Here is a 56,445-nt window from a genome sequence, read left to right as displayed (position 1 = left end):
TACGTAGCGGGCACGATCACGCCCGCCGTGGTCGATCAGTACCAGATGCTCAATCAGGTCGACACCGCCTATTCGGCCTGGAAGGCGCGCTATCTGCGCCAGGACCCGCAGGACGGCGGCCGGCTCTATGTCTGGTTCGGCGCCGACACCGGCAAGCAGGTGGTGTCGGAAGGACAGGGGTTCGGCATGCTGGCGGTGACGCACATGGCGGCGCGGGACCCGCAGGCCAGGGCCACGTTCGACGCGCTGTTCCGCTATTACCGTGCCCACCCGACGCTCAACAGCCCGTGGCTGATGGCTTGGGCGCAGTCGCTGTCGGGCAACCGGCTGGTCGATACCGACGGCCAGAGTTCGGCGACCGACGGCGATCTCGACGCGGCCTATGCCTTGCTGCTGGCCGACCGGATCTGGGGCTCGGGCGGGGCAATCAACTATCGCGACGAAGCCCTCAAGACCATCAACGCGCTGATGGACAAGGTGGTCAACCAGTCCGAATGGACGCTCAAGCTCGGTGACTGGGTCAGCGACGCCGATGCGACCTATGGCAAGGGCCTGCGTGGTTCGGACCTGATGTTCAACCACCTGCGCGCGTTTCACGAGGCAACCGGCGATGCCCGGTGGCGCTCGGTGCTCGACAAGAGCTACGCCATTGCCGATTCGGTGTTCCGCGCTCACGGGCCGAACACCGGCTTGCTGCCCGATTTCATCGTCAAGCAGGGGGGGGATTACAGGCCGGCGCCCGCCGGCTTCCTGGAAGGGGCCAACGACGGCAATTACAGCTGGAACAACTGCCGCGTGCCCTGGCGCCTGAGTCTGGATTACCTGATCAATGGCGACACGCGCGCGCTGCCCTTGCTGCAGGCGCTGAACCGCTGGGTCAGTACCACGGCAACCGGCGGCGATCCGGGCCGGATTTACGGCGGCTACACGCTGGACGGCACCGCGCTGAACCCGTACTTCCAGATGGCGTTTGCGGCGCCGTTTGCGGTGAGCGCCACCATCGAGAGTGGCAACCAGGCCTGGCTCAACGCCTTGTGGACGCGCATCGCGGCGGCGCCGGTCAACGAATACTATTCGGACTCGATCCGCCTGCTGTCGATGATTGCCGTGGCAGGACTGTGGCAGCAGCCAAAATACACTGCTACGCCTACGCCTACGCCTACGCCTACGCCTACGCCTACGCCTACGCCTACGCCTACGCCTACGCCTACGCCTACGCCTACGCCTACGCCTACGCCTACGCCATCGGCTTGCACCGCACCGGCCTGGGTGGCCGGCACCGCGTACAACGGCGGGGCCACGGTGAGTTACAACGGGCGCAGCTATTCGGCCAAGTGGTGGACGCAGAACGAAAATCCGGCGGGCAATGCCGGCGAAGGCAAACCGTGGAAGGATCTGGGGACTTGCAGCACGGTGCCCACGCCAGCACCATCGCCGACTCCGACTCCGACTCCGACTCCGACTCCGACTCCGACTCCGACTCCGACTCCGACTCCGACTCCGACTCCGACTCCGACTCCGACTCCGACTCCGACGCCGACGCCGACGCCGACGCCGACGCCGACTCCGACTCCGACTCCGACGCCGACGCCGACGCCGTCCGGCGGAAGTTGTCCGGCACCGTGGCAGGAAGGCAGCGCGTATCAGGTCGGTACGCTGGTCGAATACGGCGGCGTCCGCTACCAGGCCACGGTATCGCACGTGGCCCATGTCGGGGCAGGCTGGGCGCCGGCGACGACGCCATCGCTCTGGAGCAACAAGGGGGCGTGCAGGTAGCACGGGCAGGGCGCCATCAACCCAGGCATATCCTGCCGGATGAGCCGTCAGCGGGTGGTGCAGGCCATCACCCGGTCGAGCCGATTGCCTGCGTCAACAGCCCCGCGCCCCTCAAGGCGCGGGGCTTTTGCCTGCCATCCGCTGAAGGTCGCCATCCGATCGCCGGAGTGGGAGTCGTAGCTTTTCTTCCCGAAAACCCGCCGGCGGGAAGGCCGTACCAAGCCGCTGTTTTATTGTCTGACTGAACCGGGCTTGAACAGTTGCTAGGCCGAAGGGGCGCGCCAGCCCAGCTTGCCGTGCAGGCTCACGACCGAGCCGACGATGATCAGCGCCGGTGGCTTGATGCCGTGCCGGGTTATCAGTGCCGGCAGGCTCGCCAGCGTGCCGGTGAGCACGCGCTGCTCGGCCGTCGTCGCCTTCTCGACGATGGCGGCCGGGGTGCCGGCATCGCGGCCGTGGGCGATCAGCTGCTCGCAGATGTGCGGTGCCTGCTTCACGCCCATGTAGATCACCACGGTTTCCGAAGGGCTGACCAGCCTCGGCCAGTCGAGCTCGATCGCGTCGCCGCGACGGTGGCCGGTGACGAAGGTCACCGACTGGGCGTGATCGCGGTGGGTCAGCGGGATGCCGGCGTAGCACGACGCGCCGGACGCCGAGGTGATGCCGGGAACGACCTCGAAGTCGACGCCGGCGGCCGCCAGTTCCTCGATTTCCTCGCCGCCGCGGCCGAAGATGAACGGGTCGCCGCCCTTGAGCCGCAGCACCGTCTTGCCGTCGAGTGCCAGTTTGACCAGCAGCCGGTTGATGTCTTCCTGCGGCAGCGCGTGGTTGTTCGATTTCTTGCCGACGTAGATCCGCTCGGCATCGCGGCGGACGAGTTCGATGATCGCGGGGGCGACGAGGTTGTCGTAGAGCACGACGTCGGCCTGCTGCATCAGCCGCAGCGCGCGGAAGGTCAGCAGGTCCGGATTGCCGGGGCCGGCACCTACGAGGTAGACCGCACCGCGCTGCAGCGCGGCGGCGTCGCTATGCGCGAGGCGCTGTTCGAGCTCGGCCATTGCGCCGGCCTCGTTGCCGGCCAGCGCCTTTTCGGCCGCAGGCCCTTCGAGGGCGGTTTCCCAGAAGCGCCGGCGGGCGCGTTCGTCGCCGAAACGGGTCTTGACCCGTTCGCGCAGCGCGCCGGCCAGCCTTGCAAGTACGCCATAGCCGTGCGGCAGCGTCGCTTCGATGCGTGCGCGCAGCTGGCGGGCGAGCACCGGTGCGGCGCCGCCGGTCGAGATCGCGACCATCAGCGGCGCGCGGTCGATGATCGACGGGACGATGAAGCGGCACTTCTCCGGGGTGTCGACGACGTTGACGAGGACGTTGCGGGCCTCGCACTCGGCGTGCACCTGCGCGTTGACGGCTTCGTCGTCGGTCGCCGCGATCACCAGCCGCATCCCGTCGATGTCGGCCTGGTCGAATTCGCGTTGCGCATGGGTGATCTCGCCACGGTCGCGCAGCGCGGCCAGTTCGTCGGCGAGGTCGGGTGAGACGACGATCAGTTCGGCGCCGGCGGCGAGCAGCAGACGCGCCTTTCGCAGCGCGACGTCGCCGCCGCCGACGATCAGGCAGCGCTGGCGCCGGAGATTGAGGAAAAGCGGAAAGTAATCCATGGCCTGGCCGGAGTAGTGGTTCAGCTGCGATTGTAAGGCCTTGCGCCAGCCGGTGTGACGATCGCGCGACGCTTCCGCATCAGCGTTCGAAGCGCACGCTGCGGATCCGGTCGTAATAGGTGCTGAATCGCCCGACCTCGTTGTAGCCGAACAGGTCGCAGTTCGCATCGGCCGTTCCCGACAGCACGGTGCCGTCGACGAGTTCGATCTTGAGTCTGGCCTTGGCATTCGGCGACGCGTGGTCGTCGGCGTGAAGCACGTCGAAACCGGCCATCCGCTCGAACGGGACGGATTGCCCCGAGTCGAGCGGAATGTCGTGAGCGACCGATATGCAATTGCTGAACGAGCCGGCGCGAAAGCGGGTCAGGGTGCCGTCGCGGTGAAGCACGACGGCCGTCGCATCGGACCAGGCGCGGGCCGTTGCCGGCGCCGGGAGCGCTGCGCTGGCCGTGGCACCTTGATTCGGCGACGGCGTTGCTGCTACCCCGCTCGGCGGCGCGCCGGGCGGGGCTTTGCCGCCGAGCACGCCGTACTGGAACAGCAGCGCGACCAGGCCGGTGATTGCGGTGACGGCGGCGGCGAGTGCCGTCAGTACGCCCGGCAGCGTCTGCCACCAGCTCGAGGGCTTCTTCGGTTCGGCCATGTCGGGTGCTCCGCTGGCGGCGAGTCCGGCGCGCGGGGCGGGTCAGCCGTGCCGCAGCAGCTGCACCGACATCAGCCCCTGCGGATCGGTCCAGCTCGCTTCGACCTGCCAGCCCGCGCCGGCGGCAAGCGCGGCAAAGCGCGCCGTGGTGTACTTGTAACTGTTCTCGGTGTGGATCGTCTCGCCGTGTTCGAATTCGAACACGCAGCCGTCCACGCGCACCGTCTGCGCCCGGGTCGCGACGAGATGCATCTCGATCCGGCACTCGCTTGCGTTGTAGAACGCGTGGTGGCGGAAGGCGGCCGGGTCGAGCGTGGCGCCGAGTTCGCGCTGCAGCCGCGTCAGCATGTTCAGGTTGAAGCGGGCGGTGACGCCCGCAGCGTCGTTGTAGGCGGCGTGCAGCGTCTCCGGCGATTTTTCCAGATCGACGCCGACGATGAAGACCGCGCCGCGGCCGAGGATGTGCGCGGCCGTACGCAGAAAGTTTGCCGCTTCGTGCGGCTCGAAGTTGCCGATCGTCGAACCGGGGAAGAAGCCGGCCTTCGGGTGGCCGGCCAGCTCGGCGGGCAGGGCGAAATCGGCGGTGAAGTCGGCCGCGATCGGGTAGACCGGCAGCGTCGGGTGGTCCTGGGCGAGCTCGACGGCCTCCTGATGCAGCAGCTCGGTCGAGATGTCGACCGGTACGTAGGCGGCAAGCCGCGGCAGCGCGTCGAGCAGGGTGCGGATCTTGGTGCTGGCGCCGCTGCCGAACTCGACCAGCACGCTGCCCTCGGCGATATGGCCGGCGATCCCGGTCGCGTTCTGCCGCAGGATGTCGAGTTCGGTCCGGGTCACGTAGTACTCGTCGAGTTCGGTGATCGCGAGGAACAGCTCGGCGCCGGCCGCGTCGTAAAAGTACTTGGGCGGCAGGCGCTTCGGTCTGGTGCCGAGTCCGGCGATCACATCGGCCATGAATGCGTCCATGCGCGTCTCCTTGTCCGTTCGGCAGTCTGTTCAGCGGGCGAGCCGCAGCCCGCTGAACTGCCAGCGCTGGTGCGGGTAGAAGAAGTTGCGGTAGCTCGGCCGTGCGTGGCCGCGCGGCGTCACGCACGAGCTGCCGCGCAGCACCAGCTGGTTGATCATGAACTTGCCGTTGTACTCGCCGAGCGCGCCGGTCGTCGGCCGGTAGCCGGGGTAGGGTGAATACGCGCTGCTCGTCCACTGCCAGACGTGGCCGAAGGCATTGCCGAGCGCGCCGCCGGCCTCGGCGGCCTCCCATTCGGCCTCGGTCGGCAGGCGCTGGCCGGCCCAGCGGGCAAAGGCGTCGGCCTCGTAGTAACTGATGTGGCAGACCGGCAAGCACGGGTCGATCTCGCGCAGGCCGCCGAGCGTGTGGCTGTGCCAGACGTCGTCGATCCGGCACCAGTACAGCGGCGCCTGCCATTGCTGCGCGAGTGGCCAGCCGTCGGAGAGCCACAGCGCCGGCGTGGTGTAGCCGCCGTCGGCGATGAAGGCCAGCCAGTCGGCGTTGCTGACGAGTTGTGCGGCGACGGCCGCATCCTGCAGCCAGGCCGTGTGCTGCGGCGTTTCGTTGTCGAAGGCAAAGCCACCGCCGCGATGACCGACCGGATGGGCGCCGGCGCGCAGCGCGATGGCTTCCGTACTGGCCGTTGCCGGCACCGGCCAGCGCCAACCCTCGCGGGCAGCCGGGTACAGCGGATTGTGCGACAGCGCATGGAGGATGTCGGTACAGATCAGTTCCTGGTGTTGCTGCTCGTGCTGCAATCCCAGCTCGAGCACCGGCGCGATCCGGTGCAGCAAGGCATCGGATGCGCCACCGAGCAGCGCGGTCATGGCCCGGTCGACATGGGTGCGGTAGTCGCCGACCTCGCCGGCCGACGGCCGGGTGATCAGCCCGCGCTGCGGACGCTCGAAGCGCGGGCCGACCGAGACATAGTAGGAATTGAACAGGAAGGCGTAACGCGGATCGAAGCAGCGGTAGCCGGGGAGATGCGGCTGGAGCAGGAATTGTTCGAAGAACCAGCTGACGTGGGCGCGGTGCCATTTGGTCGGGCTGGCGTCGGGCATCGACTGGACGGTCTGGTCTTCGGGTGACAGCGGTGCCGCCAGTGCTTCGGTTTCGGCGCGAATCCGGTGGTAGCGATCCAGCCAGTCCGCCGCCGTGACTGGCCGACAAGGCATGCTCGGAGCGTTCATCCCGTCGTCTCCAGCTGGGCGAATGCCCCAACATAGGCAAGCCGGCCGGCCGTCGCCAGCCGCGTCCGCGGGACGGTCGCTGGCGGGCGCGACAAAACCTTGATCTGGCGCGACCGGCTACCCGGGCGGCCGTGTTAACGTCATCGCTTCTCATTCTCCCCGGAAGCCCGCCATGCCGATCCGTCTCCTTGCCTGTCTCGCCCTTTTGGCGGCTGCGCCGGTCTGGTCGCAGACGCCGCAGCAACTGGCCAACAGCAAGAGCTGCATGGCGTGCCACAGCGTGACGCAGAAGATCGTCGGCCCCGGTTTCAAGCAGGTTGCCGACCGCTATCGCGGCGACAAGGCGGCGCCGGCGAAACTGGCGGCGAAGATCCGCAAGGGCGGCTCGGGCAGCTGGGGCAGCATGGTCATGCCGCCGGCCGCAGTGACCGACGCCGAGGCGCAACAGCTGGCCAACTGGATCCTGTCGCAAAAGTAGCGGCCAAGAAAAAGCCGCCCCGTAGGGCGGCTTTCTGGTCGCGGGCGGAGATTACTCGACCACGCAATCGACGTAGTAGCGCTTGTCGCCACCGACATCCTCGATCACTAGGCCGTGGATGTAGGTCTCGAAGCCGGGGAAGCGGGCGTTGAATTCGCGCACGAAGCGCACGTAGTCGACGATGGTGGTGTTGAACACCTCGCCCGGTACCAGCAGCGGAATGCCCGGCGGGTAGGGCGTGAACATCACCGCGGTGATCCGGCCTTCGAGTTCGTCGATCGGCACGCGCTGGATCTCGCGGTGCGCCATCTTGCTGAACGCCTTGGCCGGCTTCATCGCAGGGGTCAGGTCCGACAGGTACATCTCGGTCGTCAGCCGCGCGACGTTGCGCGCCTTGTAGATGCCATGGATCTGCTGGCACAGATCCTTCAGGCCGACGCGCTCGTACTGCGGATACTGCTGGACGAATTCCGACAGGCAGCGCCACAGCGGCGTGTTCTTGTCGTAATCGTCCTTGAACTGCTGCAGCGCGGTCAGCATCGTGTTCCAGCGGCCCTTGGTGATGCCGATGGTGAACAGGATGAAGAACGAGTACAGGCCGGTCTTCTCGATCACCACGCCGTGTTCGGCCAGGTACTTGCTGACGATGGCGGCCGGGATGCCGCTCTCGTCGAACTCGCCGTGCACGTTCAGCCCCGGCGTCAGGATCGTCGCCTTGATCGGGTCGAGCATGTTGAAGCCTTCGGCAATGTCGCCGAAGCCGTGCCACGCTTCGCCGGCCTTGAGCATCCACGCGTCGCGGTGGTCCAGGCCTTCGTCGGTCAGGTCGTCCGGGCCCCAGACCTTGAACCACCAGTCTGCGCCGTATTCTTCGTCGACCTTGCGCATCGCGCGGCGGAACTCCAGCGACTCGGCCAGCGATTCCTCGACCAGCGCGGTACCGCCCGGTGCTTCCATCATCGCCGCGGCGACGTCGCACGAGGCGATGATCGCGTACTGCGGCGACGTCGACGTATGCATCAGGTACGCCTCGTTGAAGATGTCGCGGTCGAGCTTGTTGTCCTCGGCGTCCTGCACCAGGATCTGCGACGCCTGCGAGAGGCCGGCGAGCAGCTTGTGCGTCGACTGGGTCGAGAACACCATCGAATCCTTGCAGCGCGGCCGGCCCTCGCCGATCGCGTGGTAGTCGCCGTAGAAGTCATGGAACGCCGCGTGTGGCAGCCAGGCCTCGTCGAAATGCAGCGTCTCGATCTCGCCGTCGAGCAGACCCTTGATTTCCTCGACGTTGTACATCACGCCGTCGTAGGTCGACTGGGTGATCGTCAGCACGCGCGGCTTCACATCCGGATTGGCTTCGAGCTTCTCGCGGCAGAACGGGTTGGCGAGCATCTTCTTGCGGATGCTTTCCGGCTCGAATTCGCTGCGCGGAATCGGCCCGATGATGCCGTAGTGGTTGCGCGTCGGCGTCAGGAAGATCGGCACCGCACCGGTCATCATGATCGCGTGCAGGATCGACTTGTGGCAGTTGCGGTCGACCACGACGATGTCGCCCGGTGCAACGGTGCTGTGCCAGACGATCTTGTTCGACGTGCTGGTACCGTTGGTGACGAAGAACAGGTGGTCGCAGTTGAAGATGCGCGCGGCGTTGCGCTCGCTCGCCGCCACCGGGCCGGTGTGGTCGAGCAACTGGCCGAGTTCGTCGACGGCATTGCAGACGTCGGCGCGCAGCATGTTCTCGCCAAAGAACTGGTGGAACATCTGGCCGACCGGCGACTTCAGGAACGCCACGCCGCCCGAGTGGCCCGGGCAGTGCCACGAGTACGAGCCGTCCTGCGCGTAGTGCGTCAGCGCGCGGAAGAACGGCGGCGCCAGCGTGTCGAGGTAGCTTTTCGCTTCGCGGATGATGTGGCGCGCGACGAACTCCGGCGTGTCCTCGTGCATGTGGATGAAGCCGTGCAGCTCGCGCAGCACGTCGTTCGGAATGTGGCGCGCGGTGCGCGTCTCGCCGTACAGATAGATCGGAATGTCCGGGTTGCGGCGGCGGATCTCGGCGACGAAGGTGCGCAGGCTGTTCAGCGCGTCCTGGGTTTCCTGCGGCGTGCCGCCGCCGAACTCCTCGTCGTCGATCGACAGGATGAAACCGGCCGCGCGGCTCTGCTGCTGCGCGAAACTGGTCAGATCGCCGTAGCTCGTGTAGCCGATGACATCCATGCCCTCGGCCTCGATCGCCGCGGCAAGCTCGCGGATGCCGGAGCCACTGGTGTTTTCGGAGCGGAAGTCTTCGTCGATGATGACGACGGGGAAGTAGAAACGCATGCGAGTGTCCTTGTAAGCACTGGCTGCGCTGGCGGCACGGGACGGCGAGGAGGCGCTTTACCCGGCCTGAGGCGCTGAGGTAAATGGGGCGCGGCGCCTCTGGCGAAGGAGGAGCTTCCCCCCACGTTGCCGGCCTTGGACGTCCCGGAAAGGGCGGTATCTTAAACGAGAAATGTGTCGGTAGATACCTTTTCTTCCCAGCGCCCTGGCGTGCCGTCAGCGCGCTTCGGCGCAGTAAAAAAAACAGCTGGCGCCCATGGGAAGGAAGCCAAGCCATTCCAGTGGTGACCGAGGCGAGCGCTTCAAGTTTCACAAGATCGCGCACCGCCGTCGGATTGGTCAGGATGGCGGTGCGGCCACTGCGCCCGCGTTATGCGGCACGTTGCTCATGACGACGACGCGTTGGCCTGCATTCTGCGCATCGGTCCAAGCAACCGTGACCTGGACACGATTGCTCGCTGCACCAGCTCCTACGGCGGTGGTCACCGTAAATGACGTCGTGCGCCCGGTGACCGTTGTCGCGCCGGCCGCGACCGCGCCAGCCGTTTGCAGCATCGCCTGCCGTGCCTCTTCCAGCTTCGTTTGCGCGAGGAAAACGGCTTCATTGCGTTCGCCGGCCAGCATCGTGCCACGCATCATTTCGCCTTGAAAGCGAGCGAGGACAATTGCCGCAACGCCGATGATGACGGCGGAAATCAGTACCTCGATCAGGCTGAAACCGTTTTGCTTTGACATCGCAGTGCCCATCAGAAATCGACCCAACTACCGGCCACACCGCTGCCTTGGGTCAGGGGGGCGACCTTGAATTTGTCCGGGTTATAGTAGATGGCCGTACTGCCATAGGCGGCATGCGTCGCGTTGCCGTCGGCGGGGCCGTTGGGGATGAGGCCATCCATGTTGCCATCGAAGGCCGCAGCTCCGTTGACCGTAATCTGGGTGTTCCGGTTTACGTTCTGGGCATACAGGAATCCGGTGACCTGCAATTCGCCGCCATTCTGGGTCAGATTGCCATTGACGATGACGACCAGCGGATTTCCAGTGGAAAGGGTACATCCCGATGTGAGTGTCCAGTTTCCTTCTATCCAGAGCACTGACGTACCAGCGGCAATGGCGGGGCAGCCAGTGGTGGGGGTGACGACCGAAGCATTGGCCTTGACCGCGGCTTTATCGGCGCCAAATATCATCTTGAAGAAGTTGTCGCTGCTGAGGCCGGCAATTTCCGGAACGCTGGTCTGCTGATACCCTGCGGAACCGGTATGAGTCAGTGTTCCGCCGGTGACGACATCACAGTTGGGCGTCGGGGCGCCAGCGTCGGGGGCCACATGGACTGCACCGAATATGTCCATATAGCCCTTGTTGATCAGGGCATTGTTGCCGGTATTGATCATGGCAGGCAGCTTGATTTGCGTCCTGACCTGCGCTTTGGGGCCGTCATTGGCACAGGCCGGCGCGGTGATCGACGGCGTGGCCGTGGCATCGTCGGCGCAGCCTTCGCTGACGATGGAAACCGTTCCGCCATCCAGAAAAGCCTGGGCGCGATAGGCCAGACCCGGATTGACGCCCGCAGACGCGGTCAGCAGCGGAAGTGCGTTGGAAAAATACCTGCCTGCAGCGAATCTGTACCGGTCGCTTGCCGGGGATACGCCGGCAACGTAGTTGGAATAACTGCTTTTGAATATGTATGCCGAGTCAATCGCACCGTTGGCGCATCTCGCTCCGCCGCTGCTGGCGGCCTTCTGCAGTAGCACTGTGTTCCCGTCATTGCCCGGAACGTTGTCCGTGAGCAATGCAACATCAGCCTGGAGCCGTGCTGCCAGTTCGTTTGCACCGGCCTCTGCCGCCTCAAATGCCTTGAGGTGCTGATAGTGATTGGCCGAGCTTTTCTGAAAGACGAAGGCATTCTTGTTGGCATACAGCGCCGCAGTGGTGGCAATGAATACCAGAATCAGCGTTACGGCTAAGGTCGCCAGTCCAGCCTGCCTGTGCATGCGGTAATCGGCCATTATTGCGGCACCGGAAGGTTTCGGAGTTGCACGGTTTCGGTCAGCGTTCGCGACTCAGGGCCGTTTCCCGCCTGGCCGGTCAGCGTCACCGTTACGCTTTGCACCAGATTCACAGCGCTTGCGCTGGGGGTGATCGTACTGGGCACGATGGTAAATCTGGTGATCTTGAGCCGTTCCGGATCATTGAGTGCTTCCCATCCATTTCCGTCGCAGTCGCTGACACCGATATCGGGGGCGGCAGTCAGCAGAAAAAGCCGGTTGCTCCGTGACGGTGTGCCGGTGTCGGTCTGAACGAAGTGGAACCCTGTGACTTCGCCAGCCACCACTACGCCGGCACCGGTCGGCGCGGCGCCACCAAGCGGGATGACGGCGCGGTCATAACGGAAGACTGCGCACGTATAGTCATTGCTACCGCCCGTGGCTGGCGCATCGAACCAGATCTTGCGGAACTGTCTGCTTGTATCACTCGGATCGTCGGTGCTCAGCGCGTTGTAGCCGGCGCGACGCAATTCTCGGGTGACGATGGTCATCACCGACTGCAGCTCCTGCTGCAGCACAATGCTGCGAAGCCCATCCCTGCTGCCGGACAGGCTGTTCAGGCCGATGGCGGCCGCAGCACCGAGCAGTAGCAGCCCGATTGCCATCGCAATCATAAGCTCGATTAATGACAAGCCCGACTGTCGGCGCATTCGGATCAGCATGCCGGATACCCGCCAAAGCCGGGTTTGCCCTCAGGTATGCAAAGGCGGGTCAAGCCGGTGATGGTCATTTCGGCACGGAGCTGATAACGGCCGATCTCATAGGTCAATCCCCGTGCTGTGCTCGTACCGTCCGGAAATGCAGGCAGTAAGCGAATCGGGTCGAGAACGGTGTTGTTGAACTGTGTGCTCAACTCTGCGAGCTGCACACTCGGCACCTCTGCCGCGGCCATGGTGCGCAAGTCGCAAGGCGTATCGGCATCGCAAATCCCGTCGGCATCGGCCGCGGGAGCGGGAAGGGCGGCACGGATGCGCCAGTCGCTGGCGCTGGTTCGCGTCATCAGCAGGGTGACATCGACGTTGCGCTTCAGCGCTTCCGATTTGGCGTAGGCAATCAGTGATAGCGTGTTGTTGCCGACGGATTCAAGTCGCTTTCTGTTCAACAAATCGGTAAAGGAAGGTATGCCGATTGCCAGCAGAATACCTAATACGGCCACGGTCGCCATCAATTCGATCAGCGTAAATCCGCGTTGTATGTGCAAGGTGACCATCACCTGCTCCAGCAGGCTGCCGGCGTAGTGCTGGTATTGCCGTTCTGAATCTTGTAGTACATCGTCGCACAGGTGGTATCGGCCGACTGCCGTCCCTGTGCGACGGCTTTGATGCAGTAGGCGGTGCTTCTGTTGCCATCGGTGGCAAGGTCGCCGCTGCAACTCGCGTCATTATTAGCGTGAACCGACATCGTGTAATGGCCGTTCTCGCTGGCCAGCGTCAGCGTGCCGGCCGTCGCACTCAAGTTCAGTGTGGAGAAATCCTTGCTGTAGGCCGGATTATTGGCGCGCCACTTCTCTTCCTGCTGGCCGATCTTGAGTGCCATTGCATGCCCGTCGCTACGCCGGCTCTTGCGCACGTAATCCTGATAACTGGGCAGGGCGATGGCCGCGAGGATGCCGATGATCGCGATCGTGATCATCAGTTCGATCAGGGTGAACCCCTGGATTCTTTTCATGTCTTCCTCCCGTCCCTTCTTGGGGGGACGAAGACATGATAAAGATCCCTGTCAATACAGGGCAATGATTACTTGTAAGCTGCCGGCCGGCGTCGGCGAATCACCGACAGTCGGCGTCAATCCAGCCGCGTGGTTGCTGCGCGCTTGAGCCGGTCGTTGACCGCCAGCCACTCGGGCGACTGCGGTGGCGCTTCCATCAGCAGTACGTCGTGCTGGCGGTCATGGCGGCGCAGCAGCGCGTAGAGTTCGCGGGCGAAGTGCGCGGCATCCGGGGCGAGTTGCTGGTGCGCGATACCTGAGGTAGGTGTGCCGATGGCGCTCCGGTGCAGCAGCAGTACGCGTTCGCCGGCGGCGAGGCGCCGGGCGGCTTCGTCGAGCAGGCTGGGCAGTGGGCCGAGGATCAGCGGGGTCCGCGGGGCGTAATGCGAGTCGAGCAGGCCGGAGGCACGGATTTTCGCCGTCTTGTTGCTCTGGTGGTGCTCGAGCTTGCGGCCAAGCACCGCTTCGATCGCCTCGCGGGGGACGCCACCGGGGCGCAGCAGCTTGGGGGTGTCGTCGACGAGGCTGACGATGGTCGACTCGACGCCGACCGGGCTGGCGCCGCCGTCGAGCACCAGCGGGCAGGCATCGCCGAATTCGTCGCGCACGTGCTGCGCGGTGGTCGGGCTGACGTGGCCGAAGCGGTTGGCCGACGGCGCGGCGAGGCCGCCGCCGAACTGTTCGAGCAGCGCGTGCGCCAGCGGGTGCGCCGGTGCGCGCAGGCCGACGGTATCCTGGCCGCCGGTGACGGCGTCGGGCACGTGGGGCTGGCGTTTGAGGATCAGCGTCAGCGGTCCCGGCCAGAACGCGTCGGCGAGGCGGCGTGCGTCGGCGGGGATGTTGGTCGCCCAGTCGTCGAGCTGCGCCGTACCTGCAATATGAACGATCAGCGGGTGGTCGCTCGGCCGGCCCTTGAGGGCAAAAATCTTCGCGACGGCCGCCGGATTGGCTGCGTCGGCGGCAAGGCCGTAGACCGTTTCGGTCGGGATGGCGACAAGCTCGCCCTCGCGCAGCAGCGCAACGGCGTGGTCCAGTTCGGTCATGGCGACGACGGGTAGCAAAAGGCCGATTATACCCGGCGGGCGTTTGCCGGCGATCGGCATGAAAAAAGCCGGCGCGCGGCCGGCTTCCTGCTTGCCCGCTCGGGGGGGGTCAGAAGCGCTCTGGCAGCTTCTGCAGGATGATGATGCGCTTGTTCTCGAGCCGCACGTAGCCGCCGAACACCAGCTCCTTGAGGATGCGCGCGATCATTTCCCGCGACGAGCCGACGCGGTCGGCGATCGCCTGCTGGGTCAGCGGTTCGGAGATCATCGTGACGTCGTCGATTTCGACGATCATGGTCTCGAACAGCGCGCGCACGCGGCCGTAGACGTCGAGCAGCGCGAGGTTCTTCATCGTCGTCGACAGCTGGCGGATCATCCGCGCGAGGTTGAGGATCAGCTTGTCCTTCAGCTGCGGGTAGGTGTCGATCGCGGTGCGGAAGTCCTGCTTGGTGAACATCAGGAAGGTCGAGTCTTCCTCGGTCTGGGTCGACCACGAGCGCGGCTCTTCGTCGAGCATCGAGATCTCGCCGAACACGTCGCCGGGTTCGCCGATGGTGAAGACGAACTCCTTGCCCTGGTTGTCGCTGGTGAACGAACGGGTCCGCCCTTCGACCAGCACGTACATCGCTTCGCCCGGATCACCTTCGCGGAACAGGAAGGTGCCCTTGGGGAGCTGGCGTTTGACCGCGGCGTTGAAGACGATGTCGAGGTCGGAGTCGGAGAAGTCTTCGAAAATCGGCAACTGGGCCAGAAAAGTTTTCAGCGAGTGTTCCATAAGGTAGATGTCCTTGAAGCCCTATTCTGTTGGATGGCTTTTTAATTGTTGGTATTGGCTGCACTGGCGCCGTTGTGTGGCACCGATGCGACGCCGCTGGCGTGTTCTGCCGGCGGCTGATCGGTTGAATCCGTCGGGGCGGGGACGGTATCCATTTTCTTGGCGAGCATGTACTCGTTCATTTCCTTCCAGCCCGCATAAATGTCGGCCTTGGCGACTCTTGGATTGCGAAGGTAGCAATCTTCCAGTGCCCGCCCGCTGTGCCGGCATGCCGCGCCGATCGCCTTGCCGTTGTCCTGCTGTTTATTCAAAAGGCCCGTGACTTGGTCACAGGCCGTTAATGGCAGCAGCAATAACAGTAGGGCGAGTCGCGATGAAATTGGCATTGTCAACGGGTATCGGGGTGATTGATCCTGATTGTAAGCGAAATCGACCGATTTCGCGTTGACATATGCCAATTACGTCGTATGCCGGGACTCAGTTCACCTGCTGAATGCCTGCAAGCACCCAGCGCGGATCGTTCGGCTTGAGTTTGACGAAGTGCCAGACTTCGGCAAACGGTACGGCCGGCGCGCCGAGCGATTCGCTGACCTTGCCGGAGAAGCGTGCGCTGGCAACCAGCTGGCCGTTGTCATCGCCGGTGTCGATCAACTCGACCTGCAGCTCCGGGAACTCGGCCAGATCCTGGTTGCTGCCGATCTCGGCCTGCAGCGTGTCGAACATCTGCGGCGTCAGGTAGTTGCGCAGCTCCTCAAGTTGCTCTGGGCTGTTCAGCGCCTGCATGTGCAGGAAGCTGGCACGGGCCTGGCGCAGGAAGGCGGCGCTTTCGGTGCCGTCGGGCAGGCGGGTGATGGCCTGCACCGGTGCCGTTGCACCCATGCCTTCACCGATGCGGAAAACGCGATCCGTCGGTGCCGGCTGCTGGGCTTTCCAGTTGGCTGCGCCACCTGCGGCGGCCGGTACCGGGCCGTAACTGGGGGCGGCGCGGTTGCGGCGACGCATGTACATCACGCCGGCGGCGGTGAGACCGCCAAGCAACAGGATCCAGCCCCAGGGGAAGCCGCCGCTTTCCGACTCGGCCGAGCCGGATGCGTTGAGCGCCTTGCCGAGCATGTAGCCGCCGGCGGCGCCAACGGCTGCACCGGCCAGCGCGGTACCGACGCCGCTGCGGGCAGGTTGCTGGGCCGGCGTCTGCGCGGGGGCAGGCGCAGCTTGTTGCATGGGCGCCTGCGGCGCCTGTTTGGGTGCGGTACTCCGCTGCATGCCGGTGGAACGGCTGCCGCCCAGGCGCTTGGCCTCGGCGAGCGGGCTTGCGAACAGCGAAATCGTCAGAAGGCCCAGCAGCAGGTGCTGGTGCATCGGCCGGGTTGTCATATACCGGTATCCCTTTGTGGTCGTGGGTTTGTGAACTATTGCCACTCTTAGTGGGGATGATACCGGACAAGTTCAATACGGCATGACAGTTTCGGCAAAAAGCTGATGCGTTTTAGCTGCGGTGGCCGCGCTCGATCGTCACGCCGACGCGGGCGACGTCCTTCAGGATGCCGGGCTTGGTGACCGACACCCGGACCCAGGGCGCGCCGAAGCGGCCGAGCAGCAGGTGGGCGATATGTTCGGCCAGTGCCTCGAGCAGCTGGAAGTGCTGGCTGGCGAGCTCGCTGCGCAGGGTCTGGGTGACGAGGTCATAGTCGATCGTGTCGACCAGGTCGTCGGAGACGCTGGCACGGGCGGACGGCAGGCCGATGTCCAGATCGAGCAGGACGTCCTGCGGTGCGTGACGCTCCCAGTCGTACCAGCCGATCAGCGTTTGGGCGCGAACGCCGTGAAGAAAGATGATGTCCATATCGTGTGGTGTGCGGCGTTTGGCGCGCGCGCCCCGCAATGCCTTACAATGCCAAGCCCGCGATTGTAGTGGATTGCCCATGTCCTCGCTAATGCTTGTCCTTGCTGCCTATCTGATCGGTTCGCTGTCGTTTGCCGTGATCGTTTCCCGCCTGATGGGGCTGGCCGATCCGCGCAGCTACGGTTCGGGCAATCCAGGGGCGACCAATGTGCTGCGCAGCGGCAACAGGAAGGCCGCTGCACTGACGCTGGCCGGCGATGCGCTCAAGGGCTGGCTGGCAGTCTGGCTGGCGCAGCGTGCCGCGCCGGTGCTGGGGCTTGGCGATACGGCGATCGCACTGGCGGCGGTGGCCGTCGCGCTCGGCCACATGTGGCCGGTGTTCTTCCGTTTCCAGGGCGGAAAGGGCGTTGCGACTGCGGCGGGCATCCTGCTGGCGCTGGATTGGCGCGTCGGTCTGGTCGTGCTGGCGGTATGGCTGGTCGTCGCCAAGGGCTTCAAGATTTCATCGCTGGCAGCCTTGCTTGCCGCACTGATCGCGCCGCTGCTGGCGTGGTGGTGGATGCCGGAGCCGGCGTACTGGTATTCGGTCGGTTTCATTGCCGTGCTGCTGATCGCACGGCATCACCAGAACATCCGCGGCCTGCTGTCCGGCAAGGAAAGCCGCATCGGCGACAAGGCGCGCTGATGCAAACGGCCCGCAGAGCGGGCCGTCCGGTTTCAACTTGGTTTACTTGGCGCGCAGCAGCCGCTGCTTCTCGCGCAGCCATTCGCGCTCTTTCTCGGTTTCGCGTTTGTCGTGCTGCTTCTTGCCCTTGGCGAGACCGATCTCGAGCTTGATCCGCCCGCGGGTGAAGTGCATGTTCAGCGCGGCGACGGTATAGCCGGCGCGCTCGACCTTGACCGACAGCTTCTCGATCTCGCTGGCCTTGAGCAGCAGTTTGCGGATGCGGGTCGGGTCCGGCAGGACGTGGGTCGACGCGGTCGACAGCGGCGAGATGTGCGCGCCGAGCAGCCAGAAGTCGCCCTTGATATAGCTGACGTAGGATTCCTTCAGCTGCACCCGGCCAGCCCGGACCGACTTGACTTCCCAGCCCTCGAGCACGAGTCCGGCTTCGTAGCGTTCTTCAATGAAGTAGTCGTGAAACGCCTTGCGGTTGTCGACGATGGTCATGGCTGCAGATCGAAAGCAAAACGCAATTTTAACCACAGCACCCGCTTCGGGACGAGGTCAACATGCCTATCTTGGTCATTTACGCTGGCGGCACCATCGGCATGCGGCCCGGCCCGGGCGGTCTGGCGCCGGAGGCCGGCGCGCTGGCAGGGCCGCTGCAGGCGCTGGCGACCGATGCGAAGCTCGTCGAATACGAGCCGCTGCTCGACTCCAGTGCGATGGGCCCGGCGCACTGGAACCGGATCGCCGCCGACATTGCTGCACACCGGGACGCGTTCGACGGATTCCTGGTCCTGCACGGCACCGATACGCTGGCGTGGACCGCGTCGGCGCTGGCCTTGCAACTGCGAGGGCTCGGCAAGCCGGTGGTGCTGACCGGGGCGATGCGGCCGTGGTTCGAGCCGGGCAGCGACGCGCCGGACAATGTCGCCGCGGCGCTGGCGCTGCTTCGCGCGGATTCGCCGTTCGCCGAGGTCGGCGTCGTCATGGCGGGCCGATTGTGGCGCGGCTGCCGGGTGCGCAAGCTCGATTGCGATCATGACGATGCTTTTGCCGCACCGAACGAGGCGCCGCTGGGCGCGTGGTCGGACGGGCGCTGGGCGCTCGATGCAGCGCGCCTGCAGGTGCCCGGTGCGATGGCGGCGGTGATGCCGTTCGACCCGACGGCCCGGGTGCTGCACGTGCAACTGGCGCCGGGCTGCACGCCGGCCTGGCTGGCGAGTGCGCTCGAACGCGATCCGCCCGACGCACTGCTGCTGCAGAGCTTCGGCAGCGGCAACCTGCCCGACGACGCCGGGCTGCGCCGGGTGCTGGCCGGGCTGGCGGCAAGGATACCGGTCGTCAATCTGACGCTTTGCCCCAGGGGGCGCACCCGCCCCGGGCTGTATGCGGCGTCGGCCGACGGCGGGCTGATCGACGGCGGCATGATGACGCCCGAGGCTGCGTTGGCCAAGCTGCACGCGGTGCTGCTGCTGCCGGGTCTGGCAGAACAAGGGCGCGCCTTCGTCACCGGCTGGGTCGGCGAGTGCGGCGAGGCGGATTCCCTCGCGGTCGGCGGCGTGGTATAGTCGCTCTCTCTATGGCGGGTCTCCCCGCATGGCTAGAAGGTGAACCTGGTCAGGTCCGGAAGGAAGCAGCCACAGCTTTTGATGCCAGTGCCGGGGGTCGGGCTCGCCACCTCATGCCGAAAACCGGATCGCCGACGCGATCCGGTTTTTTCATTTCGGGGCGCCGAATGCAAACTTGACCGCGATCAAGGCGCCTGCCGTACCGGTGGCGCACTATTGGTTTCGCAAGCTGATGCTTCGTGTATCTCCAGTGGTATTTGAGCGCCGCCTTCCCGCGGCGCTTTTTTTTCGCCCGACGGCAGGAAGTTCCCGGCCCGGCGGGGTAGATTTTGGCTTGTTTTTGCCGAAGTCGCCGCTGCATAATGCCGCATTCTGCAGCCAGTGGCATGCCAATGAAGTTCTTCTTCGACCTGTTCCCGATCCTGCTGTTCTTCGGCACCTACTCGATCACCCACGATCTGTTCACCGCGACCGCGGTCGCCATCGTGACGACCGGCGCGCAGGTAGTCTATTCATGGTTCCGCTGGCGCAAGGTCGAGCCGACACTGTGGCTGAGCTTCGGTCTGGTCGCGATACTCGGCGGCGCAACGCTGCTGCTGCATGACAAAACCTTCATTTTCTGGAAACCGACGGCCCTCTACTGGGTGTTCGCCATCGTGCTGCTCGGCGCCAGGTGGCTGCGCGGGCAGAACCTGATGCAGAAGCTGATGGGCCAGCAGTTGCAGCTGCCGCAACCGGTGTGGGACAGGGTCAACCTGGCCTGGGCGGCGTTCTTTACCGCGATGGGCGTGCTGAACCTGGCCGTGGCCTTCCACTTCAGCGAAGACATCTGGGTCAAGTTCAAGCTCTTCGGCACGCTGGGCCTGACGCTGCTGTTCGTGCTCGGACAGGGGCTGGTACTGAGCCGCTACCTCGACGAGGCGGCGCCGGAACAGGGCAAGGAGTAATCCCGATGGCACTGTACGCAATCATCGCGACCGACAAGGCCGACAGCCTGGCCGACCGGCTGGCGGCACGGCCGGCGCATCTGGCACGGCTCGAAGCGCTGAAGAACGACGGCCGGCTCGTGCTGGCCGGGCCGTTTCCGGCGATCGACGTCGCCGATCCGGGGCCGGCAGGGTTCTCCGGCAGCCTGATCGTCGCCGAATTCGAATCGCTGGCCGCGGCGCAAGACTGGGCCGACGCCGACCCGTACCGGGCGGCCGGCGTCTATGTGTCGGTCGTCGTCAAGCCGTTCAAGTACGTGTTACCCTGACGTGCTGATGACCGCCACACTTGCAGACGAGATTCGCGCCCGGCTTGCCGTACTGGCACCCGAGGCGATCGACATTCACGACGACAGCGCCGCGCACGCCGGCCACGCCGGTGCCGCCGCGGGCGGCGGCCATTTCGATGTCCTGATCGTCTCCGAACAGTTTACCGGCCTCAATTCGCTCGCGCGCCACCGCAAGGTGTACGCGCTGCTCGGCGATCTGATGCCGCACCGTATCCACGCGCTCAGCCTCAAGGCGCTGACGCCGGATGAGCTTTGAAATAAAAGCAATTAAGCATCATCACCAACTTCACCATCACGAACCATCACAAAGGATGTTTTCGATGCGCCAACCCAAACTGATTGCACTGTCGCTCGGCCTGGCCGTGAGTGTCGCCTTCGCCGGCAATGTGGCCACTGTCAATGGCGTGGCCATTCCCGACAGCCGCATGGACTTCTTCGTCAAGCAGGTGACCGAGCGCGGCCAGAAGGACTCGCCGGAACTGCGCGCCAAGATCAAGGAAGACCTGGTCCGCAACGAAGCGATGTACCAGGAAGCGCAGAAGAAGGGCTATGACAAGAACGCGGACGTGCAGACCCGTATCGACATGGCCCGTCAGCAGATTCTCGTTGGCGCGCTGGTGAGCGACTACGTCAAGGCCAACCCGATTTCCGACGCCGAACTCAAGAAAGAGTACGACAAGATCAAGGCCAACTTCAGCGGCAAGGAGTTCCACGCTCGCCACATCCTGGTGAAGGATCAGGCGCAGGCGACCGCGATCATCGCCCAGCTGAAGAAGGGCGCGAACTTCGCCGAGCTGGCGAAGAAGAACTCGCTCGACAAGGGCAGCGCGGAGAAGGGCGGCGATCTGGGCTGGGCGAACCCGAACAGCTTCGTGCCGGAATTCTCGGGCGCGATGACCAAGCTCTCCAAGGGCCAGATCACCCAGGCCCCGGTGAAGACCCAGTTCGGCTTCCACATCATCAAGCTCGACGACACCCGCGATGCCAAGGGCCCGAGCTTCGAGGAAGTGAAGCCGGAACTGCAGCGCGAGATGCAGGGCCAGAAGGTCCAGAAGTATGTCGAGGACCTCGTCTCGAAGGCCAAGGTGCAATAAGCCTCGCCAGCAGCAGAAAACCCCGCTTTGGCGGGGTTTTTTTTTCGTCAGTGCCTGGCGATTTCGCTGCGCCAGCGTTCGCCGATGTACGGGTCGGCCAGCTGGATGTCGCTGATGTCGCCAAGCCCGGCCTGGCTGGCTGCGGCGCGGATTGCCGCCATGCAGTCCTGAGTCGCGGACGCGTCCGGCTTGCTGCCGAACAGCTTGTCGCCGCAATCGCCGATCACGGTCATGAATACGTCGGGCGGCACGTTCAGCAGCGGGTTGGCGTGACGGGCTTCCGTCGTATTAGCCGGCTGGGCGGCCGGTGCTTCGGCGACCGGGCTGGCGACTTTCGGCGCGACCGGCGCGGGTTCGCAGCCGGTCAGCAGGGCCAGTGCCGCGAGCACCGACAGGGGCTTGATCATTGTTGTCTCCTCTCCTCATCCCTGTGGCTTCAGGGCTGGGCAGATTGTATGCCCGTTCGAGGCGCTCGCCGTTCAGCCGCGCCCGATGCTGTACCAAACCAGCCCCACGAGCTCGCGCAGCGCGACGCTGCTGGCGTAGAGCGCACGATCCTTGGGCAGCAGCGACAGCGGGCCGAATGGCTCTCGGTTGGCATAGTCGGTGCCGGCCGGCGTGACGGCGAAGCCGGCGGCGGCGAAGGCCGGCGCAGCGCGCGGCAAATGCCAGGCCTGGCTGACCAGCACGATGCGCCGGTGCTGCGGCAGCAGCATCCGCGCGCTCAGCCGGGCGTTGTCGAGCGTGTCGTCCGACGCGGATTCGACCCAGCGGACCGGGACGCCGAACTCGTCGTTCAGCACCCGGGCCATCAGCATTGCTTCGGGGACGCCGCCCACCGGTGCACCGCCGGAAACCAGCAGCGGCAGCCCGCTCTGTCTGGCCAGGCGCGCGCAGTAGCGGAGCCGGACCAGCGTGGCATTGTTGACCGCCTCGCCGCCCGGTTCGTCATACGCGCCGAAGCGCTTGCCGCCGCCGAGGCAGACGATGGCGTCGGCCTGCTTCAGTGCCGCAGGGGCCAGCGGCGCCGGCTCGAGCGCGCGCATCAGCGCATTGGCGACGAGCGGCGTCGACAAGGCATAGATCAGCAGCACGCCGGTGCCGATCAGTCCGCGCCCCAGCCACGGCCGGCGGCGCAGCCAGCAGGCGCCGGCGACGATCAGGACCAGCCCGTTCGTGGGCGGCAGCAGCAGCGCGGACAGTACGGCTTTGGCGACAAAGGCGGCGGTAGACATGGTCGGCTCAAGAAAAAGGGCCGCATCGCGCGGCCCGTGGTGGCAAGGCAGAGCGAGTTTACTCGCCCAGATACGCTTGCTGGATCTTCTCGTTGGCAAGCAGGTTGGCCGCGCTGTCGGCGAGCGTGATCCGGCCCGATTCCATCACGTAGCCGCGGTCGGCGGTCTGCAGTGCCAGCTTGGCGTTCTGCTCGACCAGCAGCATCGTCACGCCCTCGGCGGCGATCATCCGGATGATCTCGAAGATCTTCTGCACGATGATCGGCGCCAGCCCCATCGACGGTTCGTCGAGCAGCAGCAGCTTGGGCCGGCTCATCATCGCCCGGCCGATCGCCACCATCTGCTGCTCGCCGCCCGAGAGCGTGCCGGCCAGCTGGGCGCGGCGTTCCTTCAGGCGCGGGAACAGGCCGAAGACGCGGTCGATGTCGCTGGCGATCTCGGCCTTGTCGTTGCGCACGTAGGCGCCCATCTGCAGGTTTTCCTCGACCGTGAGCCGGCCGAAGATGCCGCGGCCTTCGGGCACCAGCACCAGCCCGCGGCCGACGTAGTCGTACGGCGCGAGTTTGGCGGTCGGCTTGCCGTCGAAGCGGATCTCGCCGGAAGCCGGCCTGACCATGCCGACCAGCGTCTTCAGCGTGGTGCTCTTGCCGGCGCCGTTGGCGCCGATCAGCGCGACGAGCTCGCCCTTGTTGATGTTGAGGTCGATGCCCTTGACGGCGTGGATGCCGCCATAAGCGACCTTGAGGTCCTTGATGTCGAGAAGCGGGTTCATGGCTGTTTCTCTTATTCCGGGGCGACGCCGAGGTAGGCCTCGATCACGCGCGGGTCGTTCTTCACTTGTTCGGGGATGCCTTCGGCGATCTTCTTGCCGTAGTCGAGCACGGCGATCCGGTCGCACAGGCCCATCATCAGCTTCACGTCGTGCTCGATCAGCAGGATGGTGACGCCATCGCCGCGGATCTTCTCCATCAGCGCCTTGAGCTGGTCGGTCTCCTTGGGGTTCATCCCGGCGGCCGGCTCGTCGAGCGCCAGCAGCGTCGGCTTCGTTGCCAGCGCACGGGCGATCTCGAGCCGGCGCTGGTCGCCGTAGCTGAGGTTGCGGGCCAACTCGTCATGCCGCTTGCCGATGCCGACGTAGTCGAGCAGCTCCTGCGCCTTTTGCGCAATTGCCGCTTCCTCGGCACGCGCCTTCGGGCCGCGGAACACCGCACCGAACACGCCGGCGGCGGTGCGGACGTGCTGGCCGACCATGACGTTCTCGAGCGCGGTCATGTTGGCGAACAGCCGGATGTTCTGGAAGGTCCGGGCGATGCCCGATTCGACCACGACGTACGGCTTCTGGCGGAACAGGTTGCGGCCGGCGAAGGTGAAGCTGCCTTCGTCGGGCTGGTAGAGCCCGGTGAGCACGTTGAACAGCGTGGTCTTGCCGGCGCCGTTGGGGCCGATCAGCCCGTAGATTTCGCCGGGGTTGATCGACAGCGCGACGTCGTTCAGCGCATGCAGCCCGCCGAAACGCTTGTGGATGCCTTCGATTTTCAGCAGCGGCTCGCTCATGCCTTGGCCTCCTCGTCATGCTCGTGGAACTCGCGGGCGCGGCGCTTGGACGGCCACAGCCCTTCGGGGCGCAGCAGCATGATGATGATCATCGCCAGGCCGAAGATCAGCATGCGCAGGTTTTCCGGGTCGAAGACGCGCTTGCCGAACACCGCCGACTGCAGCGGGTTGATCACGTCGCGCAGCACTTCCGGCGTGATCGACACCAGAATCGCGCCGAGGATCACGCCCGGAATGTGGCCCATGCCGCCGAGCACGACCATGCACAGCACCATGATCGACTCCATCAGCACGAACGACTCGGGCGAAACGAAGCCCTGGAAGCTCGCGAACAGCGCGCCCGATACGCCGCCGAAGCTCGCACCCATGGCGAAGGCCAGCAGCTTGACGTTGCGGGTATTGATGCCCATCGCGTTGGCGGCGATTTCGTCCTCGCGGATCGCCACCCAGGCGCGGCCGATGCGCGAGCGCTGCAGGCGCAGGGTGACGAAGATGATCAGGCAGCAGAACGCCAGGATCAGGTAGTAGTAGAGATGGACGGTTTCGAAGCGCAGCCCCAGCCATTCGATCGGCCGACCGAGGTCGTAGCCGGCGATGTTGACCTTGGCGATGTGGTTGATGCCTTGCGGTCCGTTGGTGATGTTGACCGGGCGATCGAGGTTGTTCAGGAAGATGCGGATGATCTCGCCGAATCCGAGCGTCACGATCGCCAGATAGTCGCCGCGCAATTTCAGCGTCGGCGTACCGAGCAACACGCCGAACACGCCGGCGACGCAGGCGGCGATCAGCAGCATGACCAGCAGCGGCGGGTTCATCAGCCAGGCCGGCAGTACTTCCGCCAGATGCGGCGAGTTGAGCAGCGCGAACGAATAGGCGCCGACTGCGTAGAAGGCGATGTAGCCGAGGTCGAGCAGGCCGGCGAAGCCGACGACGATGTTGAGCCCGAGCGCGAGCATGATGTAGAGCAGCGCGAAGTCGACCGCGCGCAGCCACGACTTGCCGTTCTCGAAGCCGCCGGTCACCGCCCACGGCAGCACCGCCAGCACCACGGCGAGCGCGGCGTAGACAATGATCTGGGTTTTGGAATTCATCGTGTTCTCCCTGTACTCAAGCGCGTTCTGCGACGCGTTCGCCCAAGAGGCCGGACGGACGGAACACCAGCACCGCGATCAGCACGACGAAGGCGAAGATGTCCTTGTAGTGGCTGCCGAGGAAGCCGCCGGTCAGATCGCCGAGGTAGCCCGAACCCAGGCTCTCGATGATGCCGAGCAGGAGGCCGCCAACGACCGCGCCGCCGAGGTTGCCGATGCCGCCGAGCACCGCCGCGGTAAACGCCTTCAGGCCGATCATGAAGCCCATGTAGGCGTGGGCCTGATCGTAGTTGGCGGCGACCATCACGCCGGCGACGGCGCCGAGCGACGAGCCGATGATGAAGGTCATCGAGATCACCGTATTGATGTTGACGCCCATCAGCCCGGCGACGTCCGGATTCTGCGCGGTCGCCCGCATCGCCCGGCCCAGCTTGGTGCGCTCGATCAGCCAGAACAGCCCGGCCATCAGCACCAGCGACAGGACGACGATGACGATCTGCAGGTCGGTGATTGCCGCGCCGAAGAAGTCGTGCACCGTCGTCGGCAGGATCTGCGGGAAGGGGCGGTAGTTGCGGCCCCAGATCAGCATCGCCGCCTGTTGCAGCACGATCGACACGCCGATCGCGGTGATCAGCGGCGCCAGCCGCGGTGCGCGGCGCAGCGGCCGGTAGGCGACCCGCTCGATCGTGAAGCCGAGCAGCATCGATACCGGAATCGCCATCAAAAGGCCGGCGAGCAGCAGCAGCGGCCCGGGCAGGTCGACGCCGGCGCCGACGAGCATGTTGATGCAGGTGATCGTGACCATAGCGCCGATCATGACGATTTCGCCGTGGGCGAAATTGATCAGCTGCATGATGCCGTACACCATGGTGTAGCCCAGTGCGATCAGCGCATAAATGCTGCCGACGACAAGGCCGTTGATGAGTTGTTGCAGGAAAATGTCCACCGTAGTGTCCTCGATGTGTGCAAGTTGCAGCCTGGGCGGGCAGCGGATCTGGCGATCCTGGCCCCGGCCGTATCCGGTGGGACGCGGCTGTCACCGGGCCTGGGCGGTTTGTGACCGGACAGGCCGAGCGGTGCAGTTCTACGTGATTATTACCGTAGCAGTTGGTGGTGGAAACTTACATGGGCGCGTCAAGCCGTCAATACCTGCGGCTTTCCCTTACTTGCACAATCTCCCGCAAGTACGCTGGCATCGCGCTTCGGCGTGCGCTGACGGACCCGTCAGTCGCGTGCTCCGGCGTCGATTCAAACGATGGTTTCATTCTGCGGCCGCGAGCAAATCCGCGTTGCCGCCGGTCGCCGTGGTATTCACCGAAACTGCCTGCTCGCTGACAAGCCGGTAGAGCGGGTAGCGCCCGCTTGCCGTTGGCATGACGACGTCGACGATGGCACCGCTGCGTTCGGCCAGGTGCTGCTTGAATGCGACAGTTGGCTGCGCGGCGCACAGGCAGGCGGCGATCGGCAGTGCGAGGGGATCGGCCACCAGACGGCAGCGTTCGCCGAGCGCCGCCCGCCAGGCGAGCAGCTCGGCCGATTCGGCCAGGACCGCGGTGTTGCCGGTCAGTACGACCGCAACCAGCTGTTGCCGCCGGGCCGCAACGGTGCGTGCGTGGCAGGCGATGAGCCCGCGTGGCCGGTAGCCCAGCGTGTTGCGCTCGCCGGTCGGCCCGGGCAGTGCGCGGGTCCGGCCTACGGGGCTGCGCGCGGCGCAGTCGTCGATCAGGGCGATCAGCGCGGCGGCCTCGTCGGCGGCACAGCCGCGCGCCAGTTCGCGCAGCCGCTCTGCCAGCACGAGCGTACCGGCGTCGATGACGCCGGTACGGCAGGGGTCACCGCCCTGGGTGAGCCGCCACGTCAGCCATGGTCCGCCCGCCTTGGGCCCGGTGCCGCTTCGCCGCTGGCCGCCGAACGGCTGCGAGCCGACGACTGCGCCGATCTGGTGACGGTTGACGTAGACATTGCCGGCCTGCACCTGCCCGAGCACCGTGTCGACAAAGCCCGGGCTGCGGCTGTGGACGGCCAGCGTCAGACCGGCGTCGAGCGCGTCGAGGTTGCCCAGCAGCGCCGGCAGCGCTGCCGGACCGTACTGGAGTACCGCGAGTACCGGGCCGAAGATCTCGCCGGGCAAGGCATCGGGACGGTCGATCTCGATCAGCGTCGGCGCTGCGAAGGCGGTGGAGGCCACTTGTTCGAGCCGGCCGGTCTGGTATGCAGGGTAGCCGGCGCGGTGCAGTGCGGCGGTGGCGGCATGGACATGCCCGGTGGCGGCGGCCGAAATCAGCGGGCCCAGGTCGGTGGCAAGCGTGGCGGGGTCGCCAAGCCGCAGCTCGGCCATCGCCGCCCGCAGCCTGGCGAGCAGCGCAGGGCCGGTGGCTTCGGGCAGACAGAGCAGCCGCAGCGCCGAACGGCGTTGCCCGGCACTGTTGAACGCGCCGGCCAGCACGTCGCGAATCAGCTGCTCGGGCTGGGCCGAGGTATCGGCGATCAGCGCGTTGATGCCGCCGGTTTCGGCAACCAGGGGCCGCAGTGTTTCGTGTCTGGCCAGATTGCGATGGATGGCGCGGGCGGTCTCGAGCGAGCCGGTGAACAGCACGCCGGCGACGCGCGGGTCGGCGGCGAGAAGTGCACCGACCCGGCCGTTCCCGGGCAGCAGCTGCAGCACGTCCCGGTCCAGCCCGGCCGCATGGCAGAGGTCGACGACGAAGGCCGCGATCAGCGGCGTCTCTTCGGCCGGTTTGGCGATCACCGGGTTGCCGGCGACGAGTGCGGCGGCGATCTGGCCGACGAAGATCGCCAGCGGGAAGTGCCACGGGCTGATGGCGGCAACGGGCCCCAGCGGCACCGGCGCATGGCCGGCCCAGTCGTGGCGGGCGGTGGCGGCATAGTAGCGGCACAGGTCGACCGCCTCGCGCCATTCGCCGAGTGCGTCGGGCAGCGTCTTGCCGGCTTCGGCCACCAGACGCTGGAGCAGCGGGTCGCGCTGCGCGGTCAGGCACCCGGCGATCCGGTCGAGCCAGTCGGCGCGTTCGGCGACCGGGGTCTGCGCCCAGACCGGCGCGATGGCGAGCGCCCGGCGCAGCGCCAGATCGACATCGGCTTCGCCGGCGTCGACCGCGTGGCCGAGCACGGTGTCCGGCCGGGCAGGGTTGAAGATCGGCCGGCCGCTGCGGGTCGCGCTCGGGGCCTGATGGGTTGGCGCCGCGGTGAACGTATCGTCGACGGGCGCGGCCAGCCGCGTTTGCAGCGACTGCACCGCGTCGCGGTCGGCCCAGCAGACGCCCGGCGCATGCGCCAGGCCGTCGACCCGCGCCGTGGGCGGCGGCAGCGCCGGGCCGGGATGGGCGAGCGCATCGGCCAGCGGGTCGCTGGTTGCCGGGGCCGGCTCGTCGCCGGCCAGCAACTGGTGGACGAAGGCAGTGTTGGCACCGTTCTCGAGCATGCGGCGAACGAGGTAGGGCAGCAGCAGTGCATGTTCGCCGACCGGGGCATAGACCCGGCAACGATGGTGCAGGCCGTGACCGGGCAGCAGCGTGTAGAACGCCTCGCCCATGCCGTACAGGCACTGGTATTCGAAATCCCGGCCGTCGGCGATTGCGTGGATCGCCAGCGCGGTGTAGGCGTTGTGGGTGGCAAATTGCGGCCAGACCGTCTCGGCGGCTTCGAACAGCCGGCGCGCGCAGGCCAGATAGCAGACGTCGGTGTGCGACTTGCGGGTGAACACCGGGTAATCGGGCCAGCCCTCGACCTGGGCCTGCTTGATTTCGCCGTCCCAGTAGGCGCCCTTGACCAGGCGGACGGCGATCCGGCGATCATAGGCCCGTGCGCGCTCGACCAGCCAGTCCACCTGTGCCAGTGCGCGCTTCTGGTAGGCCTGCACGGCAATACCCAGGCCGTCCCAGTCCGCCAGCACCGGTGTGGCGAGCAAGCGCTCGAACAGCGACAGCGTCAGCGCCATGCGATCGCTTTCCTCGGCGTCGATCGTGATCGGGATGTCGAGCTGGCGGGCCAGTTGCGTCAGACCCAGCAGGCGCGGCCACAACTCCTCGTGGACATGCCCGGCCTGGCGCGGCTCGTAGCGGGGGTGCAGCGCCGACAGCTTGATCGAGATGCCGGCGCCGTGGGCGCTGGCGCCGACGGCCAGCAGGGCCTGCCGGTAGGCGGCTTCGTAGCGCTCGGCGTCGGCCTGCGTCTGTGCGGCTTCGCCAAGCATGTCGAACGAGTAGTCGAACCCGGCGCGCCGCCGTGCCAGCGCGGTGTCGATGTCTTCGGCGATCACGACGTGCCGGCCGAGCTCGCGCAGCGCCGCACGCAGTCCGAAGCGGACCAGCGGCTCGGTCGTATCGCTTTCGCTCCAGTGCCGGGCGTGCCCGAGCGTCCAGCGCGCCAGCCTGAGCCAGGCCGATTGTGACTGGATCGGCCGCCGCCAGTCCGCATCATGGAGCAGCTCGGCGATCAGCCGGTCGGCCGTTGCCGTATCGGGAATGCGCGGCAGCGCTTCGGCCAGCGTCAGCAGCACCCGGCCGGCGTCGCTGTCGAGCGGAAACCCCGCGAGCAGTGCGTCGATCCCGCCGCCGCTGCGCCGCTGCACCCGCAGCTGTTCGGTGATCAGCGGTGCATAGCGCTGCAGCAGCGTGTCTTCGTCGGTAGACAGCCTTGCCAGCGGCAGCAGACGCCGGACCAGCTGGGTTTCATCGGCGAAATGCAGCCGGGCAAGGGCCTCCGACGGTGTCATTGCTGAATCGAATGGCGGCATGGCGGTCTCGATGAATGCTGCTACCACCTTAGTCAGTCTGCCCGCGTTGCGCGTCGCCGGCCGGCCGCGACGTCAACAGGTGTTGCGTCGCCGCCAATAAAAAAGCGGCGTCCGCGGACGCCGCCTTGTCGGGGGAGGCGCTTACTTGGCCGCGCCGCCCGCTACTTCCAGTACTTCCCACTTGCCGCTCTTCACCTGGTAGATGGTGATCGGGCCGTTCTTCAGGTCGCCCTTGTCGTCGAACGACACGTTGCCGGTGACGCCCTGATATTCGATCTTCGACAATTCCGGCAGGTACTTGGCCGGTTCGGTCGAGCCGGCTTTCTTCATCGCCTCGACCAGCACCTTGACCGAGTCGTAGCAGTACGGCGCATACAGCTGGACTTCGGTGCCGAACTTGGCCTTGAACTTGTCGAGGAAGGCCTGGCCACCCGGCATCTGTTCCTTCGGCATGCCCGGGCTCGACGAGATCATGCCGTCCGAGTCGCTGCCCGAGAGCTTGATGAACTCCGGCGTTTGCGTGCCGTCGCCGCCCATCACCTTGGCGCTGATGCCGAGCTTCTTGGCCTGCTTCTTCATCGGTGCGGCCTGCGCGTCCATGCCGCCGTAGAAGATCAGGTCCGGCTTGGCGCCCTTGATGCTGGTCAGGATCGCGTTGAAGTCGGTTTCCTGGTTGGTGGTGAACTCGCGCTTCACCACCTCGGCGCCCGAGGCCTTGGCGGCCTTCTCGAACTCGTCGGCCAGACCCTGGCCGTAGGCGGTGCGGTCGTCGACGATCGCGACCTTCTTGGCGCCGAGCTTGGTGACGGCGTATTCGCCGAGCACCTTGCCCTGCTGCGCATCGTTGGCCATCACGCGGAACGTGGTCTTGAAGCCCTGCGCGGTGTAGGCGACGGCGGTGGCCGACGGCGACACCTGCGGGAGGCCGGCATCCGAGTAGATCTTCGACGCCGGAATCGTCGTGCCCGAATTCAGGTGGCCGACGACGCCGACGACCTTCTGGTCGACGAAGCGCTGGGCGACGGTGGTCGCGGTCTTCGGGTCGGCCTGGTCATCCTCGGAGACCAGTTCGAACTTGATCTTCTTGCCGCCGATCTCGGCGCCGCCGGCTTCGTTGATTTCGTCGATCGCCATCTTCACGCCGTACTCGTTGTCCTTGCCGAGGTGGGCGATGTTGCCGGTCAGCGGTGCGGCATGCCCGAGCTTGACCGTGTCGCCGCCATCCGACGGCGCGACGGCGGCGGCCGATGCCGGTTCGCTCTCGGCCTGCTGAGTCGGCTGCTTGCCGCAGGCGGTGATCGACAGCACGGCGGCGGCGATCAGGCTGTAACGTGCGATGCTCATGTTCTCTTCCCCAGGTTTGTTGTGCGTCGAGGTATGCACGGTCACAGTTGCCGGGCAAACCGAACGTAGCAGTGCTTGACGATGCTGGAAATCATCATGGGTAGGCGCCGGAAACGCTGTCAAATCCGGGTTTTCCCGGATGAAGCAAATGCAACAGCAAACCGGCACCGCAAGTGATGACCGGATTTGCGGCTTTGTCCATTAAAGCAAGCGTTTAGCGCCGACAGGCGGCTATGGTGTTCAGGGGGCCGTGGCGCAGCGGGTGTTGGATCGGTGCATCGCGTTGCTCAGGCGGCGCCGGCACGCATGTCCATGACATTCACATCCAGCCGTGCTCGGCGAACGACTCGACCCGGTGACCGGCGACGAGGAAATGATCGAGCAGTCTCACGTCGATCAGGGCCAGTGTTTGTGCAAGTTGCCGGGTCAGCAGCCGGTCGGCCTCGGACGCGTCGGCGCGCCCGGACGGATGATTGTGCGCGACGATCACCGCCGCAGCATTGAGTGCCAGCGCGCGGCGAGCCAGCTCGCGCGGGTAGACGCGCGTTTCGGACAGGCTGCCGCGCGCCATTTCCTCGCAGCCGATCACCCGATGGCCGGTATCGAGGAACAGGGCGACGAACACCTCGACGTCGCGGTTGCGCAGCAGCAGGCCGAGATAGCGCCTGACCGCCTCGGGCGAATCGAGCGCGCTCGAGCCCCGGATTTCCTCGTTCAGCGTGCGCCGGGCCATTTCGAGCACGGCCTGCAGTTGCGCGTACTTGGCGTCCCCCATGCCGGGGACCGCCGAAAAGGCCGGGCGCGGTGCGGCGAAGAGCGCGGCGAGCGAGCCGAAGTGCTTGAGCAGGTCGCGCGCCAGATCGACTGCACTTTTTCCCGGCAGGCCGACGCGCAGGAAGATCGCCAGCAGTTCGGCCTCGGACAGCGCTTCGGCGCCGTGGGCGAGCAATTTTTCCCGTGGTCTTTCGGCGCTGGGCCAGTCGGTGATCGGCATGCTTCTCGGGTAAACTCGTTCCGATGAGAAACCTCGTTATAAGCAGGGGCCCGCAATGAAGCAAAAACGCATCGTGCTCGGCGTCTCGGGCGGAATCGCCGCCTACAAGGCGGCCGAGCTGACGCGGCTGATGGTCAAGGCCGGCTGGCTGGTCGACGTGGTCCTGACCGACGCCGGTGCGCGTTTCGTCACGCCGGTGACCTTCCAGGCGCTGTCCGGCCGGCCCGTGTATCAGCAGATGTGGGCGCCCGAAATCAGCAACGGCATGGCGCACATCCAGCTGACCCGCGGTGCCGATGCGCTGGTGCTGGCGCCGGCGACTGCCGACCTGATCGCCAAGACTGCACACGGCTTTGCCGACGACCTGCTGTCGACGCTGATCGCCGCGCGCGACTGCCCGCTGTTCGTCGTGCCGGCGATGAACCGGCAGATGTGGGAGAACCCGCCGAACCAGCGCAACGTGCTGCAGCTGCAGGGCGACGGCGTGGCGGTCCTCGGCCCGGCTGCCGGCGAACAGGCCTGCGGCGAGGTGGGCCTGGGGCGGATGATCGAGCCCGAGGAAATCATGTTGCGGCTTGAGGCGGCATTCCAGCCCAAGCCGCTCGCCGGCAAGAAAGTGCTGCTGACCGCCGGGCCGACGTTCGAGCGGATCGACGCGGTGCGCGGCATCACCAATACCAGCTCGGGCAAGATGGGCTTTGCGCTGGCGCGCGCCGCGCGAGAGGCCGGTGCCGAGGTGGTGCTGGTTGCCGGCGAGACGGCCCTGCCGACGCCGCTCGACGCGCGGCGCATCGACGTGAAGTCGGCGCAGGAAATGCTGGTTGCGGTCGAGGCCGAGGTTGATGCGGCCGACATCTTCATTTCGGTCGCCGCGGTCGCCGATTACTATGTGCTGAACCAGAGCGAGCACAAGATCAAGAAGGACGCGCACATCCTGACGCTGGAGCTTGCGCCCAATCCGGACATCCTCGCCAAGATCGCCTGCCGCGAGCGGGCACCGTTCTGCGTCGGCTTCGCTGCAGAATCGGAGAACCTGCTCGAATATGCCGAAGCCAAACGCCGGCGCAAGCACCTGCCGCTGCTGGCCGCGAATCTGGTTCAGCAGGCGATGGGGGCCGATGACAACGAGGTTATCCTGCTCGACGACGCCGGCGAACACCGGCTGCCGCGCGGCCCCAAGCTCGACGTCGCGCGGCGCATGATCGACCACATTGCCAAACTTTGCGCCCAACAAGGAAAAGCCGCATGACCCAGCTCGACGTCAAGATCCTCGACGACCGCCTCAAGGACAACCTGCCCGCGTACGCGACGCCGGGCGCCGCCGGGCTCGACCTGCGCGCCTGCCTGACCGCACCGCTCGAGCTGGCGCCGGGGGCGACCGCGCTGGTGCCGACCGGCATCGCGATCCACCTCGAGAACGCCGGTCTGGCCGCGATGATCCTGCCGCGCTCGGGGCTCGGCCACAAGCACGGCATCGTGCTCGGCAACCTCGTCGGGCTGATCGACTCGGACTATCAGGGGCAGATTTTCGTGTCGGTGTGGAACCGTGGCAGCCATGCGTTCACCGTGCAGCCGATGGAGCGGATCGCCCAGCTCGTCGTCGTTCCGGTGGTGCAGGTGGCGTTCAACATCGTCGACGACTTTGCCGAGAGTGAACGCGGCGACGGCGGTTTCGGCAGTACCGGCAAGCATTGAAAAAACGGCCCGACGGGCCGTTTTTACTTGCCGAGCGCGCGCAGCAGGCGCCAGACCGCAGCGTCGGCGCTGATCATCGCCTGCTGCCTTGCGGCTTGCCAGGCGTCGCGCAGCTCGGGCGTGAACGACGCGCCGTAACGCAGCCACAACACGTCGAGATCGTGCATCCGGCCCAGCGCTTCCTGTGCCGGTTTGCAATGGCTGCCGAAATCCCGCCAGCGCCGGCCCAGCCACAGCGCCTGGCCCTCATGCAGGTAGCGCGCCTTCTTGACCCGCAGCCGGGCCGCGTGCCATTCGATGGCAGGGTGGCTCGGGGTGAGGGCGGCAAGGCTGGCCTGAAGCTTGCGCCGGGCCTTGCGGGTGCGCCGGCGGCCGGCATCGGCGACGGTGCTGCGCGTGAAGGCGGTCACCGCGTTGCGAACGCGCCGGTGCAGCCCGTCGACGCCGGTGCGGTGCAGCGCCAGCGTTTCGGCCAGCGAGTGCGTGGCCGGCGAGGCCGGGAGCCGCATCAGCAGCGCGGGGCCGCCGGGCAGCGTCGCGAGCAGTTCGCGCATGACTTCGTCGTCGCGCAGCGCATTGGTGTCATGGGCGAGTGCGCCGAGTTCGCTGCGGATCTGGTCGACCGCGACATTGCCTGCGAATGGTGCGAGCCTGGCGCGCAGTCCGCGGATGGCGACGCGCAGCGTGTGCAGCGCCTCGGGATCGTCGCTGCCGGTGTTGAGTGCGTGATAGGCACGCTCGAGGGCGAGCGCGTCGCGCAGTAGCCGGCCTTGCCATTGCCGCAGCTTGCCCATGATCAGGCCGTCTGCATCCGCACCCAGCCGAGCGCGTCGTACAGGGAGTCGAAGACCGGGATGCCCAGGCTCTGCGTATGGGCGTCGGGCTGGCGCAGGTCGGGCACCATGACGACGCGGCAGCCGGCCGAGTGGGCGGCCTTGACGCCGAAGTTCGAATCCTCGAAGGCGAAGCACTCGCGTGCGTCGACGCCGAGTTCGGCGGCGGCGGCCAGGTAGATGTCCGGCGCCGGTTTCGGATGGACGATCTCGTCGCCGCAGCGGCTGGCGGCGAGATAGTGCCAGAGGCCGACGGCCTTGAGATGGTGTTCGGCGATGCTGCGGCGCGTCGAGGTCGCCACCGCGATCGGCACGCCGCGCTCGCGGAACCAGCCGAACAGTTCGAGGACGCCGGGCTTGAGCGGAATCGGGTCCTTGGTCAGCTTCAGGTAGTGACGGTGTGTCGTGGTACGGACATCGTCGACCGGGAAGTCCGCACCGAGTTCGCCGGTGAGGTAGGCATCGACCTTGCTCGAATGCATGCCGACCATGCCGAGCACGACCGATTCGGCGATCGCCACGCCGAGCTCGTCGGCTGCGTGCTGCCAGGCCCGGCAAGCGATACGCTCGGTATCGAGCAGCAGGCCGTCCATGTCGAAGATTGCACCGCGGGCGGGGAAGGGCTGCATCGCAGATAATCCGTCTTCCATAAAACAACAGTTTAACCGATGCGGCCATGCGGCTGCAGCGAACGGGGAAATCCATGTCCAAACGCAAACTGGCTACCGCGTGCCCCTGTGGCAGCGGGGTCGACTACGACGACTGCTGCGGCCGGTATCACGCCGGCCGGGCCGCGCCCGATGCCGAGGCACTGATGCGCTCGCGCTACAGCGCCTATGTGCTCGGCCTCGAGCCTTATCTATTGTCGACGTGGGCGCCGGAAACGCGACCGGCATCGTTGGGGCTGGCCGACGAGGCGCCGGTCAAGTGGCTGCGGCTGGCGGTGGCCGGCCACTGGCCGGCCGGCGACACCGCCGAGGTTGCGTTTACCGCGTACTACAAAGTTGGCGGCAGGGCGGAGCGGTTGACCGAACGCAGCCGCTTCCGCCGTGATCCGCAGTCCGGCTGGCTGTATGTCGACGGCGCTGTCGAGACCGGCTGAAACCGGCCGTTGAAGCGCCGGAAACCGCCGTCCGTTCGGGGTGGTTGTGCATTTGTGGTGCCGATGCATCAAAATTAAAACGATCGTTTGCTTCAGTGCTTGACGCAGGTCAAGGCGAGGCGTACTTTTCAAACATGTGTTTGAAATTGTGATCGGTCGATTACAAAACACAAGGAGCTCAAGATGGCTGAATCGGCCAAAGCACTCGAAACCTCGACGCGCATCCTCGATGCGGCGGAGAAGCTGTTCGTCGAACACGGCTTCCACGCAACGTCTATGCGACTGATCACGCAGGCCGCCGGTGTCAACATCGCCGCGGTCAACTACTACTTCGGTTCGAAGGACGGTCTGTTCAAGGCCGTGTTCGAGCGCCGTGCCGAGCCGTTCTCGCAACTGATGCTCTCGCATCTGGACGAGGCCGAACGCGCCAGCCCGGCACCGGGCGCGCTGCAGATCGTCCACGCCTTCATCAATGCCGCGCTGCAGATGGGCAACGAGCCCGACCTGGGCGGCCAGCTCTTCGTGAAGCTCCTGGCGCGCACCTTCGTCGAGCCGCACCCGGCGCTGAAGGAAAGCATGCCGCGCCGCTACGGCGAGGTCTCGCGCCGCTACATCGCCGCGCTGGGCAAGGCGATGCCGCACCTGTCCGAGCTCGAGCTGCACTGGCGTTTCCATTTCCTGTCGAGCGCGCTGTTCAACGCGTTCGCCGGCAACAACGTGCTGCGTCTGTTCATGGCGCAACCCATCGTCAACGCGCGCGATCCGGAAATGATCGCGCGCATGCTGCTGCCGTTCGTCGTCGCCGGGCTCAATGCCCCGGCCGCCGGCTGACGTCCGCTTTTCCCCTCAAGAGGAGAGAGTTCATCATGACCGCACTGATCGGAATCGCCGTCGTTCTGGTCGCCTTCCTGGTGCTTGCCTACCGGCGCGCACCGTTGTGGCTGACATCGCTCGTGGTCCTGGCCGGACTGGGCTACTGTATCGCCGCGCAAGGCGCGCACTGGGCCTGGGGCGCGGGCGCGCTTGCCGTGCTCGCGGTGCTGAACCTCAAGCCGCTGCGCCGCGCGATCGTCACCGGTCCGCTGTTCTCTGTCTTCAAGAAAATCACCCCGCCGATGTCGCAGACCGAACAGGAAGCGATCGATGCCGGCACCGTCTGGTGGGACCGTGACCTGTTCTCGGGCAAGCCCGACTACGACAAGCTGCACAGCTATCCGGCGCCGAAGCTGACCGCCGAGGAAGAGGCCTTCCTCAACGGCCCGACCGAAACGCTGTGCCAGATGCTCGACGACTGGCAGATCACGCAGGAAACCAAGGACCTGCCGCCCGAAGTCTGGCAGTTCATCAAGGACAACGGCTTCCTGGGCATGATCATCAAGAAGCAGTTCGGCGGGAAGGAGTTCTCGAACTACGCCCATGCCCGCGTCGTCACCAAGATCGCCACCCGCTCGGGCTCGGCCGCGGTGACCGTGATGGTGCCGAACTCGCTCGGCCCGGGCGAACTGCTGCAGCACTACGGCACCGATGCGCAGAAGAACTACTACCTGCCGCGCCTGGCCAAGGGCCTCGACATCCCGTGCTTTGCGCTGACCAGCCCGGAAGCCGGCTCCGACGCCGGCGGCATCCCCGACTACGGCATCGTCTGCCGCGGCAGCTACACCGATCCGCGTACCGGCGAGAAGCACGACAACGTGCTCGGCATGCGCGTGACCTGGGAAAAGCGCTACATCACCCTCGGCCCGGTCGCGACCGTGCTCGGTCTGGCGTTCAAGCTCTATGACCCGGAGCACCTGCTTGGCGACAAGGACGACATCGGCATCACCTGCGCGCTGATTCCGACCAACCACGAAGGCGTGAGCATCGGCCGCCGCCACTATCCGGGTACCGCGACGTTCCAGAACGGCCCGAACTGGGGCAAGGACGTGTTCATCCCGATGGACTGGATCATCGGCGGCAAGGACTACGTCGGCCAGGGCTGGCGCATGCTGGTCGAGTGCCTGTCGGTCGGCCGCTGCATCTCGCTGCCGGCCATGTCGGTCGCCTCGGGCAAGCTCGCCTCGTACACCACCGGTGCCTATGCCCGCATCCGCAACCAGTTCGGCATGTCGATCGGCAAGTTCGAGGGCGTCGACGAGGCGCTGGGCCGGATCGGTGGCTTCACCTACCAGATGGATGCGGCGCAGCGTCTGGCGCTGACCGCGCTCGACCTGGGCGAGAAGCCGTCGGTGCTGTCGGGCATCCTCAAGTACCACAACACCGAACGCATGCGCAAAACCATCAATGACGCGATGGACGTGCATGCCGGCAAGGCCGTCTGCACCGGCCCGCGCAACTATCTGGCGCTCGGTTACGGCGCGATTCCGGTCGCGATCACCGTCGAGGGCGCGAACATCCTCACCCGCTCGATGATCATCTTCGGTCAGGGCGCGATCCGCTGCCATCCCTTCGTGCTGAAGGAAATGCGCGCGGCCATGGGCAACGACGGCAAGGCTTTCGACGACGCCGTGATCGGCCACATCGGCTTCACGGTGTCGAACGCGGTGCGTGCGCTGGTGCTCGGCGTGACCGGTGCCAAGCTGGCCGGCGGCGGCAAGAACGGCCCGACCGCGCAGTACTACCGCGACATCACCCGTCTGTCGTCGGCGTTCGCCTTCCTCGCCGACATGGGCATGGCCTCGCTCGGCGGCAGCCTGAAGTTCAAGGAAAAACTGTCGGCCCGTCTTGGCGACATGCTGTCGAACCTGTACATCGCCACCGCGTCGCTGAAGAAGTTCGAGGACGACGGTGCGCCGGCGGAGGACCTGCCGCTGCTGCGCTGGGCCGTCGAGACCGCGCTGTTCGACTGCCAGGAAGCGATGAACGGTTTCCTCGCCAACCACCCGAGCGGTGCGCTGGCGTGGCTGATGCGCCGCGTGGTGTTCCCGTTCGGCCTGTCGTACAAGCCGGCCAGCGACCGCACCGGTACCGCCGTCGCCAAGCTGCTGATGGAACCGTCGGCTGCGCGGGATCGTCTGGTGCACTACATGTATCGCTCGAAGGACGAGAACGATGCCGTCGGCGTGCTCGAGCATGCACTGAAGGCCGTGATCGAGACCGAGGCGCTCGAAGGCAAGCTGCGCAGCGCGCAGCGCAAGGGCCAGCTCGCCGGCATCACCGCGCACGAGAAGCTCGAGGACGCCCGCAACAAGGGGCTGATCAACGACATCGAGTTCGCCGCGGTGCAGCGCGCACGCCGGCTGAAGCGTGAAGTGATCATGGTCGACGACTTCGATCCGCAACTGGCGATGGCCGATTCCGGCGCAATCCATCGCAAAGTGATCTGATCGCGCAACGAAACAGGGCGATAGGTAGTGTGATTATTGACACTACATCGCCCGGTGCCGAACCATAGATAAATCGCTCGTTTGAAAAGAGTGATTGAAAAACATACTTGCAGCCCTGCTGCGTCTAAGGAGAGCACGAATGAAACAGATCGCGTTTGCGTTGCGCATGATTGGTGCAGGGAGCCTGGTCGTGGCAGCGGCCGGGGCCAACGCATCCGGTTACAACTTCGGCGTACAGAGCGTCAGCGCACAAGGGGTCGCCAATTCGGCGGGCGCGGCGGCTCAGGATGCCACGACGATTTACTACAACCCGGCCGGCATGACCTATCTGCCGGGGACCAACATCTCCGGCGGTCTGGTCATCGTCGATCCGCACATCAACGCCGAGAACGTCAGCGCCACGACCGCGGCCGGCCGCCAGATCAGCGGCAGCAGCCCCGGTGATCCGACGTCGCCGGTTGCGGTGCCGCAGCTGTACCTCTCGCACCAGATCAATGACCAGCTCTGGCTCGGCCTTGGCATGTTCGTGCCGTTCGGCGATGCGATCGAGTACGACAGCAACTGGGTGGGCCGCTACAACGGCAACACGCTGGACATGATGACGATCGCGCTCAACCCGAGCTTCGCGTTCAAGATCAACGAGCAGTTCTCGGTTGGCGCCGGCTTCACCGTGCAGTACATGGACGCCACGTTCAAGAAGCGCGCCGACTTCGGCACCCAGGCCGGGGCGACGGTCGTCGGCGGCCAGCCGCTGGCTGCGCGGAACCCGGCGCTCGTCGCCGGCACCGGCCAGTACGACGGCGAACTCGACTACGAGGGAACCGACTGGGGCTTCGGCTTCAACCTCGGCGCGATGTGGCAGGTCGACCCGACCTTGCGGATCGGTACCGCCTACCGCTCGAGCATCAAGCACAAGCTCGACGGCGACGCGAACTGGACTCGTCCGAGCACGCTGGGCCTTGGCGCGCTCGACGCGACCGTGATCGGCAATCTGGCGCTCAAGGGTTACCGCAACGGCAGCGGCACCGTCGAAGTCGATACGCCGGATTCGTACTCGCTGAACTTCTACAAGGTGATCAACGACCAGCTCGCCGTGATGGGCGACTGGACCTACACCTGGCACTCGAAGTTCGAGGAACTGCGGCTGAAGTTCAATACCGGCCTGCCGGACGCGGTGATCGAGCAGGACTGGAAGAACACCAGCCGCTACTCGCTGGGTGCAACGTACAAGGTCAACGATCCGCTGACGCTGCGCTTTGGCCTCGCCTACGACCAGAGCCCGGTGCCGAGCGAGACCGAGCGCATTGCCGCGCTGCCGGACAACGACCGGATCTGGTACTCGATCGGCGCCAACTATGCTTTCAGCAAGAACCTGTCGATGGACGTGGCGTACACCTACGTCGACATCCAGGACGCGAGCATGAACAACAAGGAATGCTCGGCGGCCAACGGATGTACAGGCAGCGGTACGACGACCAAGGCCAACTTCAAGAGCTACGCCAACATTCTTGGCGCGCAACTCAACTACCGCTTCTAAGGCAGGACGGCGGACGGGGCAACCCGTCCGTCACCGCGGCCGGCCGGCCGCAGCCTTTGGGGGCGTTTTCCACGCGGGGATAATGCATGTCTAACGTATCGCAGAAACAGATCCGCAAGGTCGCGGTGCTCGGCGCCGGCGTCATGGGGGCGCAGATTGCCGCCCATCTCGCCAACGCAGGGATCGAGACCGTGCTCTTCGATCTGCCGGCCAAGGAAGGCCCGGCCAACGGCATCGTGCTCAAGGCCATCGACAACCTGAAGAAGCTCAGGCCCGCGCCGCTGATGTCGGCGATGCGCGCCGACCTGATCGACGCCGCCAACTACGGCAGCGATCTGGCCAAGCTGGGCGACTGTGACCTGGTGATCGAAGCAATCGCCGAACGCCTGGACTGGAAACTCGATCTGTACGCGAAGATCGCACCGCATCTGGCACCGCACGCGATTCTCGCGACCAATACCTCCGGCCTGTCGATCCAGAAACTGGCCGATGGCGTGCCGGGTGAACTGAAGTCCCGCTTCTGCGGCATCCACTTCTTCAACCCGCCGCGCTACATGTACCTCGTGGAGCTGATCCCGACCGCCGGCACCGAAACCGCCGAGCTCGACGCGCTGGAGACCTTCCTGGTCACCCGTCTGGGCAAGGGCGTCGTGCGCGCCAAGGACACCCCGAACTTCATCGCCAACCGCATCGGCGTGTTCTCGATGCTGGCGACGATCCACCACGCCGAACAGTTCGGCATCCGATTCGACGTCGTCGACGACCTGACCGGCCCGCGCATGGGCCGGCCGAAGTCGGCGACCTTCCGCACCGCCGACGTCGTCGGTCTGGATACCTTCGCGCACGTCGTCAAGACCATGACCGACAACCTGCCGGATGATCCTTGGGCGGCGTATTACAACAGCCCGGCGTGGCTGACCGCGCTGATCGGACAGGGCGCGCTGGGCCAGAAGACCCGCGCCGGCATCTACAAGAAGGAAGGCCGCGACCTCTTCGTGCTCGACCCGAAGGCGGGCCAGTACGTGCCGTCCGGCCAGAAGGGCAGCGACGAGGTCAAGGCGATCCTCAAGCTCGAGGACCCGGCGGCCAAGGTCAAGGCGCTGCGCGAGTCGGCGCATCCGGAAGCGCAGTTCCTCTGGGCCTGCCTGCGCGATGTGTGGCACTACGTGGCCACCCTGCTGGACGGCATCGCCGATTCGGCCCGCGACATCGATTTCGCAATCCGCTGGGGCTTCGGCTGGAAGCAGGGTCCGTTCGAGCTGTGGCAGGCCGCCGGCTGGAAGGCCGTGGCCGAAGCGGTGAGCGCCGACATCGCCGCCGGCAAGAGCATGGCGTCGACGCCGCTGCCGGCCTGGGTCGCCCAGCGTGAAGGCGTGCACGCGCCGGAAGGCAGCTACAGCGCCGCGCAGGACAAGCTGGTCGGCCGCTCGACCCTGCCGGTCTACGGCCGCCAGCTCTATCCGCCGCAACTCGTCGGCGACGCCGAGCCGAACTACGGCGAGACCGTGTTCGAGAACGACAGCGTCCGCATGTGGCTGCCGCCGGCAGCGACCGACGTGCCGGTGCTGTCGTTCAAGACCAAGGCGCACTGCATCGGCGCCGGCGTGCTTGCCGGCGTGCAGGAAGCGATCCGCATCGCCGAAGCGCGCTTCCAGGGGCTGGTGCTCTGGCACCCGGACGCGCCGTTCTCGGTCGGCGCCGATCTGGCCAGCATGGGCCCGGCGTTCATGACTGGCGACTTCGACGCGATCGAAAACATGGTCGCCGAATTCCAGCGTGCGTCGATGGCGATCAAGTACGCCAAGGTGCCGGTGGTCGGTGCGGCGCAGGGCTACGCCTTCGGTGGCGGCTGCGAGTTCCTGATGCACTGCGCGCGGGTCGTTGCAGCGGTCGAAACCTATATCGGCCTCGTCGAAGTCGGCGTCGGCCTGCTGCCGGCCGGTGGCGGCTGCAAGGAGTTCGCGCTGCGCGCCAGCCGCGAAGCCAAGGGTGGCGACATCCTCGGCGTACTCAAGGACTACTACCTGGCAATGGCGATGGCCAAGGTCGGCACCAGTGCCGAGGAAGGCCAGCAGATCGGTTACCTGCGCGAGTCGGACATCGTGCTGTTCAACAGCAACGAGCTGCTGTTCGTTGCGCAGGCGCAGGTCCGCGCGCTGGCCGCCACCGGCTACCGTGCACCGGTGAAGCCCAAGGCGTTCCCGGTCGCCGGCCGTACCGGTGCCGCGACGATCAAGGGCCAGCTGGTGAACATGCTCGAGGGCGGCTTCATCTCCAAGTACGACTACCACATCGGCGTGCAGATCGCCGAAGTCGTGACCGGCGGCGATGTCGAGGCCGGCACGCTGGTCAACGAGGAGTGGATTCTCAAGCTGGAGCGCGAGCGCTTCATGGGCCTGCTGAAGAAGGGCAAGACCCAGGAACGCATCATGTACATGCTGGAGAACAATAAACCTCTCCGGAACTGATCTGCGGGCCTCCGCGGCGCATGGCGGCGTCACCGGGGCTGGTTCGGCATGCTCATGGGCTTCAGCCCATTCCGCTGCCTCGCCATCCCCGTTCCTTGCCCTGCGCCACGGCCTTCCCGCAGCTCCAGCTGCTTTGCACTGACCAGTTCAGCCGATTTGAATACGGGCTTGATTGCCCAATGAATGCTTAGGAGCTCTGCAATGAGCAAACAGATTCAGGAAGTCTATATCGTCGCCGCGACCCGCACGCCGGTCGGCAAGGCGCCGCGCGGCATGATGAAGAACGTGCGTCCGGACGACATGCTGGCGCACGTGATCAAGGGCGCGATGGCGCAGGTGCCAGGCCTCGACCCGGCGCGCGTCGACGATGTCGTCGTCGGTTGCGCGATGCCGGAAGCCGAGCAGGGCATGAACATGGCCCGGATCGGCGCCTTGCTCGCCGGCCTGCCGGACACCGTCGGCGGCATCACCATCAACCGCTTCTGCTCGTCGGGCATCAACGCCGTGTCGATGGCCGCCGACCGCATCCGCGTCGGTGAAGCCGACGTGATGATCGCCGCCGGTGCCGAGTCGATGTCGATGGTGCCGATGATGGGCAACAAGATCGCGCTGAACCCGGAGTTCTTCGCCAGCAACGAAAACATGGCGATCGCCTTCGGCATGGGCCTGACCGCCGAGAAGGTCGCCATCCAGTGGAATGTCAGCCGCGAGGATCAGGATGCATTCGCGGTCGAATCGCACCGCCGTGCGCTGGCCGCGATCGAATCGGGTGCGTTTGCCGATGAAATCACCCCGCTCGACGTGACCTACCGCGTGCCGAATCTGGCCACCGGCGAAGTCGAGCTGGTCAAGAAGACGCTGACCACTGACGAAGGCCCGCGCCGCGATACCAGCCTGGAAGGTCTGGCCAAGCTCAAGACGGTATTCGCCGCCAAGGGCTCGGTCACTGCCGGCAACAGCTCGCAGATGTCCGACGGCGCCGGTGCGCTGATTCTGGTGTCGGAAAAGGTGCTGAAGGAATACAACCTGACCCCGCTGGCCAAGTTCACGACCTTCGCGGTCAAGGGCGTGCCGCCGGCGATCATGGGCATCGGCCCGAAGGAAGCGATTCCGGCCGCACTGAAGCAGGCCGGCCTGACGCTGAACGACCTGGCGTGGATCGAGCTGAACGAAGCCTTTGCCGCGCAGGCGCTGGCCGTCAGCCGCGATCTGGGGCTGGACATGAGCCGCGTGAACCCGAACGGCGGGGCGATTGCGCTCGGCCACCCGCTCGGCGCCACCGGTGCGATCCGCGCCGCAACGCTAATCCACGGCCTGCGCCGCCAGGGCAAGCCGGGTGCCTACGGCATGGTGACGATGTGCATCGGCACCGGCATGGGCGCCGCCGGCATCATCCAGGTGCTTTGAGGCCGCAACGAGTTTCACTCTGCCTGTCTTTTGCCCACGCTGATCCCGTGGGCTTTTTTTCTGGAGGACGACGATGAAAAAACGCGCAATCTCGCTGGCCCTGACGCTGGCCCTGTTCGCCACAGCGGCCCATGCGCTCGACGTTGGCGGCACGACGGTGCCCGACAAGACCGAGGTGGCCGGACAGTCGCTGCAGCTGAACGGCGCCGGCATCCGCAAGAAGGTGGTGTTCGATGTCTACGTGGCGTCGCTCTATACGGCGGTCAAGGCCAGCGATGCGGCGGCGGTGATCAGCGCAAGCACGCCCCGGCGGATTGAGCTGCGCATGCTGCGCGAAGTGTCGGCCAGCACGATGCACGAATCGTTCGTCGACGGCCTGAAGGACAACGTCGCGGCGGCCGAGCTCAAGCGTTTTGCGCCGCAGCTCGACGCGCTCGACAAGGTGTTCCGCGAGGTCAAGACGGTCGGCAAGGGCGACGTGATCCAGCTCGACGTGCTGCCGGGGCAGGGGACGCGCGTTTCGGTGCGCGGCAAGGCCTACCCGACGATCGCCGGCGACGATTTCGCGTCGGCGCTGCTGTCGATCTGGCTGGGCAAGGCGCCGGTGCAGCCGGGGCTCAAGGCGCAGTTGCTCGGCGCGCGCTGATCACCGGTGCGTTTTGCCCGAAAGGACTGCTGCGGCAGTCCTTTTGTTTTATGTAGTGAGGTTACATGTTGATTTTTCTGTCAAAGCCGATTGCTACATTGTTATTTCAATAGTTTCTTATGTTGTAGCGGATTTGATGTAGTCAGTTACATTGAGTAACCGATAAATATAGGTAGTAAAAGTACGAAAACGCTTGCGTAAAAAATGTAGTCTTGCTAAAGTTCACCCATGCCAGCAAGCCTGCTGACATCGCTGAACCAAGACCCTCTCCAAGGAGACGGACATGAAGACCCTGCTGAAAATCGTCAAGAACGTCGAGAAGGCCCAGTGCCTGATCGTGAAATCTTACGGATGGCGTCTGACGCTCGTTCGTTGATGTAATGCGCGGCAACGCGCATCTCTGTAGTACCCGGCCTCTTGGCCGTTATCGACTCCTCCTATTGATGCCCGTGCATCGGCCCCAGTGGCCGGGCCGGGCAATTTTTTTTGTTTGTCGCGCTTTCGTACCGAATCGCCGCTGCGGAGTGGCTTTCGGCTAAAGTACGGTGTTTCCAGCCCGCCTTCGTCGCATGTCCTTCCTGACGCGTTCCGCCCTGTTGAGTCTTGTGTTTGCCGCGGGCGTTGCCTGGGCCGATGACGGCGAGCCGGTCAGCTATCAGGTCCAGATCGATGCGCCATCCGACATCGAGAAGCTGCTCGAACGCTACCTCGACCTGTACCGCTGGCGCGACGAGAAAAAGACCACGCCGGACAGCCTGCAACTGCTCGTCGACCGGACTCCGGAGGAGGCGGCCTCGCTGCTGCGCACGCTCGGCTACTTCTCGGCCAAGATCACCAGCAAGCTGGTGCACGAGGATGGACGCTACCGCGCGACGGTCAGCGTCGACCCGGGTCCGCTGACCCGGGTCCGCACGATCGACTTCCAGCTGACCGGCCCGATCACCGACGACCCCGACTATTACAAGCGCGCACTCGAGCGGCTCGAGGCCGGCTGGGCGCTGAGCGAGGGCGACGTGTTCACGCAGTCGGCGTGGTCGGACACCAAGCAGCGCGTACTCAACCGGATCCTTGCCCGCCGCTACCTGACCGCGCACATCGCCAGGAGCGAGGTCAGCGTCGATCCGGCAGTCAACACCGCCGACATCACGCTGGTCGTCGACAGCGGCCCGGCCTACGTGCTCGGGCCGGTGACGATCAAGGGGCTGCAGCGCTACCCGGAACGCATCGTCACGAACCGGATCGACCTGCAGGAAGGCGGCGAATACCGGCGCAAGGATCTGGCCGACCTGCAGACCGACCTGCAATCGATGCCGCAGTTCGGCGCCGCGGTGGTCGAGGCCGAGCCGTCGCCGACGCCGCCCTACGTTGCGCCGGTGGTGGTCAACCTGCAGGAAGTCCCGCTGAACAAGCTGGCACTGTCGCTCGGTTACAGCACCAATACCGGGCCCCGTGCCGAGGCGCAGTATTACTACAACAACCTGCTCGATCGCGGCTGGGTCGGCGGCATTCGCGCCAAGCTCGACGGCGACGAGCAGGAGGGCGAACTGTCGGTCGATTTTCCGCAGTTCAAGAGCGGCTATTCGCACCGCGCCTATGTCAACTACACCAGCAGCACCGTCGAGGGGCTCGATACCCAGACGTACAAGGGCGGCGTGTTCCGTACGCGCAAGGAAGACCTGATCGACCGCACGCTCGGGATCGAATACCTGCGCGAGCGCCGCGTCAACGCCGACGACCAGATCGAGCGGCCGCAGGCGCTGGTCGCCTACTACAAGTGGATACGCCGCGACCTTGACAACCGGCGCGATCCGAAGAAAGGCAACATCCTGCAGCTCGAGGGGGCCGGCGCGGTTCAAGGGCTGGCCACCGACGAGTCGTTTGTCCAGCTTTATGGCCAGGGCGTGCAGTACTGGAAGGTCGGTACCGGCGACGTCGCCTTCATCCGGCTCGAACTCGGGCAGAACTTCACCCAGGACCCGAGCAAGGTGCCGACCGACTACCTGTTCCGCGCCGGCGGCGCCAACAGCGTGCGCGGCTATGACTACCAGAGCCTCGGCATCGTCAATGGCGGGACGACCGAGCCGGGCCGCGTGCTGGCGACGGCGACCATGGAGTACCAGCATGCCGTCTACAAGGACTGGCGCGCGGCGGTGTTCGTCGACTATGGCGACGCCGCGGACAGCTGGCGCAGCTACGACGGCCAGACCGGCGTCGGCGCCGGTGCGCGCTGGGTCAGCCCGGTCGGCGTGCTCGGCGCCGACCTCGCCTACGGGATCGACGCCGAGCAGTGGCGTTTCTACTTTTCGCTCGGGTTGACGTTCTGACATGGACCACGTCGATATGGACCACGACGCGCCACCGCCGCCGACAGACCAGGCACCGCCGCCCAAGCCCAAGCCCAGGCGCAGCGTGCTGCGCTGGTTGGTCTGGGGCGTGCTCGGCACCGTGCTGCTGCTGGTCGGGCTCGTGGCAGGCGGCCTCGCCTGGATCGACAGCGCCGCCGGCCACCGCTGGCTGGTCGAACGGGTCAATGCCAGCGGCGTGGCCAGACTCAAGTCGATCGACGGCTCGCTGTGGCGCGGCCTGACCATTGACGGCCTGGTCGTTGATACCGCATCGGTGACGGTCAGACTCGACCGCGGCTACCTCGAATGGACACCCGAGGCGCTGCTGGCGCGGCGGGTATCGCTTGCACGACTCGAACTCGGTCATCTCGATATCGCGACCAAGCCCTCGCCGCCGCACCAGCCGCCGTCGCCACCGCCGACGTCGCTGAAGCTGCCGGTCGCGATCGACGTCGACGCCGCGAGCCTGCAACGGTTCACGCTCGCCGGCTCGCCGGTCGACCTGACGAATGTGCGGCTGAACCTGCACAGCGACGGCACGACGCATCGGCTCGACCTGCAGCAGCTCGACACGCCGCGCGGCCGGGTCAAGGCTCAGCTGTCGCTCGGCGGCCAGGCGCCGTTTGCCGTCAGCGGCCGGCTTGGCTACGCCGGCATGATCGAAGAGCGCAAGCTGGAGAGCGAGTTGGATCTGAGCGGCTCGTTGCGCGACCTCGGCCTGGTCGGTGCGGTCAAGGGCGAGAACGTCGGCATCGACCTCGACAGCCGGCTCGACGTGTTCGCACCGTATGCCTACGCGATGTTGAAGGCGGCGAAGCTGAAGGCGCACGGTGTCAATCCTGCGGCATTGCAGCCGGGCCTGCCGAAGGCGCTGCTCGACGTCGATCTGGCGCTGACGCCGAGCACCGGCAAGCTCGCCGCAGGGCGGCTGTCGCTGAAAAACGGCCTGCCCGGGCCGGCCAACGCCGAGCGCATCCCGCTGACGTCGCTGGCTGCCGATTTCACGCTCAGCGAGTCGCACCTCGACCTGACGTCGCTGCTTGCGTCGCTTCCGGGCGGCGGCGAGCTCAGGGGGCGCGGGCGCTTCCGCGCCGACCAGCTCGACGCGACGATAGACATCGCCGGTCTGGATCTGTCGCAACTGGTGCAGCAGCAGCCGAGAAGCCGGCTCGCCGGCCAGATCCTGCTGAAAGGGCCGTACGCAGCCCCCGACGTCCGGGCCAGGCTCGACGATCCAACCTACAAGGCCTCGCTGACGGCCGATCTCGGCTGGATACGTCCGAAGACCGAGCGGCGGCTGGCGGTGCGCACTGCCGAGCTCAAGCGCGGCAACAGTACGCTGGCGCTGAAGGGCGAGTTCGGTTTCGAGCGTGAGGACTTCATTGCCGAGGCCCGGCTGAGCAACGTCAACCCGGCCGAATTTGCCGCCGTTCCGGCCGGCCGGATCAGTGGCCGCGTCGACGCCAAGGGCGCGCTCAAACCGGCACTGGCGGCGACGCTGCACTACGAGCTGGCGCAAAGCACCTTCAACAACCGGCCGCTGTCGGGCAAGGGCGAGCTGGCGTTGAGCGAAACGCGGCTCAAGCACGCCGACCTGTGGCTGGCGCTCGGCAGCAACCGGGTCGCCGCCAAGGGCGCACTCGGCGCCGCCGGCGACAAACTCGACCTGCAGCTCGGCCTGAACAACCTCGGCGAGATCGGCGCCGGCTTTGCCGGCCGGGTGCAGGGGACGGCCCAGTTGCTCGGCACCTTCAAGCGCCCGCTGATCAAGACCGCGCTCGAAGTGAACGCGCTGGCGACGCCGTTCGGCGTCAAGCTGGCGCGCGGCACGGTCGATGGCCAGCTCTATGCCGACCTGAACAGCCCGCTGCGTTTCGATGTTGCGCTGTCCGGGCTCGAGGGTTTCGACGCCAGGATCGCCCAGCTCAAGCTCGACGTCGACGGCACCCGCGGCGCGCACGCGATCCGGCTGGCCGCGGCCGGCCAGTACCGCGACGAGCCGATCGGACTCGATCTGGCCGCCAGCGGCGGGCTCGATCCGCAGTGGCAGTGGCGCGGCAAGCTCACCCGGCTGGACGGTCGGGCAATGCTGCCGATCGCCCTGCAGTCGCCGCTCGACGCGACCTTCGGCGCGGCCCGGGTCGAACTCGGGTCGACGAGCCTCGCGGTCGGCGAAAGCCGGCTGCGGCTCGGCCGGCTGAGCTGGCAGCCCGGCCGGCTCGACACCGACGGCGTGTTCGAGAAACTCGTCGTCGGCGAACTGCTCAAGCTCGGCCAGATCAAGACGGTGCAGGGCGATCTGGTGCTGAACGGCCAGTGGCGGCTGGCGCAGGGGGCAACGCTCGACGGCGAGCTTGCGCTGAACCGGGTCGGCGGCGACATCCGCGTGCCGGCGACCGAACGCAGCCCGGCGCAGCCGCTGCAGCTCGACCAGCTGGCGCTGCGCGTGCTGGCCCGGCAGTCGGCGCTGACGCTCGACGGACAGGTACGCAGCAGCCGTTTCGGCCAGATCGCGCTCAGCGGCGACAGCCGCGTCGATGCGCCGAACTGGCAGCTTGCGATGGGGGCGCCGCTGGCGCTGCGGGCGACCGGCAGGCTGCCCGACCTGGCCAAGATCTCGCCGCTGATCAGCGACAGCCTGCAGCTCAAGGGGGCGATCGACTTCGACGTCAGCCGCAGCGGCCCGGTTTCGCAGGGCGTGCTTGCCGGCAGCATCAACGGTGACGGGCTGTCGATCCGCGATGGCGCGACCGGCGTGTCGCTGCAGGACGGCAAGGTCAGGATCAGGCTGACGCAGAGTCAGGTGCTGCTCGACACGTTCACGTTCAAGGGCGGCAAGGGCGAACTGAGCGCGACCGGCCGCGTCGACCTGAACGACAGTGGTGCCGACGCCGCCGCGACGATCGTGGCGCGCCAGCTGACGCTGATCAACAAGCCGGACATGCTGCTCGTCGTCTCGGGCAAGGGCGATGTCCGCTACGGCAAGGAAGGGCTGTCGGTGAGCGGCAACCTCAAGGCCGATCACGGTGACATCCGCTACAGCTCGACCGACGTGCCGCACCTGTCGGACGATGTGGTGATCGTCGGGCAGAAGAAGGAAGCCGGCAAGCCGCTGCCGCTGGCGAACCTGCAGTTTGAGGTCGACCTCGGCGACGATTTCCGTTTCCGCGGCTACGGACTCGAGGCGCAGCTTTCGGGCCTGTTGCGGCTGAAGACGACGCCGAACCAGTCGCTGCAGGGCTTCGGTACCGTCAAGGTCGAGGAGGGTACCTACCGAGCCTACGGCCAGAAGCTGGCGATCGAACGCGGCATCGTGTCGTTCTCGGGGCAGCTCGACAATCCGGGACTCGACATCCTCGCGGTGCGCGAAGGGCTGTCGGTCGAGGCCGGCGTCCAGGTCAAGGGTTCCGCACTCAACCCGCGGGTGACGCTGTATTCGGATCCGGTCGTGCCGGACAACGAGAAACTCTCGTGGCTGCTGTTCGGCCACGGTACCGACAGCATGGACAAGGGTGATTCGGCCGTGCTGCTGCAGCTGCTGAACGCGGCGCTGTCGAGCGGCGAGCCGGGCCAGAGCTTCTCGGACGAGCTGCTCGGCAACCTCGGCATCGACGAGGTCGGTGTCGCGTCGGACACGATGGAGGACGGGACGACGACCCAGGTCGTCACCGTCAGCAAGCGGCTCAACCGCTGGCTGACCCTCGGGCTGGACAAGAGCGTCAACGGGCTCAGGGACGCGGTCCGCTTTACCGTGCAGATGTCGCGGCGCTGGTCCTTCGTCACCCGGGTCGGCACCGACGAGAGCACCTTCGACGCCAAGTATTCAATCAACTTCGATTCGATTTTCGGCGACGACAAGCCGGCGACGAAACAGGGCAACTAGAGCGTCCGGGCGACGACCCAGGCCTCGACCCGCCGCGCGCCGGCGCGCTTGAGTATCCGGGCGACGGTGTCAGCGGTCAGGCCACTGGTCATCACGTCGTCGACGATCGCGATGCGTAGCCCGGCCACCGCGGTGTCGGCGGCAAAGGCGCCGCGCAGATTGCGGCGGCGTTCGGCAAGGCTCAGGTCGCTCTGGTGGCCGGTGTCGCGCACGCGGCCGATCAGGTCGTGGCGGACCGGCAGCCTCGTCCGCCTTGCCAGCACGTTGGCGATTTCGCCGGCCTGGTTATAGCCGCGTTCGCGCAGCCGGCCGGCATGCAGCGGAACCGGAACGATGACGTCGACATCGGGCGCGGCGGGCAGCCTTTGCGCCAGCAGCGTTGCCAGCGCATGCCACAAGGGCCAGCGGCCGGCGTACTTGGCCGCGGTGATCAGCCTTGCAGCCGCCATGCCGTAACGCAGCGCCGCAAGCGCGGCATCGAAGGCCGGCGGATCGGCGATGCAGCCGCCGCACAGGCCGCCGTCGAGCGTCGGCAGCGCACAGCGCGGGCAGCCCTGCGGTGGCAGATGCGGCAGGTCGGCGGCGCAATCGGCGCAGAAGACGTCGTGACAGAGGCGCCGGCACAGCGTGCAGGCGCCTGGCAGGGCGCTTGACCATGTGCCCGATCGCAAGATGTCCAAAAAATGGCGTGCTGAATTTGACAATGAGGCGACCCGTGCCGAGAATGGCGCACATCCTTTCTAGCCCATTCCGTCATGACGCAAACGATCGAATTCAAACGCCTGACCCCGCATCCGCAGCAGCAGAACTGGGGCCTCGACGACGTGGCGGCGCTGTTCGACCTGCCGTTCAACGACCTGTTGTTCCGCGCGCAGCAGGTGCATCGCGAGCACTTCGATGCGAACCGCGTCCAGCTGTCGACGCTGCTGTCGGTGAAGACCGGCGGCTGTTCGGAGGACTGCGGCTACTGTTCGCAATCGGCGCGCCACGACACCGGCCTCGAGCGCGAGACGCTGATGGATGCCGACGAAGTGATCGAGGTCGCGCGCATCGCCAAGGACAACGGCGCCAGCCGCTTCTGCATGGGCGCGGCATGGCGGGGGCCGAAGACCAAGGACCTCGAGTCGGTGAAGAAAATGATCGCCGGCGTCAAGGCGCTGGGGCTCGAGACCTGTGCGACGCTCGGCATGCTCAAGGACGGCCAGGCCGAGGAGCTGCGCGACGTCGGTCTCGACTATTACAACCACAACCTCGACACCAGTCCCGAGAAGTACGCCGACATCGTCAGCACGCATAGCTATGCCGACCGGCTCGATACGCTCGGCAAGGTGCGCAAGGCCGGCCTGCATGTCTGTACCGGCGGCATCGTCGGCCTCGGCGAAACCCGCCAGGACCGCGTCGGCCTGATCGCGCAGCTTGCCAACCTCGATCCGCAGCCCGATTCGGTGCCGATCAACAACCTTGTCAAGATCGAAGGCACGCCGCTGGCCGGCGATCAGGCCGTCGGCTGGACCGAGTTCGTCCGCACGATCGCGGTGGCACGGATCACGATGCCGAAGTCCTTCGTGCGCCTGTCGGCCGGCCGCCAGCAGATGGACGAGGCGACGCAGGCGCTGTGCTTCATGGCCGGCGCCAACTCGATCTTCTACGGCGACAAGCTGCTGACTACCGGCAACCCGGACGTCACGCGCGACAGGGCGCTGTTCGACAAACTCGACCTCAAACCGCTCTAAGCGCACCTTTCGCAGAAAACCCGGCGGTCTGCCGGGTTTTTTATGTCTTCCTGCTGACCACGGACTGGTGTTTTGTGAAAAAATCGCCGGATTCCAATCCGGTGGCAGCGAATGTGAAGGCATGGATGATCGCGGCATTTGCCGCCTGTTTCGGCGCGGGCTGTGCAACGCACGTCGACCCGCAGCGCATTGCCGCGCCGGGGCCGGCGGTCACGTTCCAGAGCAATGCGCTGCGTCCGGCGAACGGCGAGGCGCTGATCGGCGCCGACGCACTGCAGCCCGGCGACATCCTGCTCTCGACCGGCAACAGCCTGACGTCGGCCGGGATCAGGCTGATGACGACGGCGCCGGTCAGCCACGCGGCGCTCTATCTCGGTGACGGCGACGTCGCCGAAGCGGTCGGCAGCGGCGTGCGCCTGCGCAGGCTGGAGACGATGGTCGACGACGAGGCCGTCGTCGTCGCGTTCCGCCATCCGCGCTTCCAGCCCGAGCAGGGCGTGCCGATGCGCGATTTCGCCGATCGCAGCATCGGCCGGCGCTATGACTATGTCGGCGTGATGCTGCACGCGCCGTTCTCGCTGCAGCGGCGAATCTGCGAGCTGCCGCTGCTGCCGGCGCCGGCGCGTGAAGGCTGCCTGCGCGGCATCGCAACCATCCAGCTCGGCAGCGGCAGCGACGAACGCTTTTTCTGTTCGCAGTTCGTGCTCGAAGCGTACCGGCAGGTCGGCCTGCCGATGACCGACGCCGACCCGCGCTGGATCAGCCCGGCCGACATCCTGCACATGCGCGAGGGTGACGTGCCGTCGCAGCGTGCCAACCAGTCACTGGTCTACCTCGGCCATCTCAAGTTCCGCCCCGAGCCGGCCTTTCCGGCCCCGCCGACGATGCTCGGCAATGTCCAGCGCTTCTGAACGGAGTCACCATGCTGATCGATGCAATCCTCGCTGCTGCCCACTATCTGGCCATTTTCATGGTCATCACCTTCCTGAGCATCGAGACCGTGCTGGTCCGGCGCGAATGGATGCCGACCGCGGCGGCGCGGCTGGCGCGCTACGACATGCTGTATTTCATGATGGCGATGCTGGCGCTGGCCACCGGTCTCGGGCGGCTGTTCTACGGCATCAAGGGGGCCGAGTTCTACCTGCACAACCCGGTGTTCCACACCAAGCTCACCGTCTTCGTGCTGATCGGGCTGATCTCGATCTACCCGACGCGCCGTTTTCTCGCCTGGCGCAAGGCAGCCGCGGCGGACGCGGCCTTCGTTCCGCCCGACGTTGAGCTGGTCCGGGTACGCCGCTGCCTGATGTGGGAAACCCACCTGATCGTGCTGCTGCCCATCCTCGCGGTCCTGATGGCGCGCGGTTTTGGACTGCGCTGACCGGTCGCCGCCGGAAAAAAGCCGCCTCTGGGCGGCTTTTTTGCGACCGATGGCTCAGGCCGGCAGTTCGTCGCCGAGCGCCCGGATCAGCGCGGGGACGAACTCGCGCAGCGTGCCGACGGTGAGCGCAAGGCTCGAATCGAAGATCGCGGCCTGGTCGGCGGCGTCCATGTCCTTGAGCTCGTCCTGCAGCACGTCGAGCATGGTCAGCCGCTTGACCTCGAGCTTGTCGGTGAGCTGGAACGCGAGCTTGTCGTCCCACGACAGTGCCAGCTTGCTGGCGAGCAGGCCGTTTTCGAGGTGCTGCTTCACTTCGGCGGTGTCGAGCGGCTGGCGCGCGAGCCGGGTGATCGCGCCGTCGTCGCCGGGGGCGCGCAGCTCGGTGTCCTGGCCGAGGTCGAACTCGCCGGCGTCGGCCGATTCGAGCCACAGCGTCATCGCGGTTTCCGGCGTTACCTGGGTGTTGACGAGCCGCGTCGGCAGGCTGCCGAGCGTTTCGCGCAGCGTCGAGAGCAGTTGCTCGGCCTTGGCCGCCGACGCGCTCTCGACCAGCACCAGCCCAAGCTGCAGGTCGATGATCGCGCGCTGGCTGCGCGAGCGCGTAAACGCCTTCGGCAGCAGTTCCTCGGCGACGCGCTCGCGCAGCTCCTTGGCCTCCTTGCGGCCGACCTTGCGGTTCTCTTCGGCCTCGATCCGGGCGATCCGCTCCTCGGCTTCTTCCTTGACCACGCTGGCCGGCAGCAGCCTTTCCTCGGTCTTGAGCGCAACGAGGATCGCGTCGTCGAAGCCGTAGGCTTTCAGGTCCGGCGCATGCCGGGCGGGTGCAATCCAGCCCTGGCTCATCTGGTCGTGGCTGCCGCAGGGCAGCCACGGGCGCTTGGCCAGGCAGTCGCCGATGCTGTCGAGGCTGAGTGCGTGGTCGGGGGCGAGGCGGTAGAGCTGCAGATTGCGGAACCAGAGCATGGGGACATCCTTGATCAAACGGTCGCCGATTGTAGCGAGCGCTGCCGCAAACGGGAACGGGCATGCTTGGCTTGCGCGCCGTCCGTCACCGCCTGAGGGTAATGCCAGATTGAGAATAATTAGCGTTTGCGCTAGCATCCAGACCCTCAGCATACCCCCAACCCGGAGCACTCCATCGTGAAGCCCGCCGTGAAGCGTTTTGCCCTTGTCCCGCTTGCTTTCGCCCTGTTTGCAGGCGCAGCCCAAGCCGAATCCGTCACCGTCTACTCGGCACGCAACGAGCAGCTGATCAAGCCGCTGTTCGATGCCTTCACCAAGGACACCGGCGTCGAGGTCAAGCTGCTGACCGACAAGGAAGGCCCGCTGATGGAACGCCTGAAGGCCGAGGGCGAGAACAGCCCGGCCGACATGCTGATCACCGTCGATGCCGGCAATCTGTGGCAGGCCGGCAAGCAGGGCCTGCTCAAGCCGATCGCATCCAAGACCCTGAACGAGAACGTGCCGGCGCACCTGCGCGATCCGAAGGGCGAGTGGTACGGCCTGTCGATCCGCGCCCGGACGATCTTCTTCAACCCGGCGACCGTGAAGCCGGCCGAGCTGTCGACCTACGAAGATCTGGCCGATCCGAAGTGGCAAGGCAAGCTGTGCCTGCGCACGTCGAAGAAGGTCTACAACCAGTCGCTGGTTGCGATGATGATCGCCCAGTACGGCGAGCCGAAGACCGAGAAGATCGTCCGCGGCTGGGTCGCCAATCTGGCGGCGCCGGTGTTCCCGGACGATACCAAGCTGCTCGAGGCGATCGCCGCCGGCCAGTGTCAGGTCGGCGTGGCCAACAGCTACTACTACGGCCGCATCGTCGCCAAGAATCCGCAGTTCCCGGTCAAGCTGTTCTGGGCGAACCAGAACGCCGGCGGCGTCCATGTCAACGTCTCGGGCGCCGGCGTGACCCGCTACGCCAAGAACGAGAAGGGCGCGATCAAGCTGATCGAATGGCTGTCGAGCGAGAAGGCCCAGAACCTCTACGCCGACAAGGACATGGAGTTCCCGGTCAATCCGAAGGTCAAGCCGGACGACCT

52 protein-coding genes and 1 other RNA gene (2 of these 53 cut by a window edge) are annotated in these 56,445 nt (G+C 66.0%); 24 read left to right on the top strand and 29 right to left on the bottom strand.

Features of this window, described 5'->3' with window-relative positions; all coding sequences use genetic code 11:
- Positions 1-1,776 carry the 3' portion of a glycosyl hydrolase family 8 gene (locus BJP62_RS19275; protein ID WP_168163784.1) on the top strand. Its footprint begins 84 nt before the window's first position, so 1,776 of the gene's 1,860 nt are visible here — the last part of the coding sequence; the start codon falls outside the window, past its left edge; its stop codon occupies positions 1,774-1,776.
- 263 nt (positions 1,777-2,039) lie between these two features.
- On the opposite strand, the gene cysG is transcribed toward BJP62_RS19275, so the two are convergent.
- From cysG to egtB, 4 genes are all read right to left on the bottom strand, one after another.
- Positions 2,040-3,431 (bottom strand): siroheme synthase CysG, encoded by a 1,392-nt coding sequence (gene cysG / locus BJP62_RS03865; RefSeq protein ID WP_070526753.1) that lies wholly within the window; start codon positions 3,429-3,431, stop codon positions 2,040-2,042.
- Between the two features lie 79 nt (positions 3,432-3,510).
- Positions 3,511-4,074 (bottom strand): hypothetical protein, encoded by a 564-nt coding sequence (locus BJP62_RS03860; protein WP_070526749.1) that lies wholly within the window; start codon positions 4,072-4,074, stop codon positions 3,511-3,513.
- Between the two features lie 42 nt (positions 4,075-4,116).
- The gene (gene egtD, locus BJP62_RS03855) at positions 4,117-5,037 is read right to left on the bottom strand and encodes an L-histidine N(alpha)-methyltransferase (protein WP_070526746.1); all 921 of its coding nucleotides are present in this window, start codon (positions 5,035-5,037) and stop codon (positions 4,117-4,119) included.
- 30 nt (positions 5,038-5,067) lie between these two features.
- Positions 5,068-6,270 (bottom strand): ergothioneine biosynthesis protein EgtB, encoded by a 1,203-nt coding sequence (gene egtB / locus BJP62_RS03850; protein ID WP_070526743.1) that lies wholly within the window; start codon positions 6,268-6,270, stop codon positions 5,068-5,070.
- A gap of 172 nt (positions 6,271-6,442) precedes the next feature.
- Between egtB and BJP62_RS03845 the strand changes: the two genes are divergently transcribed.
- Positions 6,443-6,748 carry a c-type cytochrome gene (locus BJP62_RS03845; protein WP_070526740.1) on the top strand — a complete coding sequence of 102 codons (306 nt, stop codon included), beginning with the start codon at positions 6,443-6,445 and terminating at the stop codon, positions 6,746-6,748.
- Positions 6,749-6,799: 51 nt separating this feature from the next.
- Here BJP62_RS03845 and BJP62_RS03840 read toward each other — a convergent pair whose 3' ends face one another.
- The 11 genes from BJP62_RS03840 to BJP62_RS03795 form a co-directional block, all read right to left on the bottom strand.
- Entirely contained in the window at positions 6,800-9,064 is a 2,265-nt protein-coding gene (locus tag BJP62_RS03840) for an arginine/lysine/ornithine decarboxylase (RefSeq protein ID WP_070526738.1), read from the bottom strand.
- Positions 9,065-9,403: 339 nt separating this feature from the next.
- Positions 9,404-9,799, bottom strand: coding sequence for a prepilin-type N-terminal cleavage/methylation domain-containing protein (locus BJP62_RS03835; protein ID WP_168163783.1), 396 nt, complete (start codon positions 9,797-9,799; stop codon positions 9,404-9,406).
- Between the two features lie 11 nt (positions 9,800-9,810).
- On the bottom strand, positions 9,811-11,067 hold the full coding sequence (locus BJP62_RS03830; protein ID WP_070526733.1) for a pilus assembly PilX N-terminal domain-containing protein: 1,257 nt from the start codon (positions 11,065-11,067) through the stop codon (positions 9,811-9,813).
- A complete protein-coding gene (locus BJP62_RS03825; RefSeq protein ID WP_070526730.1) occupies positions 11,067-11,768 on the bottom strand; it encodes a prepilin-type N-terminal cleavage/methylation domain-containing protein in 702 nt (233 codons plus the stop codon). The genes BJP62_RS03830 and BJP62_RS03825 overlap by 1 nt, the downstream gene beginning before the upstream one ends.
- Positions 11,762-12,316, bottom strand: coding sequence for a Tfp pilus assembly protein FimT/FimU (locus BJP62_RS03820; protein ID WP_070526727.1), 555 nt, complete (start codon positions 12,314-12,316; stop codon positions 11,762-11,764). The genes BJP62_RS03825 and BJP62_RS03820 overlap by 7 nt, the downstream gene beginning before the upstream one ends.
- Complete coding sequence (locus BJP62_RS18945; RefSeq protein WP_070526724.1) at positions 12,316-12,774, bottom strand: type IV pilin protein; 459 nt, start codon at positions 12,772-12,774, stop codon at positions 12,316-12,318. The genes BJP62_RS03820 and BJP62_RS18945 overlap by 1 nt, the downstream gene beginning before the upstream one ends.
- 116 nt (positions 12,775-12,890) lie before the next feature.
- Positions 12,891-13,856, bottom strand: coding sequence for an L-threonylcarbamoyladenylate synthase (locus tag BJP62_RS03810; RefSeq protein ID WP_070532263.1), 966 nt, complete (start codon positions 13,854-13,856; stop codon positions 12,891-12,893).
- Positions 13,857-13,965: 109 nt separating this feature from the next.
- The gene (locus BJP62_RS03805) at positions 13,966-14,631 is read right to left on the bottom strand and encodes a Crp/Fnr family transcriptional regulator (protein ID WP_070526721.1); all 666 of its coding nucleotides are present in this window, start codon (positions 14,629-14,631) and stop codon (positions 13,966-13,968) included.
- A 41-nt stretch (positions 14,632-14,672) separates the two neighbouring features.
- Positions 14,673-15,017 (bottom strand): hypothetical protein, encoded by a 345-nt coding sequence (locus BJP62_RS18255; protein ID WP_145927089.1) that lies wholly within the window; start codon positions 15,015-15,017, stop codon positions 14,673-14,675.
- A gap of 91 nt (positions 15,018-15,108) precedes the next feature.
- On the bottom strand, positions 15,109-16,005 hold the full coding sequence (locus BJP62_RS03800; RefSeq protein WP_145927088.1) for a Tim44 domain-containing protein: 897 nt from the start codon (positions 16,003-16,005) through the stop codon (positions 15,109-15,111).
- A 112-nt stretch (positions 16,006-16,117) separates the two neighbouring features.
- A complete protein-coding gene (locus BJP62_RS03795) occupies positions 16,118-16,474 on the bottom strand; it encodes a dihydroneopterin aldolase (protein ID WP_070526718.1) in 357 nt (118 codons plus the stop codon).
- Between the two features lie 79 nt (positions 16,475-16,553).
- On the opposite strand from BJP62_RS03795, the gene plsY reads away from it, so the two are divergent.
- Positions 16,554-17,159 carry a glycerol-3-phosphate 1-O-acyltransferase PlsY gene (gene plsY, locus BJP62_RS03790; protein WP_070526716.1) on the top strand — a complete coding sequence of 202 codons (606 nt, stop codon included), beginning with the start codon at positions 16,554-16,556 and terminating at the stop codon, positions 17,157-17,159.
- A 42-nt stretch (positions 17,160-17,201) separates the two neighbouring features.
- Here the strand turns inward: plsY and smpB are convergent, their stop codons facing one another.
- Complete coding sequence (gene smpB / locus BJP62_RS03785; protein ID WP_070526713.1) at positions 17,202-17,645, bottom strand: SsrA-binding protein SmpB; 444 nt, start codon at positions 17,643-17,645, stop codon at positions 17,202-17,204.
- 62 nt (positions 17,646-17,707) lie between these two features.
- Between smpB and BJP62_RS19210 the strand changes: the two genes are divergently transcribed.
- From BJP62_RS19210 to BJP62_RS03755, 6 genes are all read left to right on the top strand, one after another.
- On the top strand, positions 17,708-18,712 hold the full coding sequence (locus BJP62_RS19210) for an asparaginase (protein WP_070526710.1): 1,005 nt from the start codon (positions 17,708-17,710) through the stop codon (positions 18,710-18,712).
- A gap of 13 nt (positions 18,713-18,725) precedes the next feature.
- An RNA gene (gene ffs / locus BJP62_RS03775) (signal recognition particle sRNA small type) lies at positions 18,726-18,823 on the top strand.
- Between the two features lie 281 nt (positions 18,824-19,104).
- The gene (locus BJP62_RS03770; protein ID WP_070526707.1) at positions 19,105-19,659 is read left to right on the top strand and encodes a septation protein A; all 555 of its coding nucleotides are present in this window, start codon (positions 19,105-19,107) and stop codon (positions 19,657-19,659) included.
- Between the two features lie 5 nt (positions 19,660-19,664).
- Positions 19,665-19,967: a YciI family protein gene (locus BJP62_RS03765; RefSeq protein WP_070526704.1), complete on the top strand. Its 303-nt coding sequence runs from the start codon at positions 19,665-19,667 to the stop codon at positions 19,965-19,967.
- Between the two features lie 7 nt (positions 19,968-19,974).
- The gene (locus BJP62_RS03760) at positions 19,975-20,244 is read left to right on the top strand and encodes a BolA family transcriptional regulator (protein WP_070532257.1); all 270 of its coding nucleotides are present in this window, start codon (positions 19,975-19,977) and stop codon (positions 20,242-20,244) included.
- 64 nt (positions 20,245-20,308) lie between these two features.
- Complete coding sequence (locus BJP62_RS03755) at positions 20,309-21,082, top strand: peptidylprolyl isomerase (protein ID WP_083300682.1); 774 nt, start codon at positions 20,309-20,311, stop codon at positions 21,080-21,082.
- A gap of 47 nt (positions 21,083-21,129) precedes the next feature.
- Here the strand turns inward: BJP62_RS03755 and BJP62_RS03750 are convergent, their stop codons facing one another.
- The 9 genes from BJP62_RS03750 to radC form a co-directional block, all read right to left on the bottom strand.
- The gene (locus BJP62_RS03750) at positions 21,130-21,489 is read right to left on the bottom strand and encodes a hypothetical protein (protein WP_070526698.1); all 360 of its coding nucleotides are present in this window, start codon (positions 21,487-21,489) and stop codon (positions 21,130-21,132) included.
- 72 nt (positions 21,490-21,561) lie between these two features.
- The gene (locus BJP62_RS03745; protein WP_070526696.1) at positions 21,562-22,317 is read right to left on the bottom strand and encodes a YdcF family protein; all 756 of its coding nucleotides are present in this window, start codon (positions 22,315-22,317) and stop codon (positions 21,562-21,564) included.
- A gap of 58 nt (positions 22,318-22,375) precedes the next feature.
- Positions 22,376-23,089, bottom strand: a complete 714-nt coding sequence (locus BJP62_RS03740; RefSeq protein WP_070526693.1) for an ABC transporter ATP-binding protein — start codon at positions 23,087-23,089, stop codon at positions 22,376-22,378.
- 11 nt (positions 23,090-23,100) lie between these two features.
- Positions 23,101-23,871, bottom strand: a complete 771-nt coding sequence (locus tag BJP62_RS03735; protein WP_070526690.1) for an ABC transporter ATP-binding protein — start codon at positions 23,869-23,871, stop codon at positions 23,101-23,103.
- Positions 23,868-24,962: an ABC transporter ATP-binding protein gene (locus tag BJP62_RS03730; protein ID WP_070526688.1), complete on the bottom strand. Its 1,095-nt coding sequence runs from the start codon at positions 24,960-24,962 to the stop codon at positions 23,868-23,870. Before BJP62_RS03730 ends, BJP62_RS03735 begins: the two co-directional genes overlap by 4 nt.
- A gap of 16 nt (positions 24,963-24,978) precedes the next feature.
- Positions 24,979-25,908: a branched-chain amino acid ABC transporter permease gene (locus tag BJP62_RS03725; protein WP_070526685.1), complete on the bottom strand. Its 930-nt coding sequence runs from the start codon at positions 25,906-25,908 to the stop codon at positions 24,979-24,981.
- A 315-nt stretch (positions 25,909-26,223) separates the two neighbouring features.
- Positions 26,224-29,718, bottom strand: a complete 3,495-nt coding sequence (gene putA / locus BJP62_RS03720) for a bifunctional proline dehydrogenase/L-glutamate gamma-semialdehyde dehydrogenase PutA (RefSeq protein WP_070526682.1) — start codon at positions 29,716-29,718, stop codon at positions 26,224-26,226.
- 141 nt (positions 29,719-29,859) lie between these two features.
- Positions 29,860-31,062: a branched-chain amino acid ABC transporter substrate-binding protein gene (locus BJP62_RS03715; RefSeq protein WP_070526680.1), complete on the bottom strand. Its 1,203-nt coding sequence runs from the start codon at positions 31,060-31,062 to the stop codon at positions 29,860-29,862.
- Positions 31,063-31,381: 319 nt separating this feature from the next.
- Positions 31,382-32,056: a DNA repair protein RadC gene (gene radC, locus BJP62_RS03710; RefSeq protein ID WP_070526677.1), complete on the bottom strand. Its 675-nt coding sequence runs from the start codon at positions 32,054-32,056 to the stop codon at positions 31,382-31,384.
- 55 nt (positions 32,057-32,111) lie between these two features.
- Here radC and coaBC point away from each other — a divergent pair, with 55 nt between their 5' ends.
- The gene (coaBC, locus tag BJP62_RS03705; RefSeq protein ID WP_070526674.1) at positions 32,112-33,305 is read left to right on the top strand and encodes a bifunctional phosphopantothenoylcysteine decarboxylase/phosphopantothenate--cysteine ligase CoaBC; all 1,194 of its coding nucleotides are present in this window, start codon (positions 32,112-32,114) and stop codon (positions 33,303-33,305) included.
- The gene (dut, locus tag BJP62_RS03700; RefSeq protein WP_070526672.1) at positions 33,302-33,751 is read left to right on the top strand and encodes a dUTP diphosphatase; all 450 of its coding nucleotides are present in this window, start codon (positions 33,302-33,304) and stop codon (positions 33,749-33,751) included. Before coaBC ends, dut begins: the two co-directional genes overlap by 4 nt.
- A gap of 23 nt (positions 33,752-33,774) precedes the next feature.
- Here the strand turns inward: dut and BJP62_RS03695 are convergent, their stop codons facing one another.
- Both BJP62_RS03695 and BJP62_RS03690 read right to left on the bottom strand, forming a co-directional pair.
- Complete coding sequence (locus BJP62_RS03695) at positions 33,775-34,545, bottom strand: CHAD domain-containing protein (protein WP_070526669.1); 771 nt, start codon at positions 34,543-34,545, stop codon at positions 33,775-33,777.
- Positions 34,546-34,547: 2 nt separating this feature from the next.
- Positions 34,548-35,213: an HAD family phosphatase gene (locus BJP62_RS03690; protein WP_168163782.1), complete on the bottom strand. Its 666-nt coding sequence runs from the start codon at positions 35,211-35,213 to the stop codon at positions 34,548-34,550.
- Positions 35,214-35,287: 74 nt separating this feature from the next.
- On the opposite strand from BJP62_RS03690, the gene BJP62_RS03685 reads away from it, so the two are divergent.
- The 9 genes from BJP62_RS03685 (at position 35,288) to BJP62_RS03645 (ending at position 51,295) form a co-directional block, all read left to right on the top strand.
- Complete coding sequence (locus tag BJP62_RS03685; protein WP_070526663.1) at positions 35,288-35,686, top strand: YchJ family protein; 399 nt, start codon at positions 35,288-35,290, stop codon at positions 35,684-35,686.
- 183 nt (positions 35,687-35,869) lie between these two features.
- Complete coding sequence (locus BJP62_RS03680) at positions 35,870-36,517, top strand: TetR/AcrR family transcriptional regulator (RefSeq protein WP_070526660.1); 648 nt, start codon at positions 35,870-35,872, stop codon at positions 36,515-36,517.
- 35 nt (positions 36,518-36,552) lie between these two features.
- Positions 36,553-39,009: an acyl-CoA dehydrogenase gene (locus BJP62_RS03675; protein ID WP_070526658.1), complete on the top strand. Its 2,457-nt coding sequence runs from the start codon at positions 36,553-36,555 to the stop codon at positions 39,007-39,009.
- Between the two features lie 139 nt (positions 39,010-39,148).
- The gene (locus tag BJP62_RS03670; RefSeq protein ID WP_070526655.1) at positions 39,149-40,546 is read left to right on the top strand and encodes an OmpP1/FadL family transporter; all 1,398 of its coding nucleotides are present in this window, start codon (positions 39,149-39,151) and stop codon (positions 40,544-40,546) included.
- Between the two features lie 86 nt (positions 40,547-40,632).
- Positions 40,633-43,014 carry a 3-hydroxyacyl-CoA dehydrogenase/enoyl-CoA hydratase family protein gene (locus tag BJP62_RS03665; protein ID WP_070526653.1) on the top strand — a complete coding sequence of 794 codons (2,382 nt, stop codon included), beginning with the start codon at positions 40,633-40,635 and terminating at the stop codon, positions 43,012-43,014.
- A gap of 201 nt (positions 43,015-43,215) precedes the next feature.
- Positions 43,216-44,421, top strand: a complete 1,206-nt coding sequence (locus BJP62_RS03660) for an acetyl-CoA C-acyltransferase (RefSeq protein ID WP_070526651.1) — start codon at positions 43,216-43,218, stop codon at positions 44,419-44,421.
- A 73-nt stretch (positions 44,422-44,494) separates the two neighbouring features.
- Positions 44,495-45,067 carry a chalcone isomerase family protein gene (locus BJP62_RS03655; RefSeq protein ID WP_070526648.1) on the top strand — a complete coding sequence of 191 codons (573 nt, stop codon included), beginning with the start codon at positions 44,495-44,497 and terminating at the stop codon, positions 45,065-45,067.
- Positions 45,068-45,636: 569 nt separating this feature from the next.
- Positions 45,637-47,391 carry an autotransporter assembly complex family protein gene (locus tag BJP62_RS03650; RefSeq protein ID WP_083300681.1) on the top strand — a complete coding sequence of 585 codons (1,755 nt, stop codon included), beginning with the start codon at positions 45,637-45,639 and terminating at the stop codon, positions 47,389-47,391.
- 1 nt (position 47,392) lies between these two features.
- Complete coding sequence (locus BJP62_RS03645; protein WP_070526643.1) at positions 47,393-51,295, top strand: translocation/assembly module TamB domain-containing protein; 3,903 nt, start codon at positions 47,393-47,395, stop codon at positions 51,293-51,295.
- Here the strand turns inward: BJP62_RS03645 and BJP62_RS03640 are convergent.
- Positions 51,292-51,975 carry a ComF family protein gene (locus tag BJP62_RS03640; protein ID WP_205700955.1) on the bottom strand — a complete coding sequence of 228 codons (684 nt, stop codon included), beginning with the start codon at positions 51,973-51,975 and terminating at the stop codon, positions 51,292-51,294. The genes BJP62_RS03645 and BJP62_RS03640 overlap by 4 nt on opposite strands.
- 75 nt (positions 51,976-52,050) lie before the next feature.
- Here BJP62_RS03640 and bioB point away from each other — a divergent pair, with 75 nt between their 5' ends.
- The 3 genes from bioB (at position 52,051) to BJP62_RS03625 (ending at position 54,406) form a co-directional block, all read left to right on the top strand.
- The gene (gene bioB / locus BJP62_RS03635; RefSeq protein ID WP_070526640.1) at positions 52,051-53,028 is read left to right on the top strand and encodes a biotin synthase BioB; all 978 of its coding nucleotides are present in this window, start codon (positions 52,051-52,053) and stop codon (positions 53,026-53,028) included.
- A 113-nt stretch (positions 53,029-53,141) separates the two neighbouring features.
- Positions 53,142-53,939, top strand: a complete 798-nt coding sequence (locus BJP62_RS03630; RefSeq protein WP_236943655.1) for a distant relative of cell wall-associated hydrolase — start codon at positions 53,142-53,144, stop codon at positions 53,937-53,939.
- An 11-nt stretch (positions 53,940-53,950) separates the two neighbouring features.
- Positions 53,951-54,406, top strand: a complete 456-nt coding sequence (locus BJP62_RS03625; protein ID WP_070526634.1) for a DUF2214 family protein — start codon at positions 53,951-53,953, stop codon at positions 54,404-54,406.
- A gap of 54 nt (positions 54,407-54,460) precedes the next feature.
- Here BJP62_RS03625 and BJP62_RS03620 read toward each other — a convergent pair whose 3' ends face one another.
- Positions 54,461-55,369: a recombination-associated protein RdgC gene (locus tag BJP62_RS03620; RefSeq protein ID WP_070526631.1), complete on the bottom strand. Its 909-nt coding sequence runs from the start codon at positions 55,367-55,369 to the stop codon at positions 54,461-54,463.
- Positions 55,370-55,546: 177 nt separating this feature from the next.
- Between BJP62_RS03620 and BJP62_RS03615 the strand changes: the two genes are divergently transcribed.
- A protein-coding gene (locus tag BJP62_RS03615; RefSeq protein WP_083300679.1) for a Fe(3+) ABC transporter substrate-binding protein crosses the window boundary here: on the top strand, positions 55,547-56,445 show its 5' portion. It continues 106 nt past the right edge of the window; the window shows 899 of its 1,005 coding nt (coding positions 1-899); it begins with the start codon at positions 55,547-55,549; the stop codon falls past the right edge of the window.

The organism is Jeongeupia sp. USM3, assembly GCF_001808185.1.
GTDB lineage: Bacteria > Pseudomonadota > Gammaproteobacteria > Burkholderiales > Chitinibacteraceae > Jeongeupia.
The sequence above is the reverse complement of the archived record's forward strand: the minus strand, read 5'-3'. Positions and strand labels throughout refer to the sequence as shown.

Coding starts and splice junctions, on each gene's coding strand:
- BJP62_RS03675 (WP_070526658.1), top strand. CDS start 36,553: ATGACCGCACTGATCGGAATCGCCGTCGTTCTGGTCGCCTTCCTGGTG.
- bioB (WP_070526640.1), top strand. CDS start 52,051: ATGACGCAAACGATCGAATTCAAACGCCTGACCCCGCATCCGCAGCAG.
- BJP62_RS03810 (WP_070532263.1), bottom strand. CDS start 13,856: ATGACCGAACTGGACCACGCCGTTGCGCTGCTGCGCGAGGGCGAGCTT.
- BJP62_RS03625 (WP_070526634.1), top strand. CDS start 53,951: ATGCTGATCGATGCAATCCTCGCTGCTGCCCACTATCTGGCCATTTTC.
- BJP62_RS03730 (WP_070526688.1), bottom strand. CDS start 24,962: ATGAATTCCAAAACCCAGATCATTGTCTACGCCGCGCTCGCCGTGGTG.
- BJP62_RS03655 (WP_070526648.1), top strand. CDS start 44,495: ATGAAAAAACGCGCAATCTCGCTGGCCCTGACGCTGGCCCTGTTCGCC.
- BJP62_RS03805 (WP_070526721.1), bottom strand. CDS start 14,631: ATGGAACACTCGCTGAAAACTTTTCTGGCCCAGTTGCCGATTTTCGAA.
- BJP62_RS18255 (WP_145927089.1), bottom strand. CDS start 15,017: ATGCCAATTTCATCGCGACTCGCCCTACTGTTATTGCTGCTGCCATTA.
- BJP62_RS03840 (WP_070526738.1), bottom strand. CDS start 9,064: ATGCGTTTCTACTTCCCCGTCGTCATCATCGACGAAGACTTCCGCTCC.
- BJP62_RS03660 (WP_070526651.1), top strand. CDS start 43,216: ATGAGCAAACAGATTCAGGAAGTCTATATCGTCGCCGCGACCCGCACG.
- BJP62_RS03795 (WP_070526718.1), bottom strand. CDS start 16,474: ATGGACATCATCTTTCTTCACGGCGTTCGCGCCCAAACGCTGATCGGC.
- BJP62_RS03750 (WP_070526698.1), bottom strand. CDS start 21,489: ATGATCAAGCCCCTGTCGGTGCTCGCGGCACTGGCCCTGCTGACCGGC.
- BJP62_RS03760 (WP_070532257.1), top strand. CDS start 19,975: ATGACCGCCACACTTGCAGACGAGATTCGCGCCCGGCTTGCCGTACTG.
- BJP62_RS03825 (WP_070526730.1), bottom strand. CDS start 11,768: ATGCTGATCCGAATGCGCCGACAGTCGGGCTTGTCATTAATCGAGCTT.
- BJP62_RS03860 (WP_070526749.1), bottom strand. CDS start 4,074: ATGGCCGAACCGAAGAAGCCCTCGAGCTGGTGGCAGACGCTGCCGGGC.
- BJP62_RS03680 (WP_070526660.1), top strand. CDS start 35,870: ATGGCTGAATCGGCCAAAGCACTCGAAACCTCGACGCGCATCCTCGAT.
- cysG (WP_070526753.1), bottom strand. CDS start 3,431: ATGGATTACTTTCCGCTTTTCCTCAATCTCCGGCGCCAGCGCTGCCTG.
- BJP62_RS03665 (WP_070526653.1), top strand. CDS start 40,633: ATGTCTAACGTATCGCAGAAACAGATCCGCAAGGTCGCGGTGCTCGGC.
- BJP62_RS03735 (WP_070526690.1), bottom strand. CDS start 23,871: ATGAGCGAGCCGCTGCTGAAAATCGAAGGCATCCACAAGCGTTTCGGC.
- coaBC (WP_070526674.1), top strand. CDS start 32,112: ATGAAGCAAAAACGCATCGTGCTCGGCGTCTCGGGCGGAATCGCCGCC.
- BJP62_RS19210 (WP_070526710.1), top strand. CDS start 17,708: ATGCCTATCTTGGTCATTTACGCTGGCGGCACCATCGGCATGCGGCCC.
- BJP62_RS03690 (WP_168163782.1), bottom strand. CDS start 35,213: ATGCAGCCCTTCCCCGCCCGCGGTGCAATCTTCGACATGGACGGCCTG.
- BJP62_RS03620 (WP_070526631.1), bottom strand. CDS start 55,369: ATGCTCTGGTTCCGCAATCTGCAGCTCTACCGCCTCGCCCCCGACCAC.
- BJP62_RS03820 (WP_070526727.1), bottom strand. CDS start 12,316: ATGGTCACCTTGCACATACAACGCGGATTTACGCTGATCGAATTGATG.
- BJP62_RS03755 (WP_083300682.1), top strand. CDS start 20,309: ATGCGCCAACCCAAACTGATTGCACTGTCGCTCGGCCTGGCCGTGAGT.
- BJP62_RS03670 (WP_070526655.1), top strand. CDS start 39,149: ATGAAACAGATCGCGTTTGCGTTGCGCATGATTGGTGCAGGGAGCCTG.
- BJP62_RS03800 (WP_145927088.1), bottom strand. CDS start 16,005: ATGACAACCCGGCCGATGCACCAGCACCTGCTGCTGGGCCTTCTGACG.
- BJP62_RS03715 (WP_070526680.1), bottom strand. CDS start 31,062: ATGAGCATCGCACGTTACAGCCTGATCGCCGCCGCCGTGCTGTCGATC.
- BJP62_RS03695 (WP_070526669.1), bottom strand. CDS start 34,545: ATGGGCAAGCTGCGGCAATGGCAAGGCCGGCTACTGCGCGACGCGCTC.
- smpB (WP_070526713.1), bottom strand. CDS start 17,645: ATGACCATCGTCGACAACCGCAAGGCGTTTCACGACTACTTCATTGAA.
- dut (WP_070526672.1), top strand. CDS start 33,302: ATGACCCAGCTCGACGTCAAGATCCTCGACGACCGCCTCAAGGACAAC.
- BJP62_RS03745 (WP_070526696.1), bottom strand. CDS start 22,317: ATGTCTACCGCCGCCTTTGTCGCCAAAGCCGTACTGTCCGCGCTGCTG.
- BJP62_RS03845 (WP_070526740.1), top strand. CDS start 6,443: ATGCCGATCCGTCTCCTTGCCTGTCTCGCCCTTTTGGCGGCTGCGCCG.
- BJP62_RS03835 (WP_168163783.1), bottom strand. CDS start 9,799: ATGTCAAAGCAAAACGGTTTCAGCCTGATCGAGGTACTGATTTCCGCC.
- BJP62_RS03830 (WP_070526733.1), bottom strand. CDS start 11,067: ATGGCCGATTACCGCATGCACAGGCAGGCTGGACTGGCGACCTTAGCC.
- BJP62_RS03645 (WP_070526643.1), top strand. CDS start 47,393: ATGGACCACGTCGATATGGACCACGACGCGCCACCGCCGCCGACAGAC.
- radC (WP_070526677.1), bottom strand. CDS start 32,056: ATGCCGATCACCGACTGGCCCAGCGCCGAAAGACCACGGGAAAAATTG.
- BJP62_RS03770 (WP_070526707.1), top strand. CDS start 19,105: ATGAAGTTCTTCTTCGACCTGTTCCCGATCCTGCTGTTCTTCGGCACC.
- BJP62_RS18945 (WP_070526724.1), bottom strand. CDS start 12,774: ATGAAAAGAATCCAGGGGTTCACCCTGATCGAACTGATGATCACGATC.
- BJP62_RS03650 (WP_083300681.1), top strand. CDS start 45,637: ATGTCCTTCCTGACGCGTTCCGCCCTGTTGAGTCTTGTGTTTGCCGCG.
- egtD (WP_070526746.1), bottom strand. CDS start 5,037: ATGGACGCATTCATGGCCGATGTGATCGCCGGACTCGGCACCAGACCG.
- BJP62_RS03685 (WP_070526663.1), top strand. CDS start 35,288: ATGTCCAAACGCAAACTGGCTACCGCGTGCCCCTGTGGCAGCGGGGTC.
- putA (WP_070526682.1), bottom strand. CDS start 29,718: ATGCCGCCATTCGATTCAGCAATGACACCGTCGGAGGCCCTTGCCCGG.
- BJP62_RS03765 (WP_070526704.1), top strand. CDS start 19,665: ATGGCACTGTACGCAATCATCGCGACCGACAAGGCCGACAGCCTGGCC.
- BJP62_RS03740 (WP_070526693.1), bottom strand. CDS start 23,089: ATGAACCCGCTTCTCGACATCAAGGACCTCAAGGTCGCTTATGGCGGC.
- plsY (WP_070526716.1), top strand. CDS start 16,554: ATGTCCTCGCTAATGCTTGTCCTTGCTGCCTATCTGATCGGTTCGCTG.
- egtB (WP_070526743.1), bottom strand. CDS start 6,270: ATGAACGCTCCGAGCATGCCTTGTCGGCCAGTCACGGCGGCGGACTGG.